The organism is Algiphilus sp. (assembly GCF_023145115.1).
In the GTDB taxonomy this organism is placed as follows: Bacteria; Pseudomonadota; Gammaproteobacteria; order Nevskiales; family Nevskiaceae; genus Algiphilus.
The window spans coordinates 1-41340 of record NZ_JAGLEJ010000012.1; the positions used below are offsets into that span (position 1 = coordinate 1).

General features: G+C 68.0%; 50 protein-coding genes and 3 tRNA genes. 18 read left to right on the forward strand and 35 right to left on the reverse strand.

Translation table 11 applies throughout. The features are described 5' to 3' along the window. Positions 1–116 precede the first annotated feature (116 nt). Entirely contained in the window at positions 117–383 is a 267-nt protein-coding gene (locus KAH28_RS03740) for a hypothetical protein (protein ID WP_290574471.1), read from the forward strand. On the opposite strand, the gene KAH28_RS03745 is transcribed toward KAH28_RS03740, so the two are convergent. The 18 genes from KAH28_RS03745 to KAH28_RS03830 all read right to left on the reverse strand — a co-directional run bounded on the left by KAH28_RS03745 (position 367) and on the right by KAH28_RS03830 (position 19024). Further along, positions 367–888, reverse strand: a complete 522-nt coding sequence (locus KAH28_RS03745; protein WP_290574472.1) for a hypothetical protein — start codon at positions 886–888, stop codon at positions 367–369. The genes KAH28_RS03740 and KAH28_RS03745 overlap by 17 nt on opposite strands. A 2-nt stretch (positions 889–890) precedes the next feature. Further along, complete coding sequence (locus KAH28_RS03750) at positions 891–1220, reverse strand: hypothetical protein (protein ID WP_290574473.1); 330 nt, start codon at positions 1218–1220, stop codon at positions 891–893. 2 nt (positions 1221–1222) lie between these two features. Further along, the gene (locus KAH28_RS03755) at positions 1223–1939 is read right to left on the reverse strand and encodes a hypothetical protein (protein WP_290574474.1); all 717 of its coding nucleotides are present in this window, start codon (positions 1937–1939) and stop codon (positions 1223–1225) included. Between the two features lie 10 nt (positions 1940–1949). Next, a complete protein-coding gene (locus KAH28_RS03760; protein ID WP_290574475.1) occupies positions 1950–2786 on the reverse strand; it encodes a hypothetical protein in 837 nt (278 codons plus the stop codon). Then, a complete protein-coding gene (locus tag KAH28_RS03765) occupies positions 2786–3652 on the reverse strand; it encodes a hypothetical protein (protein WP_290574476.1) in 867 nt (288 codons plus the stop codon). The genes KAH28_RS03760 and KAH28_RS03765 overlap by 1 nt, the downstream gene beginning before the upstream one ends. 2 nt (positions 3653–3654) lie before the next feature. After that, positions 3655–5151, reverse strand: coding sequence for a hypothetical protein (locus KAH28_RS03770; RefSeq protein WP_290574477.1), 1497 nt, complete (start codon positions 5149–5151; stop codon positions 3655–3657). Continuing rightward, positions 5148–10967 carry a phage tail tape measure protein gene (locus KAH28_RS03775; RefSeq protein ID WP_290574478.1) on the reverse strand — a complete coding sequence of 1940 codons (5820 nt, stop codon included), beginning with the start codon at positions 10965–10967 and terminating at the stop codon, positions 5148–5150. The genes KAH28_RS03770 and KAH28_RS03775 overlap by 4 nt, the downstream gene beginning before the upstream one ends. Then, complete coding sequence (locus tag KAH28_RS03780; protein WP_290574479.1) at positions 10967–11353, reverse strand: DUF1799 domain-containing protein; 387 nt, start codon at positions 11351–11353, stop codon at positions 10967–10969. The genes KAH28_RS03775 and KAH28_RS03780 overlap by 1 nt, the downstream gene beginning before the upstream one ends. After that, positions 11353–11739 carry a hypothetical protein gene (locus tag KAH28_RS03785; RefSeq protein WP_290574480.1) on the reverse strand — a complete coding sequence of 129 codons (387 nt, stop codon included), beginning with the start codon at positions 11737–11739 and terminating at the stop codon, positions 11353–11355. The genes KAH28_RS03780 and KAH28_RS03785 overlap by 1 nt, the downstream gene beginning before the upstream one ends. Positions 11740–11749: 10 nt before the next feature. Beyond that, a complete protein-coding gene (locus KAH28_RS03790) occupies positions 11750–12682 on the reverse strand; it encodes a phage tail tube protein (protein WP_290574481.1) in 933 nt (310 codons plus the stop codon). 36 nt (positions 12683–12718) lie between these two features. Then, entirely contained in the window at positions 12719–12934 is a 216-nt protein-coding gene (locus tag KAH28_RS03795) for a hypothetical protein (RefSeq protein WP_290574482.1), read from the reverse strand. Next, a complete protein-coding gene (locus KAH28_RS03800) occupies positions 12931–13329 on the reverse strand; it encodes a hypothetical protein (RefSeq protein WP_290574483.1) in 399 nt (132 codons plus the stop codon). Before KAH28_RS03800 ends, KAH28_RS03795 begins: the two co-directional genes overlap by 4 nt. A 2-nt stretch (positions 13330–13331) precedes the next feature. Continuing rightward, complete coding sequence (locus KAH28_RS03805; RefSeq protein WP_290574484.1) at positions 13332–13670, reverse strand: hypothetical protein; 339 nt, start codon at positions 13668–13670, stop codon at positions 13332–13334. Then, positions 13667–14236 (reverse strand): hypothetical protein, encoded by a 570-nt coding sequence (locus tag KAH28_RS03810; RefSeq protein ID WP_290574485.1) that lies wholly within the window; start codon positions 14234–14236, stop codon positions 13667–13669. The genes KAH28_RS03805 and KAH28_RS03810 overlap by 4 nt, the downstream gene beginning before the upstream one ends. A gap of 11 nt (positions 14237–14247) precedes the next feature. Continuing rightward, positions 14248–14616 (reverse strand): DUF2190 family protein, encoded by a 369-nt coding sequence (locus KAH28_RS03815; protein WP_290574486.1) that lies wholly within the window; start codon positions 14614–14616, stop codon positions 14248–14250. 189 nt (positions 14617–14805) lie between these two features. After that, complete coding sequence (locus KAH28_RS03820; RefSeq protein ID WP_290574487.1) at positions 14806–17256, reverse strand: head maturation protease, ClpP-related; 2451 nt, start codon at positions 17254–17256, stop codon at positions 14806–14808. Further along, the gene (locus KAH28_RS03825) at positions 17253–18785 is read right to left on the reverse strand and encodes a phage portal protein (protein WP_290574488.1); all 1533 of its coding nucleotides are present in this window, start codon (positions 18783–18785) and stop codon (positions 17253–17255) included. Before KAH28_RS03825 ends, KAH28_RS03820 begins: the two co-directional genes overlap by 4 nt. A 20-nt stretch (positions 18786–18805) precedes the next feature. Next, positions 18806–19024, reverse strand: coding sequence for a hypothetical protein (locus KAH28_RS03830; RefSeq protein ID WP_290574489.1), 219 nt, complete (start codon positions 19022–19024; stop codon positions 18806–18808). A 121-nt stretch (positions 19025–19145) separates the two neighbouring features. Between KAH28_RS03830 and KAH28_RS03835 the strand changes: the two genes are divergently transcribed. Beyond that, on the forward strand, positions 19146–19289 hold the full coding sequence (locus KAH28_RS03835) for a hypothetical protein (RefSeq protein WP_290574490.1): 144 nt from the start codon (positions 19146–19148) through the stop codon (positions 19287–19289). Between the two features lie 47 nt (positions 19290–19336). On the opposite strand, the gene KAH28_RS03840 is transcribed toward KAH28_RS03835, so the two are convergent. The 12 genes from KAH28_RS03840 to KAH28_RS03895 all read right to left on the reverse strand — a co-directional run bounded on the left by KAH28_RS03840 (position 19337) and on the right by KAH28_RS03895 (position 28109). Continuing rightward, positions 19337–19681, reverse strand: coding sequence for a hypothetical protein (locus KAH28_RS03840; RefSeq protein WP_290574491.1), 345 nt, complete (start codon positions 19679–19681; stop codon positions 19337–19339). After that, positions 19681–20076, reverse strand: coding sequence for a hypothetical protein (locus KAH28_RS03845; protein ID WP_290574492.1), 396 nt, complete (start codon positions 20074–20076; stop codon positions 19681–19683). Before KAH28_RS03845 ends, KAH28_RS03840 begins: the two co-directional genes overlap by 1 nt. Next, positions 20073–20870: a transglycosylase SLT domain-containing protein gene (locus KAH28_RS03850; RefSeq protein ID WP_290574493.1), complete on the reverse strand. Its 798-nt coding sequence runs from the start codon at positions 20868–20870 to the stop codon at positions 20073–20075. The genes KAH28_RS03845 and KAH28_RS03850 overlap by 4 nt, the downstream gene beginning before the upstream one ends. 1 nt (position 20871) lies before the next feature. Next, positions 20872–21183: a putative holin gene (locus KAH28_RS03855; RefSeq protein ID WP_290574494.1), complete on the reverse strand. Its 312-nt coding sequence runs from the start codon at positions 21181–21183 to the stop codon at positions 20872–20874. 1 nt (position 21184) lies between these two features. After that, complete coding sequence (locus tag KAH28_RS03860) at positions 21185–21559, reverse strand: hypothetical protein (RefSeq protein WP_290574495.1); 375 nt, start codon at positions 21557–21559, stop codon at positions 21185–21187. Positions 21560–21663: 104 nt separating this feature from the next. After that, complete coding sequence (locus KAH28_RS03865) at positions 21664–21969, reverse strand: Mor transcription activator family protein (protein ID WP_290574496.1); 306 nt, start codon at positions 21967–21969, stop codon at positions 21664–21666. Continuing rightward, positions 21966–24056 carry a terminase gpA endonuclease subunit gene (locus KAH28_RS03870; protein WP_290574497.1) on the reverse strand — a complete coding sequence of 697 codons (2091 nt, stop codon included), beginning with the start codon at positions 24054–24056 and terminating at the stop codon, positions 21966–21968. Before KAH28_RS03870 ends, KAH28_RS03865 begins: the two co-directional genes overlap by 4 nt. Beyond that, positions 24049–24858, reverse strand: coding sequence for a hypothetical protein (locus KAH28_RS03875; protein ID WP_290574498.1), 810 nt, complete (start codon positions 24856–24858; stop codon positions 24049–24051). Before KAH28_RS03875 ends, KAH28_RS03870 begins: the two co-directional genes overlap by 8 nt. Before the next feature lie 429 nt (positions 24859–25287). Next, complete coding sequence (locus tag KAH28_RS03880; RefSeq protein WP_290574499.1) at positions 25288–26928, reverse strand: virulence-associated E family protein; 1641 nt, start codon at positions 26926–26928, stop codon at positions 25288–25290. Between the two features lie 77 nt (positions 26929–27005). Next, positions 27006–27230, reverse strand: coding sequence for a TraR/DksA C4-type zinc finger protein (locus KAH28_RS03885; protein ID WP_290574500.1), 225 nt, complete (start codon positions 27228–27230; stop codon positions 27006–27008). Beyond that, the gene (locus tag KAH28_RS03890; RefSeq protein ID WP_290574501.1) at positions 27227–27874 is read right to left on the reverse strand and encodes a hypothetical protein; all 648 of its coding nucleotides are present in this window, start codon (positions 27872–27874) and stop codon (positions 27227–27229) included. Before KAH28_RS03890 ends, KAH28_RS03885 begins: the two co-directional genes overlap by 4 nt. Next, positions 27867–28109, reverse strand: a complete 243-nt coding sequence (locus tag KAH28_RS03895) for a hypothetical protein (protein WP_290574502.1) — start codon at positions 28107–28109, stop codon at positions 27867–27869. The genes KAH28_RS03890 and KAH28_RS03895 overlap by 8 nt, the downstream gene beginning before the upstream one ends. Here KAH28_RS03895 and KAH28_RS03900 point away from each other — a divergent pair. Beyond that, on the forward strand, positions 28108–28431 hold the full coding sequence (locus tag KAH28_RS03900; protein ID WP_290574503.1) for a hypothetical protein: 324 nt from the start codon (positions 28108–28110) through the stop codon (positions 28429–28431). The genes KAH28_RS03895 and KAH28_RS03900 overlap by 2 nt on opposite strands. Before the next feature lie 104 nt (positions 28432–28535). Here KAH28_RS03900 and KAH28_RS17435 read toward each other — a convergent pair whose 3' ends face one another. Further along, the gene (locus tag KAH28_RS17435; RefSeq protein WP_366918119.1) at positions 28536–28793 is read right to left on the reverse strand and encodes a YdaS family helix-turn-helix protein; all 258 of its coding nucleotides are present in this window, start codon (positions 28791–28793) and stop codon (positions 28536–28538) included. An 80-nt stretch (positions 28794–28873) separates the two neighbouring features. Here KAH28_RS17435 and KAH28_RS03905 point away from each other — a divergent pair, with 80 nt between their 5' ends. The 12 genes from KAH28_RS03905 to KAH28_RS03960 all read left to right on the forward strand — a co-directional run bounded on the left by KAH28_RS03905 (position 28874) and on the right by KAH28_RS03960 (position 36691). Further along, positions 28874–29494 (forward strand): S24 family peptidase, encoded by a 621-nt coding sequence (locus KAH28_RS03905; RefSeq protein ID WP_290574504.1) that lies wholly within the window; start codon positions 28874–28876, stop codon positions 29492–29494. Next, positions 29491–30222, forward strand: a complete 732-nt coding sequence (locus KAH28_RS03910; RefSeq protein WP_290574505.1) for a hypothetical protein — start codon at positions 29491–29493, stop codon at positions 30220–30222. The genes KAH28_RS03905 and KAH28_RS03910 overlap by 4 nt, the downstream gene beginning before the upstream one ends. A 120-nt stretch (positions 30223–30342) precedes the next feature. Then, complete coding sequence (locus KAH28_RS03915) at positions 30343–30648, forward strand: hypothetical protein (RefSeq protein ID WP_290574506.1); 306 nt, start codon at positions 30343–30345, stop codon at positions 30646–30648. After that, positions 30645–30917 (forward strand): hypothetical protein, encoded by a 273-nt coding sequence (locus KAH28_RS03920; RefSeq protein WP_290574507.1) that lies wholly within the window; start codon positions 30645–30647, stop codon positions 30915–30917. Before KAH28_RS03915 ends, KAH28_RS03920 begins: the two co-directional genes overlap by 4 nt. Further along, a complete protein-coding gene (locus KAH28_RS03925) occupies positions 30914–31135 on the forward strand; it encodes a hypothetical protein (RefSeq protein WP_290574508.1) in 222 nt (73 codons plus the stop codon). The genes KAH28_RS03920 and KAH28_RS03925 overlap by 4 nt, the downstream gene beginning before the upstream one ends. Beyond that, positions 31122–31364 carry a hypothetical protein gene (locus KAH28_RS03930; RefSeq protein ID WP_290574509.1) on the forward strand — a complete coding sequence of 81 codons (243 nt, stop codon included), beginning with the start codon at positions 31122–31124 and terminating at the stop codon, positions 31362–31364. Before KAH28_RS03925 ends, KAH28_RS03930 begins: the two co-directional genes overlap by 14 nt. Positions 31365–31527: 163 nt before the next feature. After that, a complete protein-coding gene (locus tag KAH28_RS03935; protein WP_290574510.1) occupies positions 31528–32625 on the forward strand; it encodes a phage Gp37/Gp68 family protein in 1098 nt (365 codons plus the stop codon). Further along, the gene (locus KAH28_RS03940; protein WP_290574511.1) at positions 32622–33023 is read left to right on the forward strand and encodes a hypothetical protein; all 402 of its coding nucleotides are present in this window, start codon (positions 32622–32624) and stop codon (positions 33021–33023) included. Before KAH28_RS03935 ends, KAH28_RS03940 begins: the two co-directional genes overlap by 4 nt. After that, entirely contained in the window at positions 33023–34516 is a 1494-nt protein-coding gene (locus KAH28_RS03945; RefSeq protein WP_290574512.1) for a ParB/RepB/Spo0J family partition protein, read from the forward strand. Before KAH28_RS03940 ends, KAH28_RS03945 begins: the two co-directional genes overlap by 1 nt. Next, positions 34513–34893 (forward strand): hypothetical protein, encoded by a 381-nt coding sequence (locus KAH28_RS03950; protein ID WP_290574513.1) that lies wholly within the window; start codon positions 34513–34515, stop codon positions 34891–34893. Before KAH28_RS03945 ends, KAH28_RS03950 begins: the two co-directional genes overlap by 4 nt. Beyond that, entirely contained in the window at positions 34890–36401 is a 1512-nt protein-coding gene (locus KAH28_RS03955; RefSeq protein ID WP_290574514.1) for a DNA cytosine methyltransferase, read from the forward strand. Before KAH28_RS03950 ends, KAH28_RS03955 begins: the two co-directional genes overlap by 4 nt. Next, on the forward strand, positions 36398–36691 hold the full coding sequence (locus KAH28_RS03960) for a DUF6378 domain-containing protein (protein WP_290574515.1): 294 nt from the start codon (positions 36398–36400) through the stop codon (positions 36689–36691). Before KAH28_RS03955 ends, KAH28_RS03960 begins: the two co-directional genes overlap by 4 nt. A 27-nt stretch (positions 36692–36718) precedes the next feature. On the opposite strand, the gene KAH28_RS03965 is transcribed toward KAH28_RS03960, so the two are convergent. From KAH28_RS03965 to KAH28_RS03980, 4 genes are all read right to left on the reverse strand, one after another. Then, positions 36719–37378, reverse strand: a complete 660-nt coding sequence (locus KAH28_RS03965; protein WP_290574516.1) for a hypothetical protein — start codon at positions 37376–37378, stop codon at positions 36719–36721. Positions 37379–37626: 248 nt separating this feature from the next. Continuing rightward, positions 37627–38262 (reverse strand): hypothetical protein, encoded by a 636-nt coding sequence (locus KAH28_RS03970; protein WP_290574517.1) that lies wholly within the window; start codon positions 38260–38262, stop codon positions 37627–37629. A gap of 6 nt (positions 38263–38268) precedes the next feature. After that, positions 38269–39393: a phage integrase Arm DNA-binding domain-containing protein gene (locus KAH28_RS03975; RefSeq protein WP_290574518.1), complete on the reverse strand. Its 1125-nt coding sequence runs from the start codon at positions 39391–39393 to the stop codon at positions 38269–38271. Positions 39394–39495: 102 nt separating this feature from the next. Further along, positions 39496–39572: transfer RNA gene (locus tag KAH28_RS03980), tRNA-Pro, on the reverse strand. 408 nt (positions 39573–39980) lie between these two features. Between KAH28_RS03980 and KAH28_RS03985 the strand changes: the two genes are divergently transcribed. From KAH28_RS03985 to KAH28_RS03995, 3 genes are all read left to right on the forward strand, one after another. Next, positions 39981–40056, forward strand: a tRNA-His gene (locus KAH28_RS03985). A gap of 13 nt (positions 40057–40069) precedes the next feature. Next, positions 40070–40144 (forward strand) — tRNA-Lys (locus tag KAH28_RS03990). A 744-nt stretch (positions 40145–40888) separates the two neighbouring features. Then, positions 40889–41340 (forward strand): hypothetical protein (locus KAH28_RS03995; protein ID WP_290574519.1); only part of this gene is annotated, 452 nt, incomplete at its 3' end.

Below are 41340 nucleotides of genomic sequence, written 5' to 3' on the forward strand. Positions count from 1 at the left end.
CGAACGTGGGCGGGCTGGGAGCGCGACGAGAATCCGATGCACCCGGCGCTGTGGGAGGCGTGGCAGATGCGAGCAGCCGATCCGGCGTGGATCGCTCGGGTGCGGGGTGCGGCGTAGTGCCCCGCAATCCGTACATCGACCTGCTCGACGCCGACCTGGCGCGTGCGCTGAACCGGGCCGCCGGCGCTCTGGAGCAGCCGCTGCCGGCCGCTCAGGAGGCGGCGTATCGCGAGCGGCTGCGTCTGCTCGTGATCGCTGCGGCGCGGCGGATCGACCCGCCGGTGGTGCCGTATACCGACGAGTGGGAGGCGTCCGCTGCGGGACGTTGCACGCGGTGCGGACGCCCGCTATCGGAAGACGCGGCGGCTACAGGTGACGGCTGATCGCCGCGCGGGCCTCGTCCTCGGTCACGTCGAAGTCGTACCTATGCCCGGACATGGCGCGGGCGGCTTCGTCGAGGGGGCGGCCGGCATTGACGCCTGCGGCGTAGGCGACGGCCTCCCACCAGATGCGGCCGCGCTCGCTCTGCTTGATGACCCATTTGCCGAGGAACGTCCAGCGCCAGGTGCGGCGGGTGTGCTCGAGCTCGTGCTCTAGGAACCAGCGGGCGGTGTACTCGGGGTCCAGGACGATGCGGAGGCCGTTGCTCTGGCCGCCGGTGGTGCCGGGCAGGTCGCGGTGGAGGATGGGCACGATACGCTCTACCCACGGCGTCCAGCTGAGGATGTGCAGCAGGACGAACGGGAGCGCGACGGTACCGAGCATGAGGGCGCCGACGGCCGGCAGCGGCAGGGCGTTGAGGTCGGCCAACAGCGGCAGGCCGACGCTCAGCAGTACCGGAATGCCGAGGATGGCGATGAGCAGGCGGTGTTCGCTGAACCTGCTCATGCTCAGATCTCCGGCGCCGGCTCGGGCTCGGGTTCCGGCACCCGGAATCGGACGCTCAGGACCCGACCGGAGGGGATGTCGGCCGGGCTGCTGTCGATGGACGTCGCGACGGTGATCGGGTCGCCCTCGGTGATCTGGACATCGATCAGCGGCTCGCCGCCGTCGCCGCGTGGGACGCTGGTGCGCCAGCCGCTGGCGGGCATGCCGGTGGCGCCGTGGATCTCGTAGACGCCGGAGCCGGTGCGGGTGACGGTGATATCGCCAGCGTGGGCGCTGCGGTACTCGATCGACCCGTCGCCGGCGATATTGATGGCTGCGTTGACTGTGCTCATGGTTAGACCTCGACGATGAAGCCGTTGCCGTCGACCATCACCTCTTTCGAGGTGCCTGGACTGCCGGAGATGTGGAGGGATTGGTTCTGGCCGATGGCGGCGCCGGGGAAACCCGAGAACTGGGGGACATCGTCCGAGACGAAATCTGCAACGACGCTAACGTCAGCGCTCGCGACCATCAGCACCGATGCCAGTACGAACTGAGATGAAACCACGCCGTAGAGCACCATTGGCACCAAGCCAAAACTGCCCACAGACGGATTAAAGTCCAGACCCAGCCACGTCTTGCCGGCATGGTCGAATGTGACCAGCTTCGCGCTGAATGGGACCGTCCCGGCAGTAAGCACGAACCCGCTGGTCTTGCCCAGCGTCGTGCTGTGCCCGAGCACCGCCCTCAGCGCGGACGCTTCTGCGGCCCCACCACCAGTCGTCGCTGAACCTATACCCAGATTGACGGACTGGTCGTTGAGGCTCAGATCTATCAGCCGCAAGTAGCGATGATTGCCTCCAGGGACCACGAATCCGTCGATGCGGATCTGGCGCCCTGCAGAGTCGACCGTCCCGAGAGTCCTGCCGTTTTGGAGCGTTGAGCCGAGCGGGATATCGCCCGGGCTCGATCCAATCGGGAAGAATGCCTCTTCACCGGCCGAGTCGTCCCAGCCGAAAACCTCGTCACCGGCCTCCGGCGTCCGCTTTGGCACGCTGCTGTAATCACCCATTGCAATACTCCTATGCGGCGGTCACCGAAGTGACCTGGTAAGTGCTGCCGCCGGCGAGCTGGTAGGTGCCGCCGACGGCCAACTGGTACTCGGATTGCTGCGTCTGCACGTCGCCGAGGTCTCCGGCAATCGACCATTCGGTCTGCGCCGTTTTCGTGGCGGTGACTTGGCCGTCCTGTTCGGTGACGTGGCGGCGGCCGCCGCGGCTGCGGATGAGGCCACCGACAAACGCCACGAGCCCGGCGCCTCGGGCCTGGACGTGCACCGTGGCGCCGAGGGCCGCGGTCTCGCTGAGCCGGATCTCCTGGCGCGTACTGCGCGCGCAGCGGTAATGCGTGCCGCTATCGACATCAGCGACGTCAATATTCTCCGCAACGGTGTTGACGACGGTCCTACGCCCGAGCAGCCCCTGTGCGGCCGCCTCGGCGCGGTCGGCATCGGCCTCGGCGCTTGCGGCAGCTGCGATTGCACCGGATTCGCGCGTGCCGGCCGTTGCGGCACTGGCTGCCGCCGCGGTTTCGCTGTCGGCGGCATTGTCCTCGCTGGTGCTCGCGGCGCTCGCGCTGTTGCCGGCGTTGGTCTCGCTGGTGCTGGCCGCACTGGCACTGCCGGCGGCAGCGGTTGCGCTGTTGCCGGCGTTGGTCTCGCTGGTGCTTGCGGCGCCGGCGCTGCTGGCAGCCGCGGCGGCCCTGTCCTTCGCCGTCTGCGCCATGACCACGGTCTGCGCCAACGCGGGAACGAACCGCAGGCGGTGGCCGCCGTTGCCGAGACCGGTGCTGGCGTTGTCGTCGTCGGTGACGGTGCTGCCGTCGCCGCCGAGGCCTGCGGGGAACGTCACTGACGCCATCAGAGGATCTCCCTGGCGGCGAGGGTGTTCCGCCAGTTGTCGTGGTAGGGGTGGCTGACGGGGTCCAGCTGGGTGAGGCGCGCCAGCATCGTCTTCATGTGGCTCTGCGGCGTGGCGGCCAGCTGGTCCGCGATGAGGATCTCGCCGCTGATGCCCTGCACGCGCTGCATGCGGAACAGCTGGTTGAAGGCGTCGTTGGCGTCGAGGTAGTCCAGGCCGCAGGCAAAGGTGCGGCGGCGCGGGGCCTCGTCGAAGAACTCGGCGCCGGCGTCCACGGTTTCCTCGACGGTGGTGGCGTCGTCGTGCCCCCACTGGCTGTCGTAGCTCATGTTGATGCCGGGCTGCCAGGCGTTGCCCAGGAACAGCCGACCGAACTCGATGTAGCCGTCGGCGTTGGCGGTATCGGTGATCTCCACCAGCACGGAGTACGCGGGCACCACCGGACCGAAGAACCAGGCGAAGAGCGGGGTGTACTCGGCGCGCATTTCGGCGGTGAGCTGGCCGAACCAGTAGTTGTCGTCCTCCCACTCCAGCTGGTCGGGCAGCAGGATGCCGGGCCAGGCGGGCAGATGGCCGCTGTCCAGCACGGTGGTGTCGCTGTCGTCCCGCACGCGGATGCGCACGGTGGCGTCCACGCTGAGGTTGTGCGCGGCGATGCCGAACCCGCCGAGGGTGCGGCGCTGGTCCAGCGTGACGAGCAGCTGGGTGCTGTCGGTAGCGGCATCGCTGGTGCGGCTGCGTTCTTGCAGCTCGCGCACCTGCGCGTGGGCCAGCGGGCGCGCGGCGGTATAGCTGCCGCCGGAGAGCGTGCAGCGGTCGATGAGGTTCGGCCAGGCCAGGGTGAGCTTGTGCTGTGCCAGCGCCACGGTCAGCCCCACACGTCCAGGGTGAGGGCGCCGCGCTCGGCATCCGGCGTGCGGCCCAGGATGAGCATGTCCCGGCCGGCTTCGTAGCCGAAGCGGGGGTGCTCCACGGTGACGGTGTCGCCGATGTCCCGCGCGCCGTACTGGTCCAGACGCACGGTGACCTGCGTGCGGTCGCGCCGCTCCTTGAGCAGATCCCGCAGGCGGATGGCCAGCTGGCGGCCGCCGCTGCGCAGGGCGGTGTCGATGCGCAGCTCGCTGCTGAGCGGGTGCCGGGTTTTCGTCGCGGCGTCGGCGGCGGCGAACTCGCGGTACTCGGTGCGCCAGCGCGCGGCATTGGCGGCGCCGGCGGCGAGGTCGGTCTGCGTGGTGGCCACGCGGTCCGCTCGCACGACCACGCGGTGCACCGGCAGGCCATTGCCACCCGCCCCGCCGGCTGTGCGTTCGATGCCGAGGATGCGGTGGCGCGGAATGACGGCCGCGGGCGTGCCGATGCCCAGGACGTGCAGCGCCACGTGGCCGCTGGCGTCGGTCCGCCAGTAGCCGCCGACGCTGGCGGCGAGCTCGTCGATCATCGCCTCGGTGCTGCGGGCGTCGTCCAGGTAGATGCCCACCAGCGCACCGAGCGTGGCGGTGGTGACGTAGTAGATGCCGTCGTTGGCGGTTTCGTACGCGCTGCCGTCCGCGGTGATGTAGGGGGCGGTGGTGACGGGCGGATCCGCCAGCTGTCCGCCGGCGGCGGTGACGATCGCGGTGAGCACGTCCGCGGCGTGCGGGCTGGCCTGCTGGGCGTCCACCGTCAGCGACTGCGCGGTGGCGCCCAGGCGGATGAAGCCCTGCCAGCTGCGGTAGTGGCCGGCGGGCGGCGTCAGGGCCTCGTCCAGCAGGTCGGCCTCGCTGGCGTAGGTGCCGGCGCTGGTGAGTGCCACGCCGCGGTCACGCGCGGCGGTGACGGTGCAGTCGCTCAGGCTGCTGACCTGGTAGATCTGCAGGCCGTAGTCCACCAGCACGGGGGTGGCGTTGCTGACGGCGCCCAGCACCTGCGGTTTCGCGCGGCCGGCGATGTCTTCGCCGCCCTCGAGGTCGGTGCCGTCGCCGGCGTAGGTGTCCTGCGGGTGATTCTCGGCGAGGTAGGCGGACGGGTCGCGCAGGATCAGGCGCACGCTGTTGCGGGTGGCCTCCACCCGGCTGACGGTGCCGCGCAGCACGGTGGCGAGCGCGGTGCCGTCCCAGGTCTGGATGAGGAGCGCGCGGCCATCCAGCGCGTAGTCCACCAGCTCGTCCAGTCGGCCGTCGCTGTTGGCCAGCTCCAGGTCGCCCTGGCTGGTGTTGTTGCTGCGCAGCCACGGAATGCGCGCCCGCCCCGCGAACAGCGCCGGGCGCTGCAGGCGCGGCGGCCAGTTGTTGCCGTCGGCGTGGTAGTCGCCGCTGGCGTAGCGCAGCGTTACCGGGTTGTCCGCGGCGTCGAGCGCGTCCAGCGTGAGGAGGTAGACGAGGCTCACGATGCCGCCTCCAGCCGGGCGGCTCGGGCCACGGCGTTGCTGTCGCGTAGCTGCTTCTGCCCCAGCTCCAGCGACTGCTTCCAGCCGCTCTGCTCCACACGCACCAGCGCCTGCAGGTGGGCCTCCTGACGCTCCACGCGATCGCGTAGCGCGCGGAGCTCGCGCACCAGCTCGGCGTTGCCCTGGTCCACCCGCACGCCGAAATTGCCGTCGCTCATCCGCACCGCGGGCATGATGGCCTCGGTGCGGTGCATCTCGACGCGGTACCCGCTGGCCGGCCCGGTGGCGATGCCGCCGTGCGCGAACTGCGGCAGGCCGTCGGCGGCGTTCTGCGCGTTCAGGGCCTGCCGCGATGCGAACGTCCAGCCGCGGATGGCACTGAGGTGGTCGATGACCCCGCGCGTGTCCTGCAGCAGGCCGCCGAGGCCGTTGATGCCGGCGATGACGTTGCCGATGCCGGCGTTGGTGTGGTGGATGTTCTGGTTGATGGTGTTGGCGGCCTTGAGCAGCTGCGCGTCGAACTGCCCCACGCCGTAGGCCGTCTGCCCGGTGTTGTCCTCGGTGTTGCGGTTCGTCCCCAGCAGCGCGTCCAGGATGCTCTGCGAGCCGCTTTCCAGGTTCGCCATGCCGGTGAGGCTGGCGATGATGTCGTCGCGCGTGAGGCTCTCCAGCTGGTTCAGGCCCAGCAGCTCGCGCACCACGCTCTGCCCGCTGGCGGCAACGTTGCCGCTGATGATGTTGCTGGCGGCCGCCACCAGGTCCTGCACGCCGCGCGTCTCGGCGCCGAGGATGTCGGTGAGGCTCGCGGTCAGTTGCTGCTGCAGGATCTGGTCGTGCAGCTGCGCGACCATCTCCGCGCGCATCTGATCCGTGTTCTTGCCCAGCGCGTTGAGCGGCGCCAGCATCGCAGCGGTCTGCAGCTCGGCGTCAGCAATGCTCTGCGCGTTGGCCTGCTGAATGGCCTCCGCCACCTCGTCGGCGTTGCCCAGCAGCGCGCGCGTGAGCTCGGCGGACAGGCCGGAGACATCGCTGCCGAGATCCACCAGCGCGTCCTGCAGCGCGCCGGCGATGCTGTCGAAGCCGCCTTCCAGCACGGTGCTGATGAGCTGGTCGCCATCCGTGATGCTGGCGATGCCGGATTCGATCTGCGCCCGCAGCTGCTCCAGCCCGGCGACGGTGTCGAGATCCCCGCCGCGGATCACGGTGGCCAGCGCGTCCTGCAGGACGCCCATCGCGTCGATTTGCTGATCGCGGCTGAGGACGTTGATGTCGCCGATCAGCCCGAGGATGCCCTGCACGTCCTGCAGCCGGTCGGCCAGCCCTTCCTCCAGCGCGGTGGCCTGGTCGGCGGCGGCGCTGTTGAGGTCCGTCACCTGCTGCGGCTGGTTGTCGCGGATCTGCTCCAGCGTCGCCTGCTGCTGCTCCAGCGCGGCCAGCTGGTTGTTCATGGCCTGGAGCTCGGGCGTGGTCACGTCCACCTGGTCGGCGGTGGCCCCCAGCGAGTCCACGATGCTCTGCCGGATCTGCTGGAACTGCCCGCTGCTGCCGTAGATGTCCTGCGCCAGGCGCAGCACGTCGCCGGCCCGGCCCTGCAGATTGCCGGCGGCGTCCACGTCGCCGGCGCGGGCCGCGGCGGTCATGGTGGCGAAGCGCGCCTGCGCCGCCTCCAGCTGCTGCAGCGGCGTGCCGGCAGCGAACTGCCCCACGTCCAGCCCGGACACGTAGTCGCGGATGCCCTGCGCCACGTCGCGCAACCGCTCAGCCGCGCGAATCTGCTCGTTGACGGCCGAGATCTGCGCGTTGAGCGCGTCGAGCTGCTGCTGATCCTGTGCGTCCGTCGCAGCGGACTGCGCGTTGATCGCGTCCAGCTGCTCGTTCAGCTGCGCCGTCAGCGCCTGCTGAATGCTGCCGAACTGCGACACCAGGTCGGCAAAGCTGCCGGCGCTGTTGACGGCGCCCAGCACGTTGTCGATCTGCAGCGCCGCCACCGACTGGCCGCGCAGCTCGGCAATCTGCCGGGCGATCGACTGGCTGGCGCTGCCGATGCTCTCTGCCAGCCGGCGCTGCTGCTCGGCGGCATCGGCGGAGCTCTGCGCCACGTCCCGCTGCACCGAGTACAGCTCGTCGAACTGCGGCACCAGCGCGATCAACGCCCCGTACAGGCTGTCGTTGCCGCGCACGGATTCGATGAGGTCGCGCAGCGCGTCGCGCGTGGACGGCAGGCTCAGGCCCAGGTCGGCCAGCTCCTCGCCCAGCTCGCGGCGCAGGAAGCCCAGCTGCTCCTCGGCGGAAAAGAATTCCTCCCGGTAGGTCTCGAAGCCGTCCGCGAAGCGGTCCAGGCCGCCGGCGGCGTCCAGCATCTCGCGCGTGACGTCCGCAGCCTGGTCGCCCATGTAGCGCATGGCGTCGCGCAGGTCGATCAGCTCGCGCGCGAAATCGGCCGTGTCCTCCGCGCTGCCGGTGTACTGCGCCACCAGCTCGCCGAGCCCGGTACCGGCGTTGGCCTGCGCCACCGACAGCCGCACGAGCTCGGCGCCGAGATCCTCCGCTCGCCGGTCGACGTCCGCGAGGCTGGCAAGCGATACGTCCAGCTCGTCCGCCACGTCGCGCGCGTACTCCACGCCGCTGGCCACGCGCGTGAGGGTTTCCAGCGCGCCCTCGCCGAAGCGCTGGAAATCGCCGATGGCGAGGTTCGTCTGCTGGCTGACGATCTCCACCGCGCTGTCGCCGATGGACGAGAAGAACGCCTCCAGCGCTGCGTCGAGATCCTCTTGCTCGGCAATGCGCAGGTCCGGCAGCTGGATGTCGGTGAACGCGGCCAGTGCATCATCCACGTCACCACCCAACGCACCGACGGCCGAGCCGATGCCGGCGCCCAGGTTGTCGAGGATGGACTGGACGCCCTGCGTGATGTCGGCACTGGCCTCCGCAGCCTGTCGCTCGAAGGCCGCACGTTCGTCCTCCAGCAGATCATCGTTGCCGATCAGGCCGGCGACGATGTTCGCGTAGAACGAGCCCTGGAAGCCGGTCGCTTCGGCGCTGACACTACCCACCGAGCCACCCAGGTCCAGCGACTGCACGCCGGTTTCGCCGGCGAAACGCGCGAAGACCGACGTGACACCGGCCAGCGCGCTCTCGATGTTCTGCAGGCTGCGCAGCATCTGGCTGGTGTAGGCCAGTTCTTCCGACGCAATGTCGGCGAGGCCGTCCAGCGCATTGGCAATCGACGCGCTTTCTGCCTCCGGATCGCCCAGGACAGTCCCGCGGGTACGCAGGCCCGAGGTGCTGCCGGTATCCAGCGCTCCGGCGGCCGCACCGCTGCCGCCCTGTAGCGACACACCCAGCGCGGCAATGGCCGCGGTGGTGGCCGCCAACGCCGCCAGGTTGGCCGGGAAGGGCAGGCCCACCATGCTGCTGGTCTGCGCCGCCGCGCCCTCCGCCGACGCCTTCGTGGCGGCCGAAGTAACGGTGGCGGCGGTCTCGGTCTGCAGGAAGCCGAGCTTCTGCGCCAGGTTCTTCGCGGCCATGGCCAACTCGATGGCACGGAACGTCTGCTCCGCCGCGGTCAGGGCCTCATAGCCGGCACTGCCCTCGCTGAAGAACCCCTTGGCCGCCTGCGTCATGTCGCCGAACAGGCCGACGGTCGCCTGCTGGGACTTCTGCTGTATGGCCGCCAGCGCCTCCTCGTCCCCGGCGTGCTTCTCGCGCAGATCCGCGAAGGTGGACTGCGCGTCGATGAGCCCGTTGAGCCCGTCCAACAGGTCGCCGGCCGCGCGGCTGGCGTCGTCGAAACCCTGCGCGAACTGGTTGCCGAAGCTCAGGCTGTCCAGCTCGCGCTGCAGGTCCTTCATCGGCGTCGCGTCCTGCTGGTCTGCGTAGTCCTCCCGCGCGTTCTTCAGGCGCAGGTAGGCGCGCTCCAGGTCCGACGCGAACGCCAGCTCGGCGTGGCGCTGCGCCTGCTGCTCCGTCCAGCCCATCTGCATGAGCTCGAGGACGCGGGCCTCCTCGGCAATGCGCAGGTGCAGGCGCTCTTCGGCTTTCGCCGCGGCATCCGTGGTCTTGGTGGACTCGGCGCGCGCATCCTTGATGCCCTCGATGCGCGCCTGGAGACGCAGATACTGTTCGATCTGCGCATCGGTGGCGCCCTGTTCCTGCAGCCGAGCACGGGTCTCGGCCTCGGTAACGGACAGGCCCTGATTCAGCAGCCCCAGCAGCGTTCTCTGCTGCGTGATGAGCTCCGCGACCTCTTCGCTGGCCTGCTCACTGCCCTCGCGCAGGGCGCCGGCGCCGGTGGCAGCATCCTCCAGGCCACGCGCGAACGGGATGACGACGTCCGAACCCTGCCCGGTGATCTCGACGAGGTTGCCGGCCTCGTCCGCCGTGTCGCCGAGCAGCATACGGATGTCGGCGAGCCCGGCAATGGCAGGATCCCACACACCCTCACGCAGCCACGGGAAGCGGTCGAGCAGGTCGCCGATCTGCTGACTGCGCACGGTGGCGTTGAGCGTATTGCCCAGCTCGCGCGCCTCGTCGCGGAGTCGCACCAGGCGCTCGAGCTCATCCTCGGGCACGATGTGGCCGGTGGCGCGCGCGGCCATCGCGGCCAGGCCCTCGCCGGCATTGGTGAGCCCCTCGGTGGTGAGGTCCAGGAACTCCGCCAGCCCGCTGATCATCGGCGGCAGCACTTCCTCCGCGAAGGCCATGCCACTGGTGTTGAGCTTCTGCAGCGCCTGGTTCAGCTCGAAGTCGCCAGTGCGTGCGGCGGCCTCGAATGCACCGTCGAGCGCACCGGTGGATTCGGTGACACCGCGCAGCACGCTGTCCACGGTGCCGGAGTCCTGCGCCAGGGCGTTCATGACGCCGCGGAAGGCTTCGGTCTCGGTGATCACGGCGCGCAGCTGACCGACGTTGCCGGCGAAGGCATCGTCCAGCGTCCGCATCACGGCCACCAGGCCGTCCTCGCTGGCGATCTCGCGCAACTGCTCCAGCGACAGGCCGACGCCGTCCAGCGCGCGCTCACCCTCCGCGCTGGTCTTGAGCAGTGCGTTGAGGATGGCGTTGACGGCGGTCGCGCCCTTGCCCGCGCTCGTGCCAGTGCGCGAGAACACGGCCATCGTGCCGGCCACGTCAGCGAACGCGATGTCGAGCGCGGCAGCGGTACCCACCACATCCGCCAGGGCCGGCCCCATCTCGGCGGCCTCGAGCTTGCCCTCGCGCACCGCGGCCACGAGGATGTCGGTGCTCTCTGCCGCGCTGAGCGCGGCCGGCCCGTAGGCGTTCACCGCGCTGGTGACGGTGTCGGCGATGGCCGCCGTCTCGCCGAGCCCCGCCGTCGATGCGCGGGCACTGGCTTCCACGATCTGCAGCGCCTCCGCGCCACGGTAGCCGGCGGAGGTAACGAAGAAGAGCGCCTCAGCAAGCTCGTTCGGGCCCTTGCCTGTGGCGGGCGACAGATCCAGCAGGCTGCCACCCATGGCGTCCACCTGCTCGCGCGCCACACCCACCAGACCCTCGATGCGGCTCAGCGTGCGCTCGAAGGTCAGCATCTCGCCGGAGACCTTGGCGACGGCGGCGCCGGCGGAGGCCAGCCCGACCAGGCCGGCCGCGGTTCGGCCCACCGTCGCGGCCATCTGGCTCATGCGCTTGTCCATGCGCTCCGCCTCGCGGCGGTGCTTCTCGTTGGACTTGCGCGTGCGGTCGTGCTGCGCCGACAGCTTCTTCAGCTGGTCCTCGGTCGCGGCTGTGGCGCGGATGCCGCCCTTTGCATCACCCTCGATGATCAGGCCGAGCTTGAACTGGCGCTGCTGCGTGGCCATCAGTGCACCCGCTTGCCGCGCGGCCGCGTGGCGGCGTCACGGTCCCGCTGGCGCTTCCACTCCGCCAACGTCTCGGCTTCCATCACGCGCACGCGCGACAGGGTGTCGCGCTGGTCGCCCACGTCGTGCATGCGCATGACGCTCTCCACGGCCGGGTAGTCCAGGCCGGTGGCGCCGGCCATGCCGGTGCGCCACTGCGTCACGCAGTCCAGGAACACCTCCACGGCAACCCAGTTGACGGCGGCGACCTCGAAAGGCGCATCCGGCTGGATGGCCTCGGGCCGCTCGTCGCCGGCCGGCAGCACTGCCCCCAGCACTCGCATGTCGTCGTCGAGTTGCTGGTGGTCATCCGCACGGCCGCCGGCCCAAGCACGTGCGAAGTCCATCAGTTTTTTCGCTCGGCTCCCGCCGGCGCCTTCCGGGTCTCCATCACCAGCTCGACCAGGCCGACCCGGTACGGGGCAATCTGGATGAGCTCGTCCAGGGCATCGCCGGAGAACGGGATCTCCTGATCGTCGGCGCCGATGAGCTTGCGCCAGTCGCGGATGTTGTCGCGCAGGTACTGGGTCACGCGCTGGCGTGCGGCGGCGGGGTCGGTCTCCCCCTCGCCGCGCACCATGTCGCTTTCCCGCAGCAGGTCATCCACATCGCTCGGCGTGCGGATCTGCACCTCGAACTCGTCGGCGTAGGTCTTGCCGTTGTCGTCGCGGTGCGTGATGCGGGCCTTGGTCCAGACGCACTCCTTCGGCCCGCGCTTCAGTTGCAGTGCCATGCGGCCTCCGTCAGGTCAGGGTGATGGTCAGCTCGTCGTCGCCGGCATCGGTCGGGATGCAGCGCAGGTCGAGCGGGAACACGGAGAGGCCCTGGCTGTTGGAGTCCGCACCCATCAGCAGCTGCGCCTTCACGTCGAAGGTGATGATGTTGCCGGCGGTGGTGCCGTGGACCAACTGGCCGGCGACCACGCTGTGGCCGCGGACCAGGGCGTAGAAGTCCTTGTCGCTCAGCGCGGGCTTCTCGATGGTGGCCTGGCCTGTGGTCTCGCGATCGACGATGCGCACGTGCTCGTCGTTGATCACGTTGCGGTACTGCACGTCCCAGCCGGCGTCGATGCTGAAGGCCTCGCACTTGGCGGCGTAGCTGTCCAGCGTGAAGGTGGGGGTGTTGGCTTCGTTCACCGGCACCGGGTCGATGAAGGCCGAGAAGTCCGGCGTGCCGACAGCCGCCGACGTGGGGGTCTGGTCCCACAGCCCCCAGAACTCGAAGGCCATGCTGGGCATGCCCCCCTTGTTCAGGGTGAAGCTGACGGTGCCGCGGCAGCCCAGCAGCTTGTGCAGCTCGCCGTCGTGGTTGAAGTAGATGCTGCCCCACTCGAAGCCGGTGCTGAGCAGGCTGTAGACGACATCCGTCTCCGCGGTAACGGTCTCGGCGAAGCCGCACATCTGCAGCAGCGGGCCCCACGCCGGCGCGGTGCCTGCTTCGCCGGATCCGGACAGGTCCACCTCGAACGTGAGGCGGCCGTGCGGGCCGGTGTAGTACTGCTTGCCGGCGCCCAGCGTCGGGCGATCGTAGTCCAGCGTGGCGGTCGCGCCCTGGAACGGCTGGAACTGGATGTTGCGCGCCAGGACGGCATTGTCCGAGGCCGTGGGTTCCGGGTCGGTGGGGTACGGGTTGCTGCCGATGGCGGCCAGGATGAGGCGCTTGGCGTACAGGCTCATGGGGATGTCCTCAGTGCGTGGATGCGGGGCGGCGGCTTACTTGTCGCCGCCGTCGGCGCCCTTGCCGGTTTCGCCGGCGAAAGACGCGCGGGTGGTCTTGTCCGCGGGCGGCTCGGCCTTCGGGGCCTCGGCGCGCTTGGCGGCGGCGCGCTTCTTCGCGGCCGCGCTGCGGGTGTCCTTGTTGGCCTCGAGCGAGCCGTCCGGCTTGCGGACGAAGCTGCCGCCCGTGGTGGGGCGCTGGCGTTCGGTCATGTCGATCTCCGTTCTACTGCTGTGCCGTAAACGTCCCGCCACCAGATGGCGGTGCGGTTGAGGTCGAGGATTTCGCCCTCGATGAAATCGGTCTCGAACACGCGGCCCGGCAGCGGGCCGGCGATGAGCTTGTCGCGCACGTGCCCGCGCCAGGTTTCGAGCTCGTCGATGGCGCACACGGTGACGACGGCGAACTGCTCGTCCACCGTCTGCGCGTGGGCATAGGTGCCGAAGCGGTTGCCGCCGCGCGCCACGTCCTTCACCGGGTGCACGAAGGCCGCCGGCAGCTGATCCCAGTTGGGGATGGCCTCCACGGATAGGGCGCTCTGCACCACCGCGAAACCGGCCGCGAGCAGGTCCGGCTTGATGTGCGTGACGATGGCGGCGGTGTCCACGGCTACGGCTCGCAGATCAGGCGCACGAAGCCGTGGCCGAGCTCGTGGGCGTCGCTGACGTGCAGCGTGGGCTCGTCCGCGCGGGCGGTACGGTCGATGGTGCCGCTCGGCGCCAGGTCGTCGACGGTGACGCCGTCCGGCAGGTCCACGATCCCGATGTCGATCTCGACGCGCTGGCCGCGGAACTCGTGCACGTCCCCGCTCTCGCGCCACCCGGCCTCTGCCTCCACGCAGTGGATCTCGGCATCCGCATGGCCGGGCAGCGACAGCGTGCAGGGTTCACCCACCGCAGCCACCATCTCGGCAGCGTCGGCCGCGTCGAAATCGGCGGCCAGACTCACGAGACACCCCCCAGCAGCTTGATCTGACGGACGAACTCGGCGCGCGAGGTCTCGTTGATGACAGTGGCCACCCGGTTGATCACCGCCGGGTCATCGGCGGCCTGCGTCACCGAGCGGGTAAACAGCTGCTCGATGTCCTCCCGCTTGATGCCGCGGCCGGCATAGCGCCCCTTCTTCGGGAGCCGGAACGTGCCCGCCCGCTTGAACAGGCGCTTGCCGGCGGAAGGGAACTGGAACGCGCCCTCGATCAGCACGCGCCGGCCCTTCTCGATCTCCACCGAGAAGCCCTTGCGGGTCTTCCGGGGCTTGAGCAGCGACAGCGGCGTGCTGGGCGACACCACCGTCAGCAGCCCGTTCTCGCCATTGCGCGGAGGCCGGAACGTGATGGCCGCCTTCACCGCCCGTGCCGGCGCCGGCAGGTTGTCCCGGATGTACCCGGAATACTCCTTCCGGCCCTTGCGCGCACCCACGCTCATCGCGCGGCCCAGCGCGCGCTTCACGTCGCGCTGGTCCATCGCCTCGATTACCGACTCGAGGCCGATCAGCTGGTGCTCGACGCCGGACACGGGATCAGCACTTACTCGCTGGCGACCGTGCCGCCAGGGAAGCCGAGCAGCACCTGGCACACCGCATCGCCGGACGCCGCCGCCTTGAACGCCGTCGCGCAGCCGCTGATGTCGCCGGCCGCCGGCGTCAGGCCGGTGGTAACCGCCGCCTCGCTGTCGTCGTAGTCGATGGGCGCGCCCTGCGCGATCGCCGTGCCGGTGACCTTCGGCACCTCGAACACGCCGCTGAGCTGCACGCTGCCGACGGTGCCGTCCGGAATGGCGACCAGCGCCACACCGATGCGCCCGCCGATCGGCACGACCGCGTCAACGGCGATGTCCTCGCCGGTGTCGTTGGCGTAGTCGATGACCTCGCCGGGCTGGATGTATTTACGGGTCATGTCGCTTCTCCTGTCTGCGTTGCCGCGATTGACAGGGGAAGCGTGCGCCGGAGGCCTGTGCCAGTTACAGGCAAAAATGGCACTTTCGACCAGCCACCGGTGCACGACCTTTCGGGCGACAGGATCGCCAAAGAAAAGGCCCGCCGGAAGGCGGGCCAGAACTTGTCACACAGGGGTCTGGTGGGGCGATCAGTTGCCGCGATAGCCCCCACGCCAGCCAATGGCGCCAGCACCCACCGCCATGTCCGCACGCCAGTTGATGCCGCCGCTGCGGAACACCTCTTCGGTGACGACGCGCGGCTCGCGCTGACCGTCGAGGTAGACCACCTCGAACACCGGCGCGACGGCCGCGTCAGCCAGGAGGTACCAGGCCGCAGCGCCGATGCGCGGGCTGCCGACGATGTCGCTCACCAGACCGCGAACCTTGTTCGGTTTCTGCAGCTTGTTGGTAGCGTCGGGGTCGTACTGGCTGTCCACCAGCACCTGAATATCCCGCGCCGTGGTGTGGCGGGAGACCGACACTGCCGGCTGGATGTCGAGGTACTCCTCGTCATCCCCGGGTGCCGTCTGCTCCGCCATGGCGTCCGCACCCTTGGCCAGGAGTTCCACGCTCGGCGCGCCGAGATCGCCGCTGGCCGCCTTCGTGCCGAGCGCCTCTGCGAACACCGGCCCGGTGCTGCCGTCCGGGTAGCGGATGGTGGGGCCGTCGCCGCCGTTCATGGCGAAGAGCGAGTACACCAGACGCTCCGTGGTGCGGCCACCCGCCATGCCGACATCCATGGCGGAGTCGAGCACGAGGCCGAGCTGATCATTGATCAGCACTTCGGGTGTCACGCCGATGATGTTGCCACGGCGCTTGGCCTGGATCGTCTGCTTCTCGGCGTCCGGGATGTTCTTGTTCTTGTACTCGCCCTTCTCGTCCACCTCTTCGAGGAAGGCGATCACGCCGGGAACCATACGCTGCCACTCGCGCAGATCCGAGACGTCCCCGATGCGGCAGTAGCGGGAGAACGTGGGCTGAATCGAGCGGAACCCGCGAAGCACCTCGCGCTGGATGAGGTTCTCCAGGATGACCGGGAAGTCGCTCTGCGTGTTGCCGCCGCCGGCCCGCATGGGCGCGCCGAGCGCAGCACGCATCACATCGATGGGCTGCATGCCCTCCGTCCGGTGACCGGCTGCCTGCAGGCAGGCGCGCGCCAGCTCGCGAGCGGAGAGGCCGCGCCACGGATTCGCGCCGCTGGCGTCCACCCGCTCCCCGGTCTCGGGATCCTCGGCGATACCGCGTCGCCCGAGCATCGCGTGGACCATGCCGGTGCGCATGCGGTCGGCCTGGTCCGTGACGATCGAGGTGCTCGCACCGGCCCCGGCAATGGGCTCGCTGCCCTGTCCGAGGTGGTCGAGCAGCCGTGCTCGGGCGGTTTCGGCATTGACGTTGACATCGTCCATGCAGGCGGTCATCAGATCGTCCACGCCAGCGCGACCCTGGAAGTGGGCGAACGCCTGCCGGATCTCACGCCGTCGGCCCTGCTCGTCGGCGAGCGCCTGGGCACGGATCTGCTGCGGGTCGGGGTCCGCCCCGGCGCGGGTCGCACCGCCGGGCGGGACGCCGTTCGGGCTGCCGGCCGCCTGCACGCCGCGCTGCTGCAGCGCAGCGGTCACGGCCGCGTCGTCGGCATCGCCCCCGAGGTTGAGGGTGGCCAGCACTTGTGCCTTTGCGGCGTCCTGGCTGGTGTCCGCGCTCAGGTTCAGGCCGAGCGCCAGTGCAAGGGTGATCCAGTTCATGGGGTACTCCTGTACAGGTTGAGGAGCGGCGCTCGACGCCGCAGGGGTGCGCTTGTTGCGGAAGCGTTCGGGGATGTTTCCGTGCGCGGCTATGGGCAGCGCTTCGGATAGCTCGTCCGCCAGACCGAAGGCGATAGCCTGGTCGGCAGTGAACCAGTGATCTTCGCCGTCGCTGACGAGCTGCAGGATCTCGTCCCGGCTCTTGCCGGTCTTGTTGGCGTAGCTGCTGATCATTGCCAGGCTGTGCACGTCGAGCTGGTCAACGAAGCGCTCAAGCTCACGCGCGTTGAACATGCCCATCAGCACCGCAAGCGGCGCATGCACCATGAACATCGCGTTCTCGGCAATGCGTACGGTGTCGCCCGCCATGGCGATGAGGCTGGCGATGGACACCGCGTAGCCGTCCACCTCGACGATGATCGTGGCGCGGTGCCGCTTCAGGGCGTTGTAGATGCCGAGCCCGTCGTAGACGCTGCCGCCGAAGCTGTTGATGCGCACGCGGATGGTGTCCGCGGCGATCTCGTTGAGCGCCGCCACCAGCTCGCGGGCAGTGATCGATTCCTCCGCCCAGAAGTCCTCACCGATGTCGCCGTAGATGAGGAGCTCCGCTTCATTGCCTTCGGCCTGTGCCCGAACCTGCCACCACGCACCGCTGGCCACGACGTTGCGCGGTTGCCGGCGCGCGACAATGCTCGCGACGTTGTCGCGCGGCGTGTCGCCGTTGCGGGCCAGCGCGGCCATGACCGCATCGTTGCTGGCGTTGCCGGGCAGCCCCAGGTGGGCCAGCACCACGGAGCGCGCGGATTCCTCGCCGGGCACGGCCAGGCCGAGTGCCGCCGCTAGTGCATTCCAGTTCATTGCTCGTTCTCCGGGTCGTTGGATTCCGGTGCGCTGGACTGCTCGACGCCGCTGCCGCTGACGGCAGCCGGGTCGGTGTCCAGCGTCACGCCGCGATTCCGGGCATAGGCCAGCTCTTCGGCGCGCTGATCGATGACCTCCCACGGATCACCGTTGCGCTCGCGCACGGCCTGGCTCAGTGACTTCAGGCCGGAGCGGATCTTGATCTTCTCGCCCTGCGCTTCCTTCACCGGGTCGATCCAAGGCATCGCCGGGCCGCGATAGTCCGCATCGAAGATCGTGAACGGGTCGACGTCACTCGGCACGCGCAACGCGCCGGTGGCGAACCCCGTGCGCACGACGTCCTCGTAGCAGGGCAGCGTGACAGCGGAAACGAACTCCTCCCGCATGACCTCGTACGCCGGCCAGGTCTCCACGAGCTCCTGTCGCTGCGCGGAGAAATTGCCGGTGTAGTGCCGGCTGATGCTGCTCTTGCTGCCGTCGGTGCCCGCCGCGATGCCCCGCAGGTTGAAGTCGATCCAGTCCGGTAGCGCCTGGTTCGGGCGCTTGGTGTCGACAACGTTGACCTGCTCGCCCTCCTGCCCCCGGTAGATCATGGCGGGCTCGATGTCCATGAGCTGCCGCCCGGTCTGCTCACTCTTCTGGCCATTGGAGAGCGGGTTGTCGCCGAGCTCATCCGGTTGCTGCGTGATGGTGAGTGCGAGCGCGCTCGCCAACTTGGCGGCGGCGAGCTCGTAGTCGGTGGTGTCCTTCAGGTCCTCAAGACGGTGGATCACCGCAGCGAAGATCGTGATGCCACGCACCTGGTGGATCCGGTCACGCAGCGCAAAGTGGAGCATCCGGTCCGCGGGGACTTCCTTGAGTGCCTGCGCCCCGTACTGGAATCCGTCCGTTGGGTGATCCCGGTGAGCGAAGTACACCACCGGCTGACCCCACGCGTTGAGCCGCACGCCCTGGAAGATGCGGTCACCCGGAACGTCGTGCCAGAACGGGATGAAGTCCGACTCCAACAGCTCCAGCGAGAAGGGAACCTGCGTGTGGTGCCGCAGGTTGCGCACATTGCCGCGGAGCGCCTGGCTGAATATCTCGCCATCTCGGATGCCGCAGCGAAGCGCGTGGCGCTCCATCATCGCGCGCGTCATGCGGCCGGTGACCTCCGGCCGGCGAGACCACTCGCGGTGATACCGCTGAATCTGATCGGCAAACTCGTTGTGGACGCGCCCATCAGCCCGACGTGGCATTGGCTCAACGCCGATGCCGCGCGGCCCGATTACGTTGCGCGCGAATACCCGCAGCGTGCCGCGCGCGAAATCGTAGTTGCGCTCCAGATGCCGCGCATGGCTGCGTGTGGCCTCGGCCCCGCCCTGCACGATCCGGTTCGGGCCACGGTTATCGCGCATCGTCTTGCGGAGTCGCGAATCGCGGCCGCCCTCGTACCCACCGGACGCCCGCAACGCGTTGCGGTAGTAGAGGTTGCGGACAGCGCGTTGTGGCGAGAAGTACGCAACCGCGCGGTCCCACCAGTTCATCTGGACACCGTGGCCGCGACTCACGAACCGCCCCGGAAATCAGCTGCCATGAAACCGCCACCCTGCCGCGTCTTGGCGCCGAGCTCGCGCCGCAGATCACGGCGCAGGGCACGCAACTCGCCAATCTCGCGCTGCGTGTACTCCTGCCCGTTCACGCGCACCGACTTCCAGCCCTTTTGCAGCAGCTTGAGCAGGGCGTCTTCGGTTGCCTCGAGTAGCTCTTGGGTGGACACGCTCATGGCACGCAGCCTGCCCCGCACCCCTGTGCCAATTACAGGCAAAAATGGCACTTTCGCTGCGGCCCGGCAGCCCCACGTTGTTCGTCTTAGCCTTGGATCTCCTTACAACTGGAGCGCAACCATGGCGAACAAGACCCAGGACAAGAAGTACCGCGACGCCGGCACCGGTCGCTACGTCACCAAGAAGTACGCGGACCGGCACCCGGGGACCACCGTTGGCGAAACCCCGAGCCCCCGCGGCAACGGCGGAAAGCGGAAGAAGTAGCGGCGAGCGCTGCCGGTACAGAATCCGGGCAAGACGAAGGCGACCTCTCAGCCGCCTTCGCCACTGCCCCCGTTGTCGGACTCGTCAGGCGGCCCGCGCGCCCACTCGCGCCAGGCGCGTTCCCGCGCCAGCAATTCACCGATCAGCGCGCGCAGCACCGCTTCGCCTTGCGGCGTGAGGGCGCTGCTGGCCTGCGCGTCGGACGGGGGCACGAATCGGGGCGCGGCCAGCGCCGGTGGCGTGGCCAGTTCCGGCGGCGGCGCGCGGTATGTGGGCACGGGCACCTTCACCTCCACCGTGCGTACGCGCTCGCGGATCTCGGGCGTGCCACTGCACGCGGCCAGCGACAGGGCGGTGACGAGGATCAGCAGCAGTGCGAGCGCGGTGCGCATCACGGCACCGCCTGGCGCATCCAGTCGTTCATGGCCTGCGGGCCGTGGCCGGCCGGCAGCTCCCGGGTACGCGCGCGCTCGCGGTTGAGGGTGCGCACGGCGCGGGTCTCGGCCTGCGCTGCCGCGGCATCGGCCAGGGCGCGCAGGCTGAGGATGCGTTCGTTCTGCCGCGCCACGGCTGCCTCGAGGTCCGCGACGCTGGTGCGGCAGGTGGCGAGCTCCGCGCGGGCTTCGGCGGCATCCGCCCGCGCCTCCGCGGCCTCGGTGCGCAGGGTGTGGTTGTCCCACGCGATCCACCCGAGCCAGCCGCCGAGGCCCACGATGACCGCCAGCACGCCGCCGACGATGTAGGGGCCGGCGGCGCCGGCCAGCCGTGCCGCGAGCCAACCCATCACGGGGCTCCCTCGCACAGCACCATCACCCCCCAGTCACGGTAGAGGGGCTGCCGTTGGAGCAGGATGCGGCGCGGATAGTCACGGTTCTCGGTCACTGCCCACGACGCGCGCCGTGGGTCGGGGTGGTCCGCAACATGCCCCCACCATCGTGTCGAGTCGCAACCCGGACACACCGGCTGCTCTCGACAGTGGGCACGGTCACGCATGAGCCAGCCCTGGCCGCCGTTGTATGCCGACAGCGTGAACGCCCACTGGTCGCACGCGGTCGCTGCGGGGGCGCCGTATCTGTCGAACAGCCAGCGGTCATAGCGCGCCATCGCGCGGATGGACCACTGCGGATTGAACGGCGCGGCCCCGCCGAGAGCCGGCCAGCGCTCGGCGACCCACTCAGCGGTGGCCGGTACGAACTGCGCTAGCCCGTCGGCGTAGGGCGACTGCGCATCCGGCCGCCAAGCGGACTCCTGATGGATCTGCGCCGCCATCACCGCCACCGGCGCTTGCATGCCCCACGCGGCGCGCGCCTCGCGGGTGAGGTCGGCGCGGTATTCGAGGGCGGCGCGGGGTGGTTCGGCGGCGCACGCGCTTTGCGCCACCCACGCCAGGGCCCAGTACCAGAGCAGGCCGCAGAACACGATCCACGCGACGCTCAGCACGCCACCGCCGAGATACACAGCGAAACGCCGCGCGGATGCGCCCCGCGGCGTCTGCGGACCGCCGGCGCGTTCATAGGGGTCGGACGGCATGGGCGGCGGGCGCCAGACGATATCCAGGTGCTGGCGGCGCGGCGTGGTCACCTCACAACCCCATCGTCACGCCCACCATAGCCGCCGCCACGACAATGGCGCGCCTGAGCATGGCCGCTTGCGCGAGCCGCACTTTGCGCTCCGCTGTCTCCGGGTCATCGTGGCCTGCTCGCAGGAACGTATGCACACGGGCCGATGGAAAGAGCCAGCGGTCGAGCCAATAGCCAGCACAGCCGGCGACGCTCACCAACGCCAGCTTGTAGATAACGACCGGCAGATTGCCGGGTGCGACCACCGCGACGGTGGCGAGAAGGCCGATCGAGATCAGCACGAGGGGCCACAATCGAAACGCCTTGTTACGCATGTCAACCTCCGCCAGTCAGGTAGCCGCCGGCGCCAACCACGACGGCCAGCACCAGCCACAACAGGTCCCGCTGCCAACGCTGCCCCTCGCCGCTGCGCGCTTGTTCGTTGCGTAGCGCGTCGACGATGCGGCGCGTCTCGCGGCCGTCTTCCGCGATCTCGTCCACGTCATGCCGCAGCCTTTCGTGCATCTCGCGCGGCGTCATGTACTTGGGGAACTCGTCGATACGGGCGTGCAGCTTCGCCGTCTCCCGCTCGAACATGCTCCGCATGCCGCCCAGCTCTTCCGCCAGGTGCTTCACCGTCGCGATCAGCTCGCCGTACTCACGCTGATCCATGGGCGGCGTCTCGCAGGGGGTGGCGGTCTCGTCCGGCATGCACGCGGTGCTCCTTGCCCTTTCCGGATCTGTGGGTCTGGAGCTTCAGGCTAGGTGGCGGCGCGTGCCAGATACAGGCAAAAGTGGCACTTTCATGCGTCACGCTAATGGCTCTGGTCGGCGCCACCGGCGCGCCCGTTGAGAATCCGGTAGAGCGTCCGCCGGCTGATGTCGTGCTCGCGGCACACCTCGGCATGATTCCGTCCGTTGAAGTCGCGGATCACCGCCGCATCGCGTTCCGCCTTCGACGGGCAGAAGTACACGCGCTCGCCACCCAGCTGCGTCACGAGCGCATTCCACGCCTCGCCGGCCATCTCCACGGCAATGCGTTCAGCCAGCCCGGTATGCTCGCGGATGACGCGCGTCATGCGGCTCTTGACGTTGACTTCGGTGTCCTGGTCGATGCTCACAGTCGCCACTCCTCGCTTCCGAATCCGTTGTCGTCGCGCGGCGCCGGTGGGGGCGTCTCGCGCGGCTTGCGCCTGCGGCCCTCGGCGGCGTCCGCCGCGGCCTGCGTGGGCTCCGCCTGGTCGGTGTCGAGCAGGTCGGTCTGGCGCAGGGCGCGTTCGGCGGCGGCCCAGTGCGCCTCGGTCCAGGTGTGCAGCCGCAGGCAGCGCACGGCGTGCAGCTGCATCGCCTCGAGGTCCCAGGCCTCGTTGCGCTCGCCCACCTTGCAGGTCCAGCGCGGCCGGCCGCCGTGCGGCGCCACCTTGGCCTCGCTGTTGAGCATGCGGCAGTACTCGTAGCCGACCTGCGCCGGCCAGTGCATGCGGCCGGGGCCGTCGCCGGTGAGCTTGAGGCGCTCTGCCAGCAGGTCCTTCGCCTTCTCGGTGCCGATCGCGTAGCGGCGCAGGCCGTACTTCGCGGCCTTACCGGCGGCGTTGGAATCCACGCTGCGGCCGGGCGGGCTGTAGATCTCCTTCCGCGGGTTGCCGTCACCCTTGGTGGCGATGACGCGGATACCCCCCTCGCGCCGCTTGCGGCGGCAGTACTTCAGCACGGCATCGTCGGTGGCGCCGTCGCCGGAGTCGACTTCCACCAGCGACGGGTACAGCACGCCGCCGCCGTGGTTGCGGATGGGCGTGGCCAGCACCTCGTCCAGCTTGCGCCAGGTGGCGTCCTCCAGCGGGTTGCCGAGGCACACACCGTAGTCGGCCAGCCAGCCTTCCTCTTCGCGCCCCCAGGCGCGGATCAAGTACTCCAGGCGCGGCTCGCCGGACTTCTCGCCGCCGCGCTGCACGTCCACGGTGACGATAAGCACCAGGCCACCGGCCGGCACGGTCTGCAGCGCGTAGGCCTCGCCGCGCTCCTCCAACGCCTCGGCGTCCGGCAGACCGCTGACCAGGCGGTACTCCTCGCCGAGCGTGCCGTTGACGAACTCGCGCATGAGGCTGTCGTCGCCGCGCACCTTGAGGGCGTGCACGGCCTCCAGGTAACGCTTGACGAGCTCGGACAGGCGCGCCTCGGCGAACACGCTGTACAGCTCGCTGAGGAAGAAGCCGGGCGAGGTGCCGCCCTGCGCCGTGGCCCGCCACCCGAAATCCGGCTGCTGAGCGGCGCGCCTGATCGCATCGTTCTTCTCGCGGTCGGACCACGGCCGCTCGCAGGCCTCGCACACGTAGCGCGCGGTGTCGGCTCGATGCGTGCCGTAGACGCTGTGGCTGACCAGCGCGTCCTGGTCCCAGGTGACCTGCTCCCACCGCAGGGTCTGCTCGTGGCCGCAGTGCGGGCAATCGACGTACATGCGCCGCTTGTCCGTCTTGCCCATCTCCAGCGTGATCGTGCTGAACCCTTCGTAGGTCGGCGTGCCGCCGATCAGCACCTTGCGATTGCTGAACGTCTTGGCGCGGGCCTTGCCGGCCGCGATGGCATTGCCCTGCCCCTTGACGTCCTTTCCGACATCGTCCGGCTCCTCGACGATGACAATGGGCACGTCCGAGGACTTCGTGTTGCCGGGGCTGTTGACGCCAGTCAGCTGGACGTAGCCGCCGGGGAACTCCTTGTAGTCCAGCGTGCTCTCGCTGCTGCGCTTGTCCACCGGCACCAGCTTGATCAGCTCGGGGATCGCGCGGATGGCCGGGTTGAGCTTCTCGCGGGTGAAGCGCTTGGCGCTGGAATCCTTGCCGAACATCGCCAGGATGGCGCGCGGGTCCTGGTGCATGTGGTAGAGCATCAGGTTCAGCGCGATCGACTGCGTATACCCGAACTGCGAGCTCTTCTGCACGGAGACCTCGCGCACGTCCGGATCGTCCAGCGCTTCGATGATGCCGATCAGCGCCGGCTGCCCGTCCCAACTGAACCAGCCGGGGCTCTCGCCGCCGGTGAGGTAGCGATACCGCTCCGCCCACGCGCGGTAGGTCAGCTGCTCCTTCGGCACCAGGCCGTGCCAGATCCGCAGCACTTCCTCGCGCGCCGGGCCGGAGAGGCGCGCCAGATCCTCGCGCACAGCGGACTCCCAGTTGATCAGCGCTGCGTCGGCGGTATCGGCGTCAAGCATCGGCCGGCTCCTCCGCGTCGATGCCGGCCTTGGCCATGCGCTCGAGGATGGCGTGCACGCGGTCGCGCACCACCTGCCGGCGCTCGGCGCGCGTGGCGCAGCCCTCGAGCTCCACGTCCAGCTGGCTGACCAGCGACAGCAGCGCGCCACGCACCATCGTGATGGTGGCGTTGAGCGCGGTACCGACATCCTCAACCGGCACCAGGCGCCGCGCCTCCTCCAGGCGCTGCTGTCGTGCCTTCAACGCGTTCTCCGCAGCCAGCCAGTTGCGCGGGTCGCGCCCCTCCAGCACCTGCAGCAGCGCCTCGGCGTCGCTCAGCTGCGACCACGCCACATGCTCTTTCGCCGGCGAAACAGGCTCGGCCCCGGCAGCGCTCGCGGGCAGTGCGGCCGGCACCGGCGCGACATCCGACGCGGCAGCCGGCGCAGCGCCCGCCCCCACCGCCTGGCCAGAGGCTCCGGCGCAAGCCTGGTCCCGCGGCTCGTCCGCGCCGGAAGCCGGTAGCGGCTGGCTCGGATCCGCCAGATGCGCGGTGGCAGCGTCGATGCGCGCCACCAGGTCGGGCCCGCCGCCGGAGCTCCAGCCCTTCGCCCGCTCCCGCACCGCCCGCACGCGCAGCCAGGCCAGCACATCCGCGATGCGGTAGAGCCGCGGCTGCCCCTGCGCCATCGGCGCCTCACTCGGGCACGCCGGCTCTTCGCGGATCCACTGCCGCGCGGCGTCCGGCTTCCACGAGCCGACACCGAGCCGGCCGAGCTCGACCATCAGCTGGCGGGCGGTGAGCAGGCCGACGCCGCTCACGACCGGCCACCCACGGCAATCGCACCAGGCGCCGACGCTTCACGCCACCCGCCGACCCGATCACGATGCCCCGTGATGCCTGCCCCGTGAACCCATCCCCGCCCACCAGGAACTAGGCAAAAAACGCGCCTCTCAGTACCCGCACGCCCGGATCCCAGGGAGGACCCGTGAATGTCGAGGGTGTTCCCCTCCTCGGAGCGGAGGGAACAGAGGTAGGAACGGCTGGAACGCCCGTGGTTGCGGGCTTCTTCCGTTCCTGTTCCCACCGTTCCCACTGTTCCTACCTGTAGAGACAGGTGCGCGCGCGTGTGCGCACGCACCTGTGCCCGTGTGGGTGCGCGGAGAGGTGGGAACGTGGGAACACGCCCACCACGCCGGCCTTTGAGGTAGGAACAGAGGTAGGAACAAGGTGGGAACAGGTGGGAACACTCAGGCATCAGTGTCCTCCAGCGGGTCATCGAACATCCCGTACGACGAGGTGCCATGCGGGCGCCGATAGGCCCACACCGTCACGCCGTTCCGGCGCACCTTGCACCGCACCCACCCGAGCTGCTTCAGCACCGCAGCGGCGCGCATCTGCGACTGCCGATCCTGCTTGCCGGCATCGATATCCAGCACCCTGCTCAACAGTTCAGCCGTGGTGGTCTCGTCCAGCGGCTCACGCTTGATCGGGTACCAGTGCGGCGGGCCGTGACCCTCGACATACCGCACGATCGGCTCGTACCAGACATCCTGCTGATAGCGCGCAGCCTGCTCCTCCCGGGCTGACGCCGGCAGCGTCCAGTAGTCCTCGCCCTTGCCGTATCGGTGCTGCGCCTCCGCCCACAGCTGATCGCGCACGCCGCGGATGGCGTCGATGTCGATCTCGGTCACATGCACCGGCATGAACCGCCTGGCGCCCGTTGGGTCGCGCAGGTACGCGTCCTCATTCGTGGTGCCCATGAACACGCACTGGCGCGGGAACGACTGTGCGATGTGCCCGTAGCTCGGTCGGTAGTGGTCGGCCTGCGTGCTGATCGCCTGCTTGATCTTCCCGACCTCGGCCTTGGTGAACGACTCCATCTCGGCCACCTCGACGATCCACCGAGACTGCAGGCTCTGATAGAAGTCCTTGTTCGCCGGACTCTCCATCGCCTCGGCGAACCACTCAGCCGACGCCAGCTCGCGCACCACCGTGCTCTTCTTGGCACCCTGCGGGCCCTCGAGGATCAGCATCAGGTCCGCCTTGCACCCCGGCTCGCGCACGCGCGCGATGGCGCTGACGAAGAAGCACCGGGCAACGGCCGCCAGGTAGTCCACCAGCTCCGAGCTCGTCGCATCCACGCCGCAGTAGTCCCGGAAGAACGTCGCGATGCGCGGCTGGCCATCCCACTGCAGCCCGTCCAGATACTCCCGCACTGGATGCACCGGGTTCTCGTGCGCCACCGGCAGCAGCGCCTCGCGCACCATCCCCGATCCCACGGTCATCCCGTAGGTGTCAGGGTGCGCCAGCCAGGCGGCGATGCGCACCACGTCCGTGTCCTCCACCGGACCGGGCTCGCCGCCGTACGGCGTCTCCCGGCGCTTTACGATCTGGTTGCCGAACGTGTCGAACGCCAGCACGCCGCGCCACTCCCGGTGCCGCGTCAGGATCGTGATCACGTTGTGCAGATTGACGCGGTAGCCGCCCTCCTTGTTCGTTGCGAGGGTCGCCTCCCACCCGTCCGACGCAACCGGCGGCGGTGCCCGGCTACTCTTGCCGCCCTTGTTCTTCTCGCGCCATTCCCTTAGCTCCCGGATCGCCTGCTGCGCATCCACGGCCATGGCGCCGAAGATCGCATCCACCAGGTCCAGCTCGCCTGCACCCGGTTCCGCGCCAACCACCACGCGCTTGGCGCCCTGATCGGTGAGCTTCGTGCCGTACAGCAGCAGCGCGGCCGTACCGCTCTGCAGCTTCATCGTCCGTGCAATCTGCCAGCCCGTGCGGCGCGACTTGCCGGCACTGCCCTCGAACGCGTACGGCATCCACGTGCCGTCCAACGCCAGCTCCGCGAACGTCATGTCCGTCCGGTCGCGCAGCAGCTTCCACACCTGACGGCCGAGCGGACCGAGGTCCGCCCCGTACTCGCTGCCGGGATCCTCGCCGGCGATGAACTCGTATGCGCCCCTCATCGCGCGAAGTGCCTCCCGCGCATCTCGGCCGCCGTCTCGCAGTCCACGCACATCCGCGCGGACGGCACCGCCTGGCGCCGGCGCTCGGGGATGAGCGCCTCGCACTCCTCGCACCACATCGCCCCGCTCGGCGCGGCATCCGTCCGGGCGCGCGCGGCTTCCAGTGCCGAGGCCCGCTCGCGCTCCGCCAGCTCGTTGGCGCGGTCGATGACGTCCGTCATGCCTGACGCAGCTTCACGGTGTTCGGGTGATCCCCCACCCGATCCCGGATGCGCGCAGCCAGGCCGATGGCATCGGCGGCCAGGTCATGCAGCGCGGCAATCGCGTTCGGCGCTATCGCGGCGTCCTCCGGGCCGAACTTCCCGTCGTCCAGCATCCGCGACACCTCCTGCAGCACCCGCCCGTGGTCCGAGCCCACGCGCCCGACGCTGGCGAGATCCTCCGCCGTGCTCGCATCCGCTTCCGGTGCCAGCACGCCCATGAACCCGTAGCGCCGCACCAGGTCGCGCGCACACCGCTCGCCGTATGGCGCCGGTAGCTCCGCCACCCAGTGCTCCTCCATGTCCGCGGGCATCGTCGCGCCGTCCGCCCAACGCGCCACGCGCTTATACCAGCGGCCCCGCGCACGCAGATAGTCCTGCGGCCGCACCGTGTCGTCGTCGAGATCCGGCACATCCACCGTCCGCAGATCCTCCGGCACCTCGCGCAGATACCGGCGCGCCAGACCAAGCGCGAACGTCGCCTCGTCCAGCCCCGTCTCGTCGCACGCATCGCGCAGATGCCGCACCAGCACGGCCTGCCGGTTGGGCGGCTGTCCGCGCGTAGACGTTGCGGGCACGCTGTAGCCCGGCGACGCTTCACTCATGAGGCACTTCCTCGCCATTGTCAGACAGCACCGGCACCGCCCCGGCGCCACCCAGCACGGGCAGGTTCGTCAGCACCAGCGCGTTGGCTGGCACCGGCGACTGCCCGTCCCACTCGTCGACAACGCACGAGCACCCGAACATCCGCCGCAATACCTCCGCGTTGCGGGACTTGCCGCAACCAGCCGGCGCGCTCAGGATGACGGGCTGACCCGTTGTTGCTGCGAAATCAGTCATGGCCGAACTCCGACAGACGCATTTCCCCTACTGCCTCTTGCGCGAGCCAGACGGGACCTACGTGGTGGTGAACCGCCGGTACAAGCCCGTTGGCTTCTGTACCGACGAATGGGTCGACTACAGCGCGCATCCGGTGCGAACCACGCTCAAGCTCTCGCGGGCTACTGCCGCCAAGCTCGACTGCGATGGACGCACCGGGGGCGAGCGCATCTACCTCTACAACGACGGCTGCGTCCCCACCTCCAGCGCGCAGCACATGCAGAGCTATCTCGAAAAGCTCGCTGTTCTGATGCGCATCCGGCTGGAGTCCGACGCGGGATAGAAAACGGCCGCCGGCAGCATGCAGTGCCAGCGGCCAATGCCGACTCGGAGCAAGGGGGTTGCGTCCGTTCGAGTCGGAGGAGACCTGGTTGTATCCCACTGCCCTTACGCGCACTTTCGCCCCTCGTCCGACAGGGACCGGAAGTGATCCCACGGGTAGTCAGGCCGAAGCTCCTCGCACCGCACCTCGCCTCCCGTGACGCGCTCAATCTCTACGCACTGATCGACCGGCACGCCGCGGCTCCGCCAGTTGTGCAGCCGTTGCGGCGACACGCCGATCGCACGGGCAGCGACCGAAGCGCATCGCTTCGGTCCGCTGAGTAGGCGAATTGCCTTCTCCAGGTGCTCGGTCGGGTCAGCCATCGGCTCATTACACACCACGTGTATTCCGACGTCAACATGCTGTTGAGCCAACTTTCAACGCGGCGTGTAGCTTGCGAGGTATGGGCCTACGGAAAGACCTACTCGACAAGCTCGAGGCCGAGCGCAAGCGCCGCGGTTTGACGTTCACCGAGATCGCGCACGAGATCGGCGCTACCTCGCAACAGCTGAACAACTGGTTCTCGCGCGGTGGCATATCCAAAGACCACATCGAGACACTCTGGCGCACTAAGCCATACCTTTTTGCTACTGCAGACCAGTTGGTGAGGGAAGAAGCCGCATCCTATGGGTCTAAGGTCCCGATTCTTACCTTTGTGCAAGCTGGTCAGCGTCACGAGAGTTCCGAATACGCTGACGCGAACTCGGCCGAGGAATGGATATCTTGCCCCAAGGCCCATTCGCAAAACTCCTACGCGCTTCGTGTCCGCAACGACTCGATGACAGCGCCGTATGGGAAAAGCTATCCAGAGGATTGCGTTATTTTCGTTGACCCGGAAAAACTTAGCCCGCTTTCCGGACAGCCCGTTATCGCCCGTATGCTTGACACTGGCGATCTCGTTTTCAAGTTATTCATGGAGGAGGCTGGAAAGAAGTGGCTCCGGCCACTAAACCCTCAGTTCCCTATAATCACCGAAGCGTTTGAAGTTGTCGGCACCGTAATCGGAAAATGGGAGGAGTCATGACGCGCACGAAGCTCATTACAGTTATCTTCTACGTCGCATCCGCAGCCGCCACCACCGGCTGTGTGGCAACCGTGCCCTACGCCCCACACAGCGAAGATCGCAGCTTCCGGGGCCCGCCCTTGCGCGCCACACACACTGCGACTGTCGGCGAGGCAATGATCACGGCTTACAACCACCATTCTCAGATTGGCGCCACCGTCGATCTCCAGCCAATCTCTAGCGACTCCTTCCCGGGCGCTGCGCGACAGGTCGGGTCCCAGTATTTTGGCAACGCACAGGGCGGAAAGCCCGAATCGAGATATGCGAACCTGCGCGAAGTAAGAATGAACGCTGGTGGCTTTGCCTATTGCGGTAGCGTTCAAGGCAACATCGCTTGCTTCTCGGACCCTAACGATGATCGGACATTCGAGAAGCTGGAGTGGTTTTCTCCCCAGTTTAGCGAACTCGGTGAGTTTGACGTGAAAGCCCCCTATACGACGGATTTCCACGTAATTGACGATCCGTCAGCCTTCCGCAAAGAACTAATCTACCAAGGCCGCGGAACGGGCACGATGCACGTGGTGTACCGCGAATACTCCGGGGGCGACCTGATCCGCCCCGCCTACTCGCAACAGCTGACCTACGAGCTGGAAGACAGCGGAGCGGAGATCGCCTTTCAGTCAGTACGAGTGCGCGTCCTCTCCGCCGACAACACCAGCGTCCGGTACGAGGTGCTCTCGAACTTCTGAGGCGGACAACCTACGCCCGCGGGCCATCCGCAAGCTGGGTACTGGAACGAGTTACACGCGGTGTTGACTTAAGCTTACACGCTGTGTTTAGCTTCTGCCTCCGTCATCCGGAGGCAGCCCGTGCAGCGCACCACCGACAACCGTCTTGCCTACCTCACCCACCCCCGCCGCCAGGAACTGATCGAGCGCCACTACGGCGCGCCGGCCATCCTCCGCAGCCAGCCGCCGCACGTCCGCTGCCCGCGGGCCGCCTGCCAGCGCCTGGACGAAGTCGCCCGCTACCAGCAACCGATCATCGCCAAGGCCCTGCGCGCCGGTGACATCCCCGCCGCCCGCGTCGCGGCCCGCACCGCCCGCGCCGCCTGGCGCCTCGCCGAGCGCATCCGCGCTGCCGCGGCCCACCGGCCGGCGGAGCGTGCGGCATGAGCGCCCCCACCCCCACCATTGACGAGCTGCTCACGCAGCGCGACCTGCTCTGCGCCCAGGCCCACGAGAAGCGCGCCGAGAGCTACTCCCTGGACGCCCGCGCCGCTGAAGTGGAGGCGGAAATTCGTGAGCGCGCGGGGTACGGGTACGAATCCCGCGCGCACGAAAATGCGCGCCATTACCGCGAGATGGCGCAGGTGTACCGCACGCTCGCTGACCGGTGCCGCGCCGGCGCCGCAAAGCGCACCGGGCAGAGGGCGCTGGCATGAGCTTCACCCACGCCCACTACGCCCGCGCCATCCGCCAGACCCTGCGCAGCACGCGCCGGCAGTTGGACTACGAAGTCCGCACCGGCCAGACCCACCCGCTCGTCGCCCGGGACTGCCTCGCAGCTCTCGAACAATGCGCCGAGCACCACGAGGCCGCCGCCCGCGCGCAGCGCCGCGCCGAGGCCCACCAGGAGGACGTCACCCATGCCCAGCACTGACACCACATTGGGCCATGTGCTCGACGTCATGACCGAGGCCGCGCAGCACTACGACTCGTGCTACCAGTACGACCTCGCCGAGCGCATGCGCAACGCCCGCACCATGGTCAGCGTCCACGACGAGACGCTGGCCGTAATCCGCGCCCAGCACGCGGACGAAATGCGGCGCAACGCCGCCCTGCAGCGCCGCATCGCCGAGCTCGAGGAAGCCGCGGGGGCGGACCAGTGATGCCCATCGTCGAGCTCATTCTGTACCTGCACGGCCGCCACCCCGACGCCACCCCGTGCATCACCCCCGGCTGCAACCGGCCCGTGCCGACCGGCCAGAAGCGGAGCCGGTGCCACCGCTGCTGCCACAAGACGCGGCGGCCGCAGCAGCGGCGGGTTGCGGCATGAGCGCGCGCAGCAGCATCGAGTGGACCGACGCCACCTGGAACCCGGTGCGCGGCTGCACGCGTGTGTCGGACGGCTGTCGCAACTGCTACGCCGAGCGCGTCGCCCACCGCTTCTCCGGCGGAGAGCAACCCTACGAGGGGCTGATCGACAAGCGCACTGGCGGCTGGAGCGGCTCCATCCGCCTGGTACCGGAGGCGCTCGACGAACCCCTGCGCTGGCGCAAGCCCCGCCGCGTGTTCGTTTGCTCCATGTCCGACCTGTTCCACCCGGACGTACCGGACGAGTTCATCGCAGCGGTGTTCCGGACCATGGTGCGCTGCATCGGCAAGCACACCTTCCAGGTGCTGACGAAGCGCCCCGAACGCATGCGCGCATTCATCAGTCGCTGCGCGAAGTCCGAAGCCGGGTGGATAACGCACAACGGCGAGAACCCGAGGGGCTACCATCCCGGCACCGGGCACATCGTCACCTATGCCAGCTTCACGCACACCTATCGAAAGGTGGAAGTCGAGTCGGAGAACTGGCCGCTGCCCAATGTCTGGCTCGGCACCAGCGTCGAGAACCACGCGGCCGCCGAGGAGCGCATCCCGGAGCTGCTGGCCACGCCCGCCGCCGTCCGCTTCCTGAGCTGCGAGCCGTTGCTGGGTCCGGTCGACCTTCACGACTTGATAGAGCCCGAGCGCGATGCAACCGGAGAGCACCACTACAGCGCGCTGACCTGCGACGTTGACCCAGTCGATGACCCATGGGACGGCGCCTGCGTTGACTGGGTCATCGCCGGCGGTGAATCCGGCCCCAACGCACGCCCCATGCACCCCGACTGGGCGCGCTCGCTGCGCGACCAGTGCGAGGCGGCCGGCGTGCCCCTCTTCTTCAAACAGTGGGGCGAGTGGGCGCCGACCGAAGCGCTCGCGGCATACATGTCTGGCATACGCGAGAACGCAACCTGGTTCGCCGACAAGTGGAACTACGGGGAAGAGGACATCGGAGGTGACGGCTCCTATGACGAGCTGGAACCGGATGTCTGGCGCGTGGGCAAAAAGCGCGCCGGCCGCCAACTCGACGGCCGCACGCACGACGGGATGCCGGCATGAACCCCGCCGCCCATATTTCGCCGGCGAAACCGCGCATCTACTACTACCCCTGCCGCTGCCGCCGGTGCGGCACGCGCAAGACCCTGCGCATGCACCCGGACCACTACTACCGGCGCCGCTACGCCCGCTGCCCCGCGTGCAAGGCCGACGACATGCGCGTCGACACCTACCGCGCCAGCGGCCGCGAGGCGAAGCGCTACCTCTGCCACTGCGACCACTACGGATTCCCCCACCGCCGCGGCTCCCTGCTCTGCGAGCACGGCGTGATGGGCCGCGAGGGCTTCAGCCAGTGGTCCGTCGGCTGCCCCGAGCACGACGAACGCGAGCACGCGCTGTTCGAGGCCTTCCTCGCCGAACACCGCGGCGAGCCCCACCACCAGCAGCGGGAGGCCGCCTGATGCCCGACACCGCACACCCCACCGCCACGACCACGCGCCTGCCCCTCGCCAGCATCGACCGCGACCCGGCCCAGCCGCGCAAGCACTTCGACGACGCCGCCCTGCACGAGCTGGCCGACAGCATCCGCGCGCACGGCATCATCCAGCCCATCGTCGTGCGGCCAGCGGACGATTCGGATGCGCCGCGGCTGGTCGAGCCCGCGGACTACCTCATCGTCGCCGGCGAACGCCGCTGGCGGGCGTCGCACATCGCCCAGCTGGAGGACGTGCCGGTCATCATCCGCACCGACCTCGATGCCGAGCAGGTGATGGTGCTGCAGGTGCTCGAAAACCTGCAGCGCGAGGGCCTGACGCTGCCCGAGACCGCGCAGGGCGTGCACGTGCTGGTCGCGCAGATCGGCACCACCAAGACCGCCGCCCAGCTCGGCAAGAGCGAAGCGTGGGTCAGCAAGCATGCCCGGATCGGCGACCTGGACCCGCGCGTCCAGCACCTCGTCGATGAGGGCGCGCTCACCAGCGCCGACCTTGCGCACGACGTGCACAAGCTGCTCCGCGAATGCGAGCGCGGGGAGTCCCTGGGCATCGCCTGGCTGCGCGACCGGATCAGCAGCGTCCTGCGCGCCGCCAGCGACGGCGAGCTGCGCCGCGCCTACGTGCGCGACCGGCTGAGCCACACCGCCGAGGATATCGCCCGGCACGAGCGTGCCGAGGCCATTCGCAACGGTGGGGGCGGAGCCGAGCCCGAGTCGGCGCCGGAGCCTGCACCGCAACCTGCACCGCCTGGCAACGCCGGCGGGCAGACCGGCCTTGACCTTCCGCCGGAACCCGCGCCCGAGCCTGCGCCGGCGCCTAGCGCCGAACAGCACCTGGCACCCGGCCCGGAAATGGACGCGGCCACGGAAAGCCGGCACGCCGCCCGCAATCAGCTGGCGCACGACATGACGCCGATCATCGCGGCCCTGACGCGCCGAATGCTCGCCGGCATGGGCCTGAACGTCGCCGCGCTCTATCCCGAAGTCAACACCGACGACGACACCGAGCTGCTCGACAACTATGCCCCGGACGTCGATCCCGTTTGCGTCCGGGTAGATATCCCCGGCGTCGCAAGCCAACGCCCCATCCCGGCCGCCGAGGACGCAAGCCTCGACATCACCCTCACCAACCTCAACCACCAGCAGGCCGAGCGCCTGACGCAGTGGGTGGAAGCCGGCGGCCTCACCGGCCAGCCGGCGGACCGCCCCGCCGACGGCGCCGAGGCCCTGACCCGCTTCATGGCCCACGGCATGCGCGCGCGGGACGGCGCCAGCACCCGCGCCTGCCTGCTCCGCGCGCACTACATCGCCTACTGCATCAACCGCGGTGTCGAGCCCATCTACTCCGAATCCGCGTTCACCGACGCGCTCCGCGCCGCCGGCTACCGCATGCACCGGCTGAAAACCGGGCGCGTGTTCCTCGACTGCGAGCCCGCTCAGGAGGCCCACCGATGTGCATGATCGACGACGCCGAGGGCGTGACCATGCTGTCGCGGCGCGAACCGGTCGCCGCGCAGCCCCACCGCTGCAACGAATGCGGGCGCCGCATCCATCCAGGTGAGCGCTACACGCGCGAGGCGTTCGTGCTCGACGGCGACTTCGTTCAGCACGCGACCTGCGCCCACTGCGCCGTCGTGCGCGAATGGCTGGAACGCGAGTGCGGCGGCTACGTGTTCGGTGCGGTCGGTGAGGACCTGGACGAACACGCTCTTGAATACCGACGCATCGACCTCCTGCGCCTCTGCGTCAGCAGCCGCCGCCGATGGCGCAACCAGGCCGGCGCGTTGATGCGCGTGCCCGCCGTACCGCCGACGACCGAGGAGCGGGCAGCGGCATGAGTCACACCGAGCCCATGCACCAGCTCGCCCTACTCCCCCACGAGATCACCGTCGACCTGTTCGCAGGCGGCGGTGGCGCTTCGCTCGGCATCGAGCGTGGGCTCGGCCGGCCTGTCGATGTGGCGGTCAACCACGACCCTGAAGCGGTGGCCATGCACCAGGTCAACCACCCGCGGACGGAGCATCACTGCGAGAGCGTGTTCGCCGTGCACTGCGCCCGGGTCACCCGCAATCAGCCGGTCGGCCTACTGTGGGCGTCGCCGGACTGCACGCACCACAGCAAGGCCAAGGGCGGCAAGCCGGTGAGCTCGAAGCGACGCGGCCTGGCGTGGGTGGTGGTCAAGTGGGCGCGGCGCTGCCGACCGCGCGTCATCGCGCTGGAGAACGTCCAGGAGTTCGAGGATTGGGGCCCGCTCACGCCCGAGCGCAAGCCGTGCCCCGTCCGCAGGGGCGCCACCTTCCAGCAGTGGGTGCGCCAGCTGCAGCGCCTCGGCTACGCCGTCGAATGGCGCCGGCTCCGCGCGTGCGACTACGGCGACCCCACCATCCGCGAGCGCCTGTTCGTCATCGCCAGGCGAGACGGCGCGCCCATCATTTGGCCGGACCCCACGCATGGAGCGCCCGACAGCCCCGACGTGCGCAGCGGCCTGCTGCAGCCATACCGGACCGCCGCCGAGTGCATCGACTGGTCGATTCCGGTGCCGAGCATATTCGGCCGCAAGAAGCCGCTGGCAGACAACACGCTGCGCCGCATCGCCAAGGGCGTGCAGCGCTTTGTGCTGGACTGCCCGCAGCCGTTCATTGTCAGCAACCTGAGCAACAACGCTCCCCAGGATATTCGTGCACCAGTCTCGACGCTGCTGACCGGGAACCACAAGTACCTGTGCGCCCCCTACTTCGTGCCTCGCTACGGCGAGCGCGCCGGCCAGCAGCCCCGCACGCGCAGCGTCTTGGAGCCGCTGCCCACCATCGTCAACACCGACAACGGCGCGCAACTGGTGGCCGCTTTCATGGAGCAGGCCAACACCGGCGTGGTCGGCCACCCGATGACAGCGCCGGTCAGCACCATCGTCGGCAAGGGCAGCACGCAGCGGCTGGTGCACGCCACCCTCGCCGATAGCGGTGGCGGGCGCGAGAGCAACGCCCGGCACGTGGCGGCCCTACTCGCCCCCTACTACGGCAGCGGCTCCGGCCTCACCGGCCGCGACCTGCGCGACCCCGCGCCAACGGTCACCAGCACCGACCGTCTGCAACTGGTCACCGTGGTCATCGACGGCACCAGCTACATCCTCACTGACATCGGCATGCGGATGCTGCAGCCGCGCGAGCTGTACCGCGCACAGGGCTTCCCGGACACCTACGTCATCGACCGGCGCCCCGACGGCAGCCGCCTGCCGAAACACAGCCAGGTCCGCATGTGCGGCAACAGCGTCCCGCCCGGGCTCGCCGCCGCCATCGTCCGCGCCAACTTCGCCATCACCCAGCTACCCATGGAGGCAGCAGCATGACCACCGCCCCCGAGATACTGCAGGCCGGCATCGACGCCATGGCCGACCGCGCCGCCACCCGCGACGCCGACCAGGAGCGCTCCATGGCCCGCGCCGTGGCCATATTCAACGCCGCGAAGGGCACTGCCCTCAGCGAGCGTGACGGCTGGGAGTTCATGGTCTGCCTAAAGCTCGCGCGCGCACAGGGCGGTGGCCACAACCCTGATGACTACGTCGACGGTGCCGCTTACTTCAGTCTTGCTGGCGAATCCGCAGACGCAGCGTCAGCTGCCAGCAGCACCCTTCGATAGCTCCATCACTAAATGCGACGCGTCGAATCAATTGCTCCCCAATTCGCCGGACGGCGAGCCCGCTTCAGCGTCGATGAAAATTTCGCCGTACACGTACTCGTGAAGATCACTACGCACTCTACAGGCCATGTCGTAGAGATCGTTCACCATACTCAAGCCGGTGTTCGTGGCGAACTGGATATCAATAATTACTTGTCCAGAAAGGGCGCTCTCACCCCAAGCGCGCACATACGATCTGTTGTAGGCCCTGCCGTAGGTGATAAGCCCGATCAAGTCGTCGCGAGTGGACTTGGGAATCACCTTGAATCGCATGATGTGCGGCTCGAGCTCATCAAGCCACGGAATATAGAGGTCGGGGATGGTATCCCGGGTTACGTGCGTAGCTTGCGGGGCTCTCGGCAGCGACTGCTTCAGCGCGGAAAGCCGAATATGAATGCCTTCAACGTAACTGAGCATGAGCGACGACAAGACGTCTCTATCAGCACGCTCCTCTGCCTCGCGGTCGGCTATGCGAGCCTCTCGCTCTTCCTGCTGCAGATTACGGGCTTCTGCCATGGATTCATTATGAATCCGCCCAGCGCTGCGCGAGGACAACGCTGCAGCTACCGCAGCGGAAATCGTTCCTATCGCCGTCCATGCCGCCCAGTTCACCTCGTACCCGTCACCACACACAAACTCGACAAACATTCTCCCCCTCCAAACCGTTCACCGCAGCCATGGTGCATCAAATGCGCTTGGTCCTAGCCCGCACCTGGATTGAGCGGCACTTCGATCCGAGCGATGCGCCGGACGAGCGCACCGTGCGGTCTTGGGTGCGCAACGGCCAGGTGCGAGGCCGAGAAATTGGGCGGCGGGTCTATATAGATGACGACGCATTCATAGAAAGCACCGGAAACGCACTGGCTGACAAACTATTAAGCGCGCAAGCCAGATAGCTAACGCGTCATCAAATCCTCGCGTCTCTCTTGGCGCTCAATTAATCTTTTCGCCTCTTCTGTTGTCACGCCTTTTCTATCCAGCTCGGGGTCCATTTCGCGTGCCATATCCAGAAACCTACCTGCCGCAGAACTACCCTCAGCTGCAGCTTTCTGGATTAATGCGAAGCTCATTGCCATGCTGTGATCTTTGGAAGCTATGGCCCTTTCCCATTCTACCGGACTGAACTTGTTGAGTAGCTGGTCCAGTTGCCATAGAGCAAACTGCAGGCGTGACGAAGACAGCGAGAAGCACCTCCCAAGCTCTCCGTATAGTCGGTTGACTGCCTGAGACCGGTAGTCCCGTATGCTAGAACTACTCACTATAGATGTGGGGCTCTTTGAATCCTGAAGTATGTTGAATAACTTTTCTCTTTCCCCGCCAAAGTCGCATTCAATTTCGATGATATTCAATACGATCCAATGCGACCAGACGTGCTCATAAAGAAAGCGGGCTGATATTTCAAGCATCTCCCTTTTTTCTTTGGATTCTATGCTCCGACGCCGAACCTCCATGCATATTGGGATCGCGAGCGCGACAACAACAGCTGCCGTGGTCGCCGACGCCTGCCAGATAGCGATCTCTGATTCCGTCAACTTACTTCACCCCGCATAAACTTCCTGCCAGCGCTCCCCATGCCGGTCGAGATAGGCGCGCGTCATCTCCACCGAGGCATGCCCCATGAGCGCCTGCACCTGCTCATCTGACCATCCCAGTTCTTCTCGGTAAAGATCACCACCGAGCGCGCGGATCTCGTGCCACGTCGGACGCGCCGCCGGCACCAGGTGATCGCACACCCCGAGCGCGTCGCGCAGCCGGCCGAACTCTCGCGTCAACGCCTCCGGCGCTAACTGGCGCTCATGCGTCCGCCAAGCCGCGGGCCTTCGCTTGCGCGGGGTCCAGTGGAGCAGATACGGGCAGTCGCCCCGCTCCGGGCTGTTCAGACACGCGATGATCGCCGCCTTGAGGTTCCGCCCTGGCGTGATTCGCAGCAAGCCCGTGCCGTAGCCCTCGACTTTTCTCTGCCGAACCGACAACTGGCCACCAGCCCATGCCGATGCGGTCAAAAGCACGACATCCTCGCGCCGCTGCAACGACCACAGAGACAGGTCCATCGCCCGCTGCAGCCAGGGCGCGGCCGCATCGCGGATGGCGTCGAACGCATCGCGCGTCAGCCGCTGCCGCGTGATCGACTCGACCCTCTCTATTGTGGCATCGACCGGGTTATCCGACCGCAGCCCGCGCGCCACCGCGTGGCGGAACACTTGCCCGAGCAGGCCCCGGTATCGGTTGCTCATCCGCGGCGGGTACGCCTCGAGCAGCTCCGCCACCGCCCGCCGATCGACATCCGCAATGCTGCGATCGGGGCCCAAGCGCTCGATGGCGTGATCCAGCATCAGCCCGTACTCATAGAGCGTCTTGTCAGCCAGCGGCCCGCCGCGCTTCGTCCGCCGCTCCGGCAGCGCCTCGCGCCGGAACCACCCGAAGTGCTTGGCGACCGTCGACGCCGGCTGCTCTATCCGCGACAGCGCAGCCGACACCGGGTCACCAGCAGACCGGCTCAGATAGAGCGCGACCGCCTGTTTCGCCGCCTGCAGATCCCGCCCGAGCGGCACCTCTTTCGACCCACCCGGCACCCGGAAATAGTAGTAGACGCGATCACCGCGTCGGCGCTCATAGAGTCCGTCTGGCCACCCCCGCCGCCCCCTCGCGCGCGCTCGTCCCATGCCTGTCTCCCGCGGCTCACCCCGAGCCGGACGGTAGCATAATGGAACGATAGTGGAAAAATAGTGGAACGGCGCCACGAGGGCGCCGTAACTTATTGATTTTGGTCGGGGCGGCAGGATTCGAACCTGCGACCCTCTGCTCCCAAAGCAGATGCGCTACCAGGCTGCGCTACGCCCCGACTGGGCGCCATTATTCCATGTTGGTGCGGCGATCGCCGCGGTCACTACGTTCGGCTCCTGCCTCACCAAGTGACCCGGCCCGGGCCGTCCTGGCCCGGGCGCGCAATGCGCTGCGAATGCCCACCGGGCATTCGGTCGCATAGCGCCCAGGCTGCGCTACGCCCCGACTGGGCGCCATTATTCCATGTTGGTGCGGCGATCGCCGCGAGAACCGCCCGCTTCGCCCGGACCGGGAGTACATCGCCAGGGGACGGCCCGACCGGATCGACGCGCATGCGGGCAGGGACCCGCCGCGACCACTTGAGTGGGGCGCTCCGATCACGAATCGGGGGCGTGGAAACCTTGAGCCGCAGCGTGGTTCTGCTATGATGCGCGGCCCGGCGCACCGGTGGTTTGTGTGATCCGTGGTGGACGTAGCTCAGCTGGTAGAGTCCCGGATTGTGATTCCGGTTGTCGTGGGTTCGAGTCCCATCGTCCACCCCATCCGCATCAGCGCGGGCCGCTAGCTCAATGGTAGAGCAGCTGACTCTTAATCAGTAGGTTCGGGGTTCGAGTCCCTGGCGGCCCACCAAATTGCTTGACGCTGTAACGCACTGACAGCGTTGAAATTGTACCGCCTTGCTCCCAAACAGACACCTCCGTCTGTCGGTCGAGCGGCGGCACTAGGCATCCAGCTAGCATCCTGATTAAGAGCTTGACGGCGCGCTCGGAGAGCATGCACGTCGCTCACTGCGTTCTCCTAGCCGCTCTACCATTGAGCTAGCGGCCTCTAACACACGAACACAAAAGCGACCTCCCACCGAGAGGGGGTAACAGGGGGTTCACGGGCTTGCGTAGTCGTATTCTCCGCTGTGCCAGTTACCTACGCAAAATTTCTGCTGCCAGCCCCCGCCGGCAAGCCGAACACGCGCGATAACTGCTGAGATGCAGCCCATCTACACACCGGCCCGCTCAATGCCTACCCGCGCTTCGACCCATCGCATCATCTCAGAAACAGAGATGTTCAAGCTCCCAGCGATCTTGGACATGGCCTTCAAGCTAGCCGAGTTCCGACCCCGCTCCAACAACGACACGTAATTGCGCTACAACCCTGCCTCCAGGGCCAACGATTCTTGCGTTAGGCAGCGTTCTATACGCAACTCCCGCAGAACCTGTCCGAAGGCTTCCTCTGGCTGCACCACCGCTCCCGTCTGACCGACGAACGGTAGGTGCTGATCCCCAACAAGTCTTCACAATATATTGGTCACGCCTCTGCTACGGTGCAGATCGAGCCGCTACCTCTCGCAACCATATTACCGATTCGCTCCATAGTACAATGAAAGAGCACCTAAAAACTGCAGCCGCCCTATCATTATTCGCGATATTCATTATATGGGTCGCAGGATTCTTAGTATATTTCTTTTCTCTAACAGCTCATCACCATAAAGAATGCATCAATGAGAAAGGCTGGTTAGTTGGTCTCGCTTGGGGGTGCGAAAACCCAAGGCATACTATGGCCAAAATAGGCTTAACATCCGTTATATGGCCGATTGATTTAACCCAATCGCTCCTGATCCATCTCCAACATGACGGACCCTCTGCAACCACACCACAGGAGCAAATTGAGCAATCAACCATCGATGGAATATACTTGTGCCAAGCAATTGCAGAGCGGCTCAACAGGCCAGAAGACAATCGAGTTTTATCGACCTCTATAGAGCTTATCCGCACGATAGCGCCAAACCATGATCATAGTGACGCCTTCTTAGACTCAAAGACCAAGTGCAA

Excerpts from the sequence above, each read along its gene's own strand:
- KAH28_RS03910 (WP_290574505.1), top strand. The coding sequence starts at position 29,491 with ATGACGCGCACGAAGCTCATTACAGTTATCTTCTACGTCGCATCCGCA.
- KAH28_RS03760 (WP_290574475.1), bottom strand. The coding sequence starts at position 2,786 with ATGGCGTCAGTGACGTTCCCCGCAGGCCTCGGCGGCGACGGCAGCACC.
- KAH28_RS03955 (WP_290574514.1), top strand. The coding sequence starts at position 34,890 with ATGAGTCACACCGAGCCCATGCACCAGCTCGCCCTACTCCCCCACGAG.
- KAH28_RS03815 (WP_290574486.1), bottom strand. The coding sequence starts at position 14,616 with ATGACCCGTAAATACATCCAGCCCGGCGAGGTCATCGACTACGCCAAC.
- KAH28_RS03925 (WP_290574508.1), top strand. The coding sequence starts at position 30,914 with ATGAGCTTCACCCACGCCCACTACGCCCGCGCCATCCGCCAGACCCTG.
- KAH28_RS03960 (WP_290574515.1), top strand. The coding sequence starts at position 36,398 with ATGACCACCGCCCCCGAGATACTGCAGGCCGGCATCGACGCCATGGCC.
- KAH28_RS03830 (WP_290574489.1), bottom strand. The coding sequence starts at position 19,024 with ATGAGCGTGTCCACCCAAGAGCTACTCGAGGCAACCGAAGACGCCCTG.
- KAH28_RS03965 (WP_290574516.1), bottom strand. The coding sequence starts at position 37,378 with ATGTTTGTCGAGTTTGTGTGTGGTGACGGGTACGAGGTGAACTGGGCG.
- KAH28_RS03940 (WP_290574511.1), top strand. The coding sequence starts at position 32,622 with ATGAACCCCGCCGCCCATATTTCGCCGGCGAAACCGCGCATCTACTAC.
- KAH28_RS03895 (WP_290574502.1), bottom strand. The coding sequence starts at position 28,109 with ATGACTGATTTCGCAGCAACAACGGGTCAGCCCGTCATCCTGAGCGCG.
- KAH28_RS03795 (WP_290574482.1), bottom strand. The coding sequence starts at position 12,934 with ATGACCGAACGCCAGCGCCCCACCACGGGCGGCAGCTTCGTCCGCAAG.
- KAH28_RS03775 (WP_290574478.1), bottom strand. The coding sequence starts at position 10,967 with ATGGCCACGCAGCAGCGCCAGTTCAAGCTCGGCCTGATCATCGAGGGT.
- KAH28_RS03945 (WP_290574512.1), top strand. The coding sequence starts at position 33,023 with ATGCCCGACACCGCACACCCCACCGCCACGACCACGCGCCTGCCCCTC.
- KAH28_RS03905 (WP_290574504.1), top strand. The coding sequence starts at position 28,874 with ATGGGCCTACGGAAAGACCTACTCGACAAGCTCGAGGCCGAGCGCAAG.
- KAH28_RS03835 (WP_290574490.1), top strand. The coding sequence starts at position 19,146 with ATGGCGAACAAGACCCAGGACAAGAAGTACCGCGACGCCGGCACCGGT.
- KAH28_RS03890 (WP_290574501.1), bottom strand. The coding sequence starts at position 27,874 with ATGAGTGAAGCGTCGCCGGGCTACAGCGTGCCCGCAACGTCTACGCGC.
- KAH28_RS03900 (WP_290574503.1), top strand. The coding sequence starts at position 28,108 with ATGGCCGAACTCCGACAGACGCATTTCCCCTACTGCCTCTTGCGCGAG.
- KAH28_RS03935 (WP_290574510.1), top strand. The coding sequence starts at position 31,528 with ATGAGCGCGCGCAGCAGCATCGAGTGGACCGACGCCACCTGGAACCCG.
- KAH28_RS03930 (WP_290574509.1), top strand. The coding sequence starts at position 31,122 with ATGCCCAGCACTGACACCACATTGGGCCATGTGCTCGACGTCATGACC.
- KAH28_RS03745 (WP_290574472.1), bottom strand. The coding sequence starts at position 888 with ATGAGCAGGTTCAGCGAACACCGCCTGCTCATCGCCATCCTCGGCATT.
- KAH28_RS17435 (WP_366918119.1), bottom strand. The coding sequence starts at position 28,793 with ATGGCTGACCCGACCGAGCACCTGGAGAAGGCAATTCGCCTACTCAGC.
- KAH28_RS03750 (WP_290574473.1), bottom strand. The coding sequence starts at position 1,220 with ATGAGCACAGTCAACGCAGCCATCAATATCGCCGGCGACGGGTCGATC.
- KAH28_RS03870 (WP_290574497.1), bottom strand. The coding sequence starts at position 24,056 with ATGCTTGACGCCGATACCGCCGACGCAGCGCTGATCAACTGGGAGTCC.
- KAH28_RS03975 (WP_290574518.1), bottom strand. The coding sequence starts at position 39,393 with ATGGGACGAGCGCGCGCGAGGGGGCGGCGGGGGTGGCCAGACGGACTC.
- KAH28_RS03855 (WP_290574494.1), bottom strand. The coding sequence starts at position 21,183 with ATGCGTAACAAGGCGTTTCGATTGTGGCCCCTCGTGCTGATCTCGATC.
- KAH28_RS03790 (WP_290574481.1), bottom strand. The coding sequence starts at position 12,682 with ATGAGCCTGTACGCCAAGCGCCTCATCCTGGCCGCCATCGGCAGCAAC.
- KAH28_RS03885 (WP_290574500.1), bottom strand. The coding sequence starts at position 27,230 with ATGACGGACGTCATCGACCGCGCCAACGAGCTGGCGGAGCGCGAGCGG.
- KAH28_RS03920 (WP_290574507.1), top strand. The coding sequence starts at position 30,645 with ATGAGCGCCCCCACCCCCACCATTGACGAGCTGCTCACGCAGCGCGAC.
- KAH28_RS03820 (WP_290574487.1), bottom strand. The coding sequence starts at position 17,256 with ATGAACTGGAATGCACTAGCGGCGGCACTCGGCCTGGCCGTGCCCGGC.
- KAH28_RS03840 (WP_290574491.1), bottom strand. The coding sequence starts at position 19,681 with ATGCGCACCGCGCTCGCACTGCTGCTGATCCTCGTCACCGCCCTGTCG.
- KAH28_RS03785 (WP_290574480.1), bottom strand. The coding sequence starts at position 11,739 with ATGGCACTGCAACTGAAGCGCGGGCCGAAGGAGTGCGTCTGGACCAAG.
- KAH28_RS03780 (WP_290574479.1), bottom strand. The coding sequence starts at position 11,353 with ATGGACTTCGCACGTGCTTGGGCCGGCGGCCGTGCGGATGACCACCAG.
- KAH28_RS03755 (WP_290574474.1), bottom strand. The coding sequence starts at position 1,939 with ATGGGTGATTACAGCAGCGTGCCAAAGCGGACGCCGGAGGCCGGTGAC.
- KAH28_RS03860 (WP_290574495.1), bottom strand. The coding sequence starts at position 21,559 with ATGCCGGACGAGACCGCCACCCCCTGCGAGACGCCGCCCATGGATCAG.
- KAH28_RS03950 (WP_290574513.1), top strand. The coding sequence starts at position 34,513 with ATGATCGACGACGCCGAGGGCGTGACCATGCTGTCGCGGCGCGAACCG.
- KAH28_RS03825 (WP_290574488.1), bottom strand. The coding sequence starts at position 18,785 with ATGAACTGGTGGGACCGCGCGGTTGCGTACTTCTCGCCACAACGCGCT.